The following is a 57,671-nucleotide window of genomic DNA, read 5'->3' as shown; positions in this document are numbered from 1 at the left end:
CACGCAACGTAATGAGTAACGCTTAGTGTGGGGGCGCGACGTCATACAGCACTGGAGAAAAGCCAGCCGCCGCCAGCGGCGCTGATGCAACCGAAGGATAAAGGAGGTGAGGGTACAGTACGGAAGAAGAAAGAGAGGTCATACCGATAGACGCAATGGCGCGTTTGGCGGAGCACCCTGGCATCGGTGCTCCGCTTTTTTATTCGGGCAAGATCTCTGCTGTCGAAATGGCCTGCGCTGAAGGCGTGTTCATGCTGCGTAAAGCCTGTCGAAAAAGCTGTACTTATGCCCGTAGTAATTTTGTGCGGGCTTAGCCGACGACGCGGTACCGCGAGGCACGGTGGCGTTGCGGGCGGCCGCTGGCACCGTAGAGCGGTTCGCTCTCTTCCGGACGAATAGCCTTCATCAGCTGACGCTCGATACGGGAGCGTTCTTCAATGATGGTCGCACTGACGGCATTCATCGACTTCACTTGGCGGGCTACTTCCAGAATATCCTGCCAGCGTTCGCCTTCACCGATGGCGTCGGCGGCTGCCAGGCTGGCATCGCGGTCGCGGCCGTTGAATCCCTGTTGTTCGATGACTTCACGACGCTGCTGTTCGAACGTTTCGAGCTGTCCGAGCAGCTGTGCTTTTTGCTGTGTGATCTCACTGAGTGCGGCGATGTCGATGTTTGCATGAGCAAACAGTTCGTGTTCGCGGCGCATAAGCACTCTGAGCTCGGCAAGGGCGTCGCTCATCTGCTCCAGGGCGTGTGAAAGGGTACGAGCTGTCGTCATGGAGTCTCCGTGTTGCAGCAGGAATGGACAATCAGGCCGCCTTCAGGCGGCCTGCCAGGCCGGGTATGGCCTAATCCTGATCGAGATAGCGACGGGTGTCGTCGATCAGACCGTCGGCGATCTTTTCAACGTCGATTTTGAACTCACCGTTCTGAATGGCTTCTCGAATTTTGCTCACGCGTGCGGTGTCGATGTCTTGGCTGTTGTCGGACACGGTTTCGGATACCGTGGACTGCCACGTGGCAGAACTTTCCGGTGCGCGGGAAGTGGACGCCGTGCGAGTGTCGTCGGTTCGCTCAGAAGCGGCCGCATTCGGGCTGCTCAGCGTGGCAACAGCGCCATTGATCTGGTTGATTTTCATAGTGGCGTATCCTTGAAAGATGCCAAGGGCATCCAGCATTTATTAGACATGTGTTCAAAAGGCAAAGCAGGTATTCTCCGGACCTGCACGGGTGATATCGGCACTCGGGCAGACGGCTTTAGCCTTTTTGCTAGAAAAGCGAGTAAACACTTTCTCTAGAGGCTATTCCATGTCGAGCTTTAATGGATAGCAACCGCTTCGCCGGGGGCTGTTGCCCTCGCCATGATGATCTTCTTCGAATCCATCCGCACCCGCAGCTGTCCCTCTGAAGGTGCTTCGTCCATCGCCGTGCCCTGCGCGGTGATCGTGAAACCAGCCTGCCGTGCAATGACGGTAACGCGGGAATTACGCGTGATCACGAGCGGAGCCTTAACCATGGTGGTCTGCAGCGGCGCTCCTGCCACGACGCGGCGTGTCAGGCGCTGGCCGACGACATCCGCGGCGCGTGCCAGCGGTGCATTGCTGGTGGTCAGGCGCGTGATATCGCCGTGCTGTGTGTCGATATCGGCAGCGGACAGCAAGGTGCCAGGCATCAGGTCGCGTGCGGCCACGATGTAATCATCTTCGATGCCGATACGGGCACGGTAGTAGCGCGGCATGTCATGGCCTTGTTCGTTGATGCATTTCACGCCCACCGTAATGTTGCCCCGCATGCGCTGTCCTGCCGGCATGAACGGACAAGGCATCTGGCAGAGCCCAGCATTCGTGAGGGCGGGGACCACGTCTACAACGATCTTTCCAGAGGTTTCCTGTTGTGCCACGACGCGCTCAACATAATGCTGGACGACTGAAACGAGTGGGTCGCTCTGTTCTTCGCTGGCTGCTGCATTCGCAGATATCAGCAGCGCTGCTGCAAGTCCCAATGCACGTCGCTTCATGACTTCCCCTCTGTTTGTAACTGACCCGTGTGCCACCTGTTAAACGCTGATGACCTGCTTGACCAGCAGTATCGACTCGCCGTGGTTGTCGCAAGGGCGTGCGATATCGGCATCTCGTGTGCCATCTCTATGCATCGAATGACGAGCCCGCCTGCCACCTCGGTGTGTAGCAAGTGTACGTATTCACTTGAGTGAAGAAGAGGGGAAATAGCCCGAAAACCCGAGGTTATTCGCCCGATGGAAAACGGTGATTTCTTTCTATCCTGCTGCCATCGGAAATTGCATCAGGGTAGGACTCATGCTTGACCAGCTGAACGCATCCTTCAATTTCATGCAGCAATCGCTGTCGTTGCATGCGCAGCGACAGGAAGTGCTGTCTGCCAATATCGCTAATGCGGACACCCCCAACTATAAGGCGCGCGATTTCGACTTCAGCAGTCAGCTCGATGCGGCGCTTCAGGATTCTCAGGCGGGCATGAGCAGCGCCCGTACGCTGGCGGTGACTTCACCGGGGCACATGGCAGGCGCAGCCTCCGGTGCACTGGATGATCCGCAGCTAGGGTATCGCATTCCCGCGCAGTCCAGTCTCGATGGCAACACTGTGGATATGGACATGGAGCGCGTCAACTTCGCTGAGAACAGTCTGCATTATCAGGCGGATCTTCAGATGATCACCAACCATATCCAGAGCATGACGACGGTGATGCGCGGTTCCGAGTGAATGCGCCTTCCTGCAGTGCGCCACGAAGCGGCTTGAACATCAGCCGCGTGGGCCACTGCACTGTCGTTTCTGACTCAGGGTGTGGCGTGTGAGACCAGGATAAAGAAGGAATACACGTTTTATGCCGTCCATCTTCGATATTTCAGGCTCCGCGCTGACCGCCCAGTCGCAGCGCATGAACGCCGTGTCGAGCAACCTGGCCAACGCCGACAGCGTTGCTGACCCGCACGGACAGCCTTACCGGGCACGCGAAGTCGTGTTTCAGGCCGACATCCAGCCCGGCGAGGCCGTTGGCGGCGTCACGGTTTCACAAGTTGTCGAAAACCAGCGGCCGCTGCGCCGCGAGTATTCGCCGGGCCATCCCATGGCGGATGCGCAGGGCTACATCACCATGCCGAACGTCGATCCGACTGAAGAAATGGTCAACATGATTTCAGCGTCACGCTCCTATCAGGCCAACCTTGAAGTGCTGAGTACGCACAAGACCCTGATGAGCAAGACGCTGTCGATGGGGCAGTAGGCCTGAATCGGCAGACCCGAACCGCAAGGAGAGCATGACATGAGCAGTGTAATTGGTGCCTCGTCGACGTCGATCTCGACCATTCCGGTAAACAAGAGTTCGTCATCGTCCAGCAGCGATTCTTCAACAACGTCCGCCAGCACCGATCTGCAGCAGCAGTTCATGACGCTGCTGATGGCGCAGTTGCAGAACCAGGATCCGACCGATCCGGCCAGCAACACGGAAACCACCGCACAGCTGGCTCAGATCAATACCGTTAGCGGTATCGAAAGCCTGAACACCACGCTGAAAGGCATCACCAGCCAGATTGACAGTACGCAGCAGCTGCAGGCCAGTTCGCTGATTGGGCACGGCGTATTGGTTAACGGTGATCGCATCATGGTGTCCAGTACGGATGATGGCGTGGCAACGACACCGTTCGGATTCAACCTGGCGGCGGCCGCCGACAAAGTCACGCTTAAGATCACCAACAACAGTGGTGAAGTGGTCAAGAGCTTTGATCTGGGCGCGCAGAATGCGGGCATGCAGTCGATGACGTGGGATGGTCTGGATGAGTCTGGCAATGCCGTAACCTCTGGCAATTACCATGCCGTTGTCTCTGCGTCCTCTCAGGGCAGCGCTGTCAATGTGAGTGCGCTCAACTATGCAATGGTCAATGGCGTGCTCAATACCGGTACTAGCGGCACCGTTCAGTTGGATCTAGGGACAAGCGGCAACGCTACGATGAACGACGTCTATCAGATCTACTGATCTGTGCAGAACCTATGGCCCTGCCTGCATGGGTGTATGCCAAGGGCCATTCTCAATCAATTGAAACAGACATTGAATAAGGGTGAACCATGAGCTTCACACAGGGCGTTAGTGGCCTCAAGGCCGCCTCCAGCAGCCTGGATACTATCGGTAACAACATTTCGAACTCTCAGACAGTGGGCTTCAAGGGCGCACGTACTGAGTTCGCTGACATCTACGCCGGTGCAACGGGTATCGGTACACGCGTCACCGGCACGAGCCAAGATTTCAGCTCTGGTTCTATTGAGCAATCTTCCCGTGAGCTTGATCTGGCGATCAACGGCAGTGGTTTCTTCCGCCTGACTCAGGGCAACCAGACCGTTTACTCCCGCAATGGTCAGTTCAACCTGGATAAAGATGGTTATCTGGTGAATTCCACTGGCGGTCAGCTGACAGGGTATACCGGCACCACCACTGGTGGCGAGCCTGCTGCTATTCAGGTCAACCGCAATGCGATGGCGGCCAAGGCCACCACCAGCGCGGCAGCCAGCTATAACCTCAACTCTAATACCGAAGTGGGCCAGGGCAGCAGCCGTAGCTTGACCGTGTATGACTCTCAGGGTAACTCCCACAGCGTACAGGTCACATTCACCAAAACGGCCAGCAATACGTGGGATGCCAAAGCCGCCATTGACGGTCGTACGGACAATGTCCAGTCGTCCTCTTTGGTCTTCGATAGCAACGGCCAGCTGACCTCTGGTCAGACGATGGCGCTGAACTTTGGCGATCTAAATAACGGTACCTCAGCGTTCAATGCGACGCTCGATTTCACCGGTTCCACGCAGTACTCGCGCGACTTCAGCAACATCTCTATTTCCCAGGACGGTTATAAGGCCGGCGACTACTCCAGCCTTTCGATCGATTCAACTGGGCAGATAATTGCCAAGTACTCCAACGACCAGAAACAGACGCTGGGCACTATCGTGATGGGAACGTTCAGCAACATGAACGGGCTGTCACCGATCGGCGATACCGCGTATGTCGAAACGACCGAATCTGGTCAGGCGCTGTTGGGTACTCCGGGTACCGGCGCTCTGGGCAGCCTGCAGTCCAGCGCTCGCGAGGCATCGAACGTCGATACCTCTTCCGAGCTGGTCAACATGATCGTTGCGCAGCGTAACTATCAGGCCAACTCTCAGACCATCAAGACGCAGGACCAGATCCTGCAGACGGTCATGAGCATGAAGTCCTGATGACGTCATGAAGGCCTGAGCACCGCCATCTGTTAAAGGTGGCGGTGAATAGAGGCACTACCTGAGCAGGAATCGTTATGGACAGGATGATTTATACCGCGATGTCTGGAGCCAAGCAGTCGCTGGATCGCCAGACAATCGTGGCCAACAACATGGCCAACGTCAGTACCCCAGGGTTCCGCGCGCAGCTGGCCGCCACCCGTGCCGTACCGGTGCAGGGTGACGGTGAAGGCACGCGCGTTTCCGCCGTGCAGACGACCCCTGGGATGGAAACGAAAGAGGGTACGGTCGAAACGACCGGTCGCCCGCTGGATGTCGCCATTAAAGGGGAAGGCTGGCTGGCCGTCACCCGAGCGGACGGTTCTGAAGGGTACACCCGTAACGGCGGCCTGCAGGTCGACGGTAACGGCATGCTGCTGTCTCACGGTCATCCTGTCCGCAGTACCGGTGGTGAGCCGCTGGTGCTACCTACCGAAGGCGATGTCAACATCAACGCTGAAGGTACCGTGATGGTGCGCTCGAATGATGGCAAGCGCATGGACGATATCGGGCAGCTCAAGCTGGTAAAACCGGCACTGTCATCGCTGGAACGTGGGGATGATGGCTTGTTCGTTCAGCGTGCAAATCCCGATGGCTCCGCTGCCGCGCCAGTACAGGCGGACACCACGGTTCGCGTGGTAAGCGGCGCAATCGAGACCAGCAACGTGTCGGCTGTCGATGCGATGGTGTCCATGATCGACGTAGCGCGTCGCTTCGAAATGAACATGAAAGCGCTCAGCACGGCTGATGAGAACGAGCAGAAAGCCAATTCTCTGCTAGCGATCAACTGATTCTTGTGAGGGTCTGCTTGCGCCGGATACGCGAGCAATCGGCCATACGGCATGCAGGCCTTTCCTTTATTCATGTAGTTAAGGATATTCGAGGAGCACTCGCATGTTGCGTGCACTTTCTACAGCCAAGACCGGGCTTGAAGCTCAGCAGGTTCAGCTGGACGTCACGTCCAACAACCTGGCGAACGTTTCTACCAACGGGTTTAAACGTTCCAACGCCGTTTTCCAAGATCTTCTCTATCAGAATGAACGTCAGCCAGGGGCACTGTCCTCTGCGCAGACCAACCTGCCGTCAGGGTTGCAGATGGGTACCGGTGTCCGCGTAATGGCGACCGAACGTTTGCATACTCAAGGTGGCTTGGAGCAGACCGGTAACTCTAAAGACCTCGCCATCAATGGCAACGGTTTCTTCGCCGTACAGATGCCAGATGGCAACACGGCCTATACCCGTGACGGTGCTTTCCAGGTGGATCAGAACGGCCAGCTAGTGACTTCGCTGGGCTATCCAGTCGATCCGACGATCACCATTCCGTCCGACGCCACCTCCTTTACGGTAGGCAAGGATGGTGTTGTGTCCGTGACGCAGGCGGGGAACTCTGCCGCTCAGCAGGTCGGGCAGATCCAGCTGTCGATGTTCATCAACCCGACAGGACTTCAGAGCTTGGGCGACAACCTGTACATGGAAACTGATTCTTCCGGTACGCGTAACGATTCCCAGCCGGGCACTAATGGCGCAGGCAGCCTCTATCAGGGGTACGTGGAGAAATCCAACGTCAACGTGGTGCAGGAGATGGTGAGTATGATCGAGACCCAACGCTCCTATGAAATCAACTCCAAGGCTGTGTCCACGGCAGACCAGATGCTTAGCAAACTGGCGCAGCTGTGATCATGAGTACGCACAATGACAAACAGGCAGCGCGTAAGCGCTGCCGCACGCGATCCTCGTCATGGTTGCCGGGCGTGCTAGGCATGGTGCTGTTGGCTGTGCTTGAAGGCTGTGCGTACGTCCCGCGCCAGAATATCGTCAACGGACCTACCAGTTCACCTCCCCAGCCCGCTCCAGTCGCTGTCGCCAACGGTTCGATCTATCAGGCCAACTATGTTCGCCCGCTGTTCGAAGATCGTCGCCCACGCGGGATCGGTGACATCCTGACTGTTGTGCTGAACGAGAAGGTCAATGCGGCCAAGAACTCCTCCGCCTCTGCTGGGCGTGAAGGGTCTGGCAGTTTGACCGTAACGGCTGTGCCGAAACTGACAGGTGGGCTTGTCGATGCATCCCAGAACATGGATATGTCCGGCAAGAACGACTTCAGCGGCAAAGGGGCTGCCGCAGCAAATAACAGCGTGACGGGTACCATTTCCGTGACCGTGCGCGATGTACTGCCCAATGGCAACCTGTCGGTCATCGGTGAGCGTCAGATTGGCATCAACCAAGGCACCGAGTACATCCGTTTGTCCGGGATCGTCAATCCTCGCTTCATCACCGCACAGAATACGATTCAGTCGACGCAGATTGCGGATGCCCGTCTCGAATACTACGGCGATGGCTTCATTGACGAAGCTCAGCGCATGGGTTGGCTGCAACGCGTCTTCCTTAACATTTCACCGTTCTGATACCTGATTATGCCACGTTCAATTACTGCGCGCCGCGCACTGTCACTTGCACTGGGTACCTTGCTGACGCTGAGTCCAGCAGTTGTTCCGCTGGCCAGCGCCGACAGGATTCGCGACATCGCCACGATCCAGGGGATACGTGACAACGCGGTCATCGGTTATGGACTGGTTGTCGGGCTGGATGGCAGTGGTGACCAGACCACACAGACCCCGTTTACGACACAGACCTTGAATAACATGCTGTCGGAACTGGGAATCACGGTGCCTTCTGGTACCAACATGCAGCTGCGTAATGTGGCCGCCGTCATGGTCACGGCCAACGTTCCGCCGTTTGCTAGCCCCGGTCAGCAGATTGACGTGACCGTTTCCTCGGTGGGGACGGCCAAGAACCTGCGCGGCGGTACGCTACTGATGACCCCATTGAAAGGGGCTGATGGGCAGGTGTATGCGCTGGCGCAGGGGAACGTCGTTATTGGTGGTGCCGGTGCTGAATCCGGTGGTTCCAGCGTCACCATCAACCAGCTGTCGTCAGGGCGCATTCCTGCCGGGGCAACGATCGAGCGCTCAGTAGCGCTGGATATGAGCCGCAACGGTATCGTCAGCCTTGACCTCAAGCGCGCTGACTTCAACACGGCAGCCGCTACGATGACGGCGATCAACCGCTACTTCAAGCGCCCGATTGCGACCGCCATGGATGCCCGCAATATTCAGCTGATCGCCCCGATGGACCCGGCAGAGCGAGTTGGCTTCTTGGCTCAGGTGCAGAATGTGCAGGTCAACGAAGCGGCACCTCCTGCGAAGGTCACCATCAACGCACGTACAGGGTCGGTTATCATGAACTCTGACGTGAAGCTGCGCCGTGCCGCCGTAGCGCATGGCAACCTGTCGATCACTATCGACCGTCAGGATGACGTCAGCCAGCCCGGCCCGCTGAGTAACGGAGAGACCCGTACCACGCCGCGTGCCAATATCTCGGTGCAGTCTGAAAGCGGTGCTTTGCAGGTTATTCCGGCCAGCACGGATCTGGTGGACGTGGTCAACAGCCTGAACTCGCTGGGCGCATCAACGCAGGATCTGATCTCGATTCTGGAAGCGCTTAAGGCGGCTGGTTCTCTACAGGCGGATCTGGAGATCATCTGATGACGATTGATGCCTCTCGCGGATTCGCGCTGGACGTTAACGGTCTGTCCAGCATCTCACGCGCCGAGCGCCAGCAGGCTGGCTCTGGACTCAAGCCGGTCACGCAGCAGTTCGAAGCGATCTTTCTCAACATGATGTTGAAGACGATGCGTGCCTCGGTACCGGAAAGCAGCCTTTATAACAGCGAGGCGATGAAGACCATGGGCCAGATGCGTGACATGCAGCTGGCGCAGGCCATGTCGTCGCGCGGCATTGGCATCGCTGACATGATGCAGCAGCAGCTTGGTGGCGGACGGGCGTCGGCTCAGGGGGGCGCTGCCGATAGTGCCACTCTGGCAACGCTTGCCGGCATCCCGATGGGCCAACCGCGGGCCATCAACGATATCGTCGCTGAGGCACAAGCTCAGCGCCAGTTTGGCGTGCACAGTGCACCAACTGAACATGTGGCAGCCGGCCAGATGGCGTCGGCAGGGCATCAGCATCAGGAGTCAGCGACTGACAGTTCTTCTTCTGTCTCATCGCTGTGGGAGATCGCGCGCGAGAAACTGCAGGCCGCACCTCATGTGGCCAATTTCTTGGCACGTATCGGGGATAGCGCCCGTCGCATCAGTGCGGAAAGCGGCATTCCCGTACGCCTTATCGTGGCACAGGCCGCACTGGAAACCGGCTGGGGTCGTCACGATGTGAAGCATCAGGATGGACGGGACGGGCATAACCTGTTCGGCATCAAGGCCGTTGGGCGTTATGCCGAGGCCAGCCGTGCCACCACTACGACCGAGTATGAAAACGGTGTGGCTTCGCAGCGACAGGAACGCTTCCGCGCCTACTCCTCCGATGAACATGCCATGCGAGACTATGCACGCATGCTGACCTCGCACCCGCGCTACAGCGGCATTGCCGGTAGTACGGCGCATGAAGGGGCCACACTGCTCCAGAAGCGCGGCTATGCTACCGACCCGCACTACGCTGAGAAGCTTCACTCCATCATTGATCTATTGCCTGAGTCACTGGAAGTGACGGCTCAGGAACGCCAGCAGCAGCGTGCCGTATCAGCGGCCTCGCGTACCGCCGTCCGGCAATACGCCAGTCTGGACGATGACCCTTCCCGCATCTTCTAGCGGTAATTACCTTGCTTATGAGAAAAGCGCACATTTACGTGCGCTTTTCTTTAGCTATGACGCGGCCTGTAGCGCGAGTAGCTACTCAAGTTTTCATACATTGCGCCGATAGTCAGGGCATAGCCAGACATCATAAGAAACATCTTTGTACGCCAATTATTTGCAAGACCTTTTTCACCACTCCAATGGCAATATCTCAAGGGCAAACCCAACATGAGTAACTTGTTTAGTATTGCGACCAGCGGCCTGCGCAATGCCAACGCTCAATTGGCAACGACAAGCAACAACCTCGGTAACTACACGAATAAAAACTACTCTCGCCAGTATGTCACTTCGACTGAAGCGCCGCAGAGTGGTGGCGTGATTCGCGTAGGGAGTGGTGTCTTCACGAGCAATGCTGAGCGCTACTACGATTCGACGCTCAACAATCAGCGCAACAGCTCTTATAGCTCGCAGGCTGATTACACAGCACAGCAGGACGGCCTGAATAAACTGGACAAGCTGTATACCTATTCGTCCACCGACAGCACGTCGCTCGACAAGCGCATTAACGAATTCTTCTCAGCGACCTCTACGCTGGCTCAGGATCCGACGTCGACGGCTGCACGACAGACCGTGCTGAGCAACGGCCAGTCGATGGCTAACCTGTTCAACTCTCTGTCCAGCCAGCTGCAGACATACGAATCGACTGCCGATGCCACGATCAAGACCAACGTCGAGCAGGTGAATAAGTACGGCGAACAAATCAGCCAGCTGAACGAAAAGATTTCTAAGGTTCGTGCAGAGACCAACGCCGAGCCCAACGAACTGCTGGATGCTCGTGATCAGGCCGTGGCCGAGCTGAGTAAGATCGTCGGTGTCGATGTAATCGCGCAGGATGGCACACAGCTCAACATCAGCCTGAGCGATGGTTCCACACTGGTAGCCGGTAGCGATTACTTCAAGTTGGATGAAACCCGCGCGCAAACGTTGACGGGCGGGACGCTGGGCGGTACCGCTGAATTCCGTAATGGTGATCTGGCCAATGCGCGTACTAACCTCAGCAACCTGGCACAGACGGTAGTGACGCAGGTCAACGCCATCCAGACTCAGGGTTACGATATGGATGGTCAGCAGGGCAGCGCTCTGTTCGAAATAGAGGCAAGCGCACCAGATGCGGCGGCGGGTATCAAGGTTGCCATCACGGATCCGCGCAAGCTGGCCGCTGCATCCGCTTCTGATTCTGGCGAAAAGGACAACCGCAATGCTCTGCTGCTGGCAGATCTGCAAAACCAGCGCTTTCAGATCGGCAACACCGAAATGAGTTTCAGCGAAGCGTATGCCAGTAACGTCAGCGCTGTAGGTACTGCGGTCACAGATATCAACAACCGCGTGACAGCGCAGGGCAAGGTCACATCCCAGCTCGAAGAGAAGCAACAATCCCTGTCAGGGGTCAACACTGACGAAGAATTTTCAAATCTGATGCAGTTCCAGACCTACTACAAGGCCAACTCCAAGATCCTGTCTACTGCCATGACACTGATGGATACCATCCTGCAGCTGAACTGATTCGGGCAGTTATCAACGATATAGGTTATCGAACGTTATTTAGGAGTACATCATGCGGATCAGTAGTTCCTTGCTGCAGAGTCGTAGCCTGGCAGGCATGCAGAAACAGCAGACAACGATGGAAGAGGCATACACCAAGGTCATCACTAACCAGCGCATTACCAACCCGTCGGATGACGCCTACGGTTCGGCACGCTTGGTAGGGCTGGACAATGAAATGTCCAAGAACGGTCAGTACAGCAGCACGCGTACAGAGATGAACAATCAGCTCAAGCTGCAGGAAACGGCACTTAGCAGCGCAACGGATGCATTACAGGACGTGCGAACCCGGGTCGTTCAGGCATTGAACGGTACATTGACCGATGAGGATCGCAGCGCTCTGGCTAAGAACCTCCGTGGTGACTATGAAACACTGTCCAGCGTAGCGAGTACACGCGACGGTAGTGGTAATTACTTGTTTTCTGGTTATAAAAGCGACCAGCCGCCATATAATATTGATGAATCGACCATGACCATCACCCAAACGGCCAGCGGTCAGGACTATCAGGGCGGTGATCGCATGAGCTACCGTGTGGACGCTAGCCGCACGGTGAGCGGTGTAGTGACCGCAGACAGCGCCTTTAAGACCAGCGATGGCGAAAACTTGTTCAACGTCATCAAAGACATGGTTAACGCGCTGGAAACGCCTACGGAAGACGGTACGACGAGCGTCAGTAGCATTCAAGATACGCTATCAGCGGGCCTCAAGAAGCTGGACAGCGGAATGGACAACATTTCCATCGTGCGCGCCGAAGGCGGAACGCGAATGAATGAAATCAGCGCGTTGGATACCCAGTGGGCAGACAATAAGGTCAACCTGCAGGACAGCATCGACAAATTGGGCGTAACGGATATGGCAGAGGCCATCTCCAACTACTCCCTGAGTCAGGTGGGTTACGAAGCGGCCATCCGCTCCTACGCCATGCTGAATGGCACCTCACTGATGGATCTGCTGTAAGTCACGACGACAGCGGTTTAATGCCGCTGTCGTCATTTTTCGGGGGAGGGCTGGGGAGATTCCGCGACCTACCTGGAACGGCTTGATCACGTGGTCAGCACTACGGAACGTAGGGCCATCTCAGCGATCTTATCACGTAGATCAACTTGCTGATTAAGTAAGAAATTGGTTGACCTTAAAGGGGTAAGAGAGTAGTATTTGTACCCGTCGGAGGGATGGCAGAGCGGTTGAATGCACCGGTCTTGAAAACCGGCAAGGGTTAATAGCCCTTCCAGGGTTCGAATCCCTGTCCCTCCGCCAGAACATTAAGGGAACCAGCTACTTAGCTGGTTCCCTTTTTTCGTTTCTGGAAGAAAAAACGCCCAAAAGTATAACGTGTATAACGATAGCCGTTATACAGCGGGGAGAAGGAGGTGAAGCCAGCCCCATTGCTATTAACTCCCTGCTTCATATCCCCACTGGATGATGAGTCCGCTAGGAAGTTTCTGATAGCCGCGAGAAGGACCAGAGCTGTCGCTTCGCTTTAGTTCGAAGGCTTTCAAAAACTCTACAAATTGTTTTGTCGTCAAGAGTTCATCATCTGCACCATAAAGCTGGCTCCATGCGTCCCCAGAGCGGCTCATCGTAGCGCCCGCTTTCAAACCAAGGTTATCGCGAGCCTTTGCTGCATCTGTGGCCCCGGTGCCGCCATGCTCAATGGCCAGTGTGCCGAGGGCGTCGGCCATATCACCTGTAGTAGCAGTCTTTGTGAGGCACTTTGCGAGCGTATCCGCCGCCGCCTTGGCACTTCCTACTACGTCGAAATCGCTTGCCGCATGAGCGGCTGCACTGTCCAGTGCGTTAGCAGCTGCTGTACGGTCGGGGCATCAAGGGCGCTGATGTTCTTGTTAGCCTCGGCGAATAATTGGGAGGCATTGACCGTGGATATGGTCAGGTTCTTGCCGTCACAGCCGACTTCGTACTTTGCCCCGTTCTTGATGCTGACCGATTCGCCGTTACCTGTCGTGCAGATGATGGCACCATCGCCAGCGCAGTCGTTGATGATTGAGTAGCGCTTGGCCCATGCCGGAAAGGTGACGGTAACGTTACCCGTGGGTGTACCTGTAAAGCGCAGATTGGCCGTGGTGGTCTGCATCAGTCTCGCCGCTGCTGTTCTCATCTCTTACGGCGACTACCTGTACCAGCGTTACAGTGCGGTGCTTGCCAATGATGCGGTCGATGATGAAATCGAAGTCGGCCTTCATAGAGGCACGTGCCGCTTCGGGGCGGCCGTAGGGAGCAGTGTTAGTCATGGCGTCCGTTCAGGTGTAGGCCTTCTTTGTTGGCATAAAAGTGCGTCGACCACTCCCCATCTGGAGCCTCGCACGAGATGCGGTGCTGCACGGTGTGAACGTTGAACTCACCGTTGGCTTGCGGTACGAACGTGGAGAGATTGACCTTGCCGCCTGCTTTGATGGCTGGGTTGAAAAGGGTATTCGCGGCAATACCACCTGAAGCAAAGGCAGGGTAGCCAATCAGTCCTGTCTCAGGGGATACCTCAACGGGTGTCGATGAGGTGATGCCGTTATAAGGGGAGATGGTGACCGTGTTCGAGCTCATGATGCAGGCGATGCCCGCCGCGCGAGCCAAGTCATGAATCTGTTCGATAGCAGAGCCTTCCACACAGATATCGCGCAATACCGTGGTGACGCCATCGTTGACGAACGCCCAGCCGATTTCGTTGGCAAGGGCCTCAATCAGCGGGGCCACCTTGGTATCGCCTCGATGAGCCGTTGGCGGCACCCGTTGCAGGCCTTCGAAGAAACCGGCCGTAGCCTCAAGTGAGAGTGAAACGTTGGGCTGAGCTGAATAGTCAGCGTAGGCAGTGTGTATCGAGCCTGAATAGATCTCATCCAGTCTGCCCGGTTCACCGCTGCCTGCCTCGTATCCTGCAAGAACGGAAATGGTGTTCTTGGCCACGATGTCGGTGCGTATGCCCAGCGTCGACAGCTTGTTCATGACCTCGGGTTGTACGCCATAGATACGCATGGAGAGGGTGCCGCCGGAATACCATGAGATATCGGTGATCTCGGCCATCGTACGATAGCCCTCCAAGATCACATCGCGCCCCTTGCCGCCGTCGAACTCACCACTATCAGTAGACAAGCTAATACGAGTGACGATCTTGCGTTTTTTGAGCATAGGGATTCCGGATAATAAAAAACCACACTTTGCAGGCTTATAAAAGATGACGATCAGCGTATATATGCTTTATCAAATCTGCCATCTTTATCTAAAATTATTTTAATTTCTGAGAATTTTTCAGAAACTGTAAATTGCCCTTCAGATCGGGATTTGTTTTCAATTACCACGTTTATTTTCCCGGGATCTTCATTGCTTTTTATTTCACATATTTTGAAATTGCTTGATTTTCCTGGTATTGAAACATATTTGATATCATCGAATTGTTCGCCATATATTCTTATGAGTGACCCCTGGCGACTGTTCGTTGGGGATACAATGTTTATTGTAACTGCATCGTTGGGGCACCCGCAATTAGAGAATAATATACATGCTAAAGCCGATGTAAGCATACATGCTTCCTTTTGGCTGGAGAATTTTCGCTTCCCCAAGGGATAGGAATTGATTCTATTTTATTTATCAAATCACTAACAGATAAATCATGAGGTGTCTTTTCCTTGGCTAATTCAATGCCAATTTTTATAGATATTTGATCTGATATGTCGTCAAACCTATTATAAAAGGCGCCATTTTCGGGGTGATATTGAGTGCCACTTTTGGACCCTCTATCATTTAAATATTGGGCTGCTGATGCGCCTGCTGTTAATGAGTCAGGTAAAAATCCCGCATGAACGCCTATAAAGCCATAATGAATATTTGACCAAATATCATAATAATAGTCAAAATTGTTTAGTTTACTCCATGCCCACGAAGAGCCTTCGACCGAAAACCCCCTTTCTCTTAATATTCTTTTCAGGTTTTCCTTTAAGGCTGGTTTATGATCCCATATGCAATTATAACCAACCAAGTCCTTCCAATAGCGTAGAGCCTTTTCTTCACTTTCTAAAGCATTTTTATAAGCAATTGAATTACTGTGAGAGTCAAATATTTTTCGCCACAATGGCAAGTTGTCATATGCAGTTATGGGATTTGCCGTAGTGGTAAATGATAATAACTTTTCCCCTTCAGGCGTATAAAGGTTCTTCTTCATTTCTCCCGTGATATATTCAGCACACCAATAGCCTAGCTCTGGGCAATTACAAACGTTAATGATTTTAGGTGTGTTATCTTCGATAGGCGTAGTTGTGCCTGTGGCGACTAAGCGCCAGGTATCTTGACCTTCACTATGTTCTATCGAGTTCATGCCATCGGTGCCTTGATCCAAACGCGAAACTCTTGGGCGCTGAGAGTCTGGGTCAGCATATGCGTCTTGCCTGCCATGTCAGAGATGCCTTCTTCGATGTGGCCATCTGCTAACTGAATGCGATAAGGCACATGAGGGATAGGCTCTCCATGTGGGTTGGTTATCACGAAGTGGTCGTCGTGTGTCGCGGGCAGCCAGCCACCTGCAGTTTTTTCTGAGGGTGGATTATCGGGGTCAGAATAGAATGTATTGACGATCGGTTCTCCCGGCAAAGTGCCTTGCCCATTGACGTTGTTGAGAGATGATACGATAGGGCAACCCATAGACGTACGGTGACCGTGAAGCACGGCATTTCTGCGGTTAGGTAAGGTTGTTGTGGCATCGCCTTCGATGATGCGACATCCGAAGGGGCAGGCCATGGCTGATCCCACATGTGCCAACGGTCGACCATGACTGATAACATTTTGGCACCCTTCAACCACCGCACCTCCGCAGGCAGCTTTATCTCCCAAACGCACCCATCCCTTTATGTTCATAGTCCACCCTCTTTTTAAAAGACAACTTATTGTCATGATTGGTATTTTTAGGCTTTTTTATCATGTGGGTAAGCGATAGAGGTAGCTGTCTTAAAAGACAGGTAAGGCGTGCGTTAGCTGTCATAGAGATATAACAAAGACCACCTTGCACTGAAATCCGTGTAGCGCGGATCATCGCGCTCCCGCGTATCAACAAACAGTAGCTCCCCGTTGAAGGTGAGATACGCATGCCGCGTTAGGCCTACGCGGTCCCGTGCCAGTGCGCCAAGCACGACAGCCTCACCATTCACGTACAGGTCGACGTAGACGTGGCCATCGCGCTGATGGACTTTGATTGTGCAGGATTGGTTGTTGAGGTTGATACTGAACTGCTGAGAGGGCGCTTGCTGTAGCGGTATGATCTGTACGTTCATCCTATCCCCAGTTTGCCGAAGAAGCGCTGCGCCGTGTCATTAAATTGACTCAGCTGGTCGTAGCCGCTGGTGAGCGTATCGAGCCAGTTGGCGTTCACTGTTGTGCTGGTGACGACACCATTCTGTGATGTGAAGCCGTCGAAGATCAGCGGGAGGCTGCTGGTGTCTACCGTTTGTGCTGAACTCTGTCCACCTTCACACATCGGCGCGCCGCTGTTCTTTTTGGCATTTGGAAAAGAGGTCGTTCCCGTTACGCGTACTTCTTTGAATGTGAGGTTTACCTTCAATAGCGTGACGCCATTACGGGCGGTTGTTTGGTGGCTCATCCCTGTGCAGGTGACGTAGGGGTACACGTACTTCGGCGTGACCAGTTTGATCACGTCGGTCCCATTGCCAGCAGCGATAGGCTAAGGTCTTCGGGATTGACCACTTTGTTATTTGCAGGGTCGTTCATGCTAACAGACGGTTTCTAGCGCAACTTTGTGGTTTGACGTCCCGTCAAAGGCATAGGTATTGGGTTATAAAACATGCTCTTAAACCGCATCGTGTAGAAGATTGCTTCATACACCACAACATACCTACCAAACCAATCATAGCGGGAGCCAGTGCGGTAAAGGCGCGGCTATCTCGCTTCGACGTCCCAGAAGACCAACTTGACACCTATAAGGCCAAGTTAACCAAGACTCCGCGCCTGAAACGTAAAGATGTGGTGATTGATACTATCGCACCGCAATTACAGCCACTCTACAAATAATTTTCTACGGCCCCAGTTTTGGGGCCTCATTTATATGAGACGCATTGAACGTCTTTTTCTATGCTCCTAACCCGATTGGACAGGCTTTTTTGTATCTGTAGGAGGGGAATATTTCAGCTTTTATTTGGATAGCAGAAGGAATTGAAGAAATCACCGACCGCAAGTATGTAAAAATAATAATAGGTGCGGTACTGTTATCTGAGGTGTTCTTCACTATTGGTCATGGTAATGGCTGTTATAGTTTATGTATGATTATAAAAACATTGGCATTGAATAAAAGAGTAAAAAACCCGCCATTTATTGACGGGTTATAGCTGCCATCAGTAGAGAAGGCCAAGATAGATTGCTTTTACAAGGGCATTCGTCTTATTTGGGGCATCCAGTTTGTACATTGCGCTGCGCATATGGAAGTTCACGGTGCTTTGGCTTAGGTTCAAGATCTGGCTAATTTCCCATGCCGTTTTGCCGTCTCCGGACCACCTCAATACTTCTTTTTCCCTTTCGCTCAGTCTTACATTGGGCTTCAAGCGGAATTTTGTCATCTTGCTCAAGACGGCAGTGGCTACCCATTGCATTTGCAAGTCTACGTGGTCGATATCCTTCTGATCCAGTATGTTGACGCTATCGACCAGTAGCATGCTGAAGACATTCTTGCTCTCGATCATCGACTGCGCCCAGCCTCCGTAGTGACCAGAGCTATAATATTCTGATATTAAATCTGGTGCTTGCAGGAAGGTGGGGTCTTCGGTCGTTCCGCGCCATGATATGGGTTCTGTCGATAAGGCGCAGTGCTTGGCGACAGGGGCTTCATCATAGAAGCCGTTTTCTTCCTGCTCGCTCACTCTATCTTCGTTGGCGCGAAGGGTAGAGAATCTGCGGTTGTTGGATAAAGGCAACGGTATTTTGGAGCGCCATCCGCAGAAATCGAACCCGAAAGGTTTGATCGTCTTCTGTGTGATGTCCAGAACATCCTGCATATCCACGGCATTATCCAGCCCAGTGAAAAAGTCGATTTGCCATTGATTGTTCATTTTGTCGCATCCTCCTGGCGGCTGATTAACATCTTGTTACTGTAAGGAACTGATGGCAGCGATAGCTACTGCACTAAAATACAGCAATACCTAAAGTGAACGTAAGTACCTTTTAAGTAAAAAATGGGAATTTTGTAGTGAATTCCTGGCTTAAAAAGCGCCTATGGGTGTTATATATTTAATTGTAGATAATATGCAGTAATATGAATATTTGGGTGAATACATAATTTTTGTGTGATCTATTGTTATTTCATATAATAAAAAATTGTTCTATATGAAAATGGGTGATGCAGCGATAATAAGTGGGTGAAAATAAACTATAGATTTTCTCCTTCAATCTCGGATTCGATGGGAAAAATAGTTGATCTGTTCCTTGAGTTATAGCGCCTATAGCTGCCTGTTTGTGAAAACATAATGACCAGCGCGGCTATGCTTTTCGGTGATGCGTCTGCCTATTTATTTTGTCTTGACGGGCGGTGGTGAATTATCAGTCTTCCTGCCGATGCTGACAGATGCTCTTTAACCATAAGGAAACGATAGTAGCATTGCCTATGGGGAACCTTTATTACACCTGTCTATATGGCAGATAGGTCACTTTTGATGTGTAGGGGAGTCGTGTATTATCGGTACGTTACGCTTTTGGCTAGCGAACAGGGCAGGAAAAGGGCTGTGCAGTGCATGGCGCTTATTACCTCATTATCTAAAACAAGCTTGATAAAGATGCAGGGACATTATCATGAATATGCTTGCGTCACTGCGGCAGCTGTTTGCTGTCACGCTGTCTGATGCTCAGCGTCTACTGAAGTTATCTACGCCGCTTGGGGACAATGCGCTGCTGGTTCAGCGTGTCGTGGCCCGAGAAAATCTGAGTGCTCCCTTTACGTTTACCGTGGACTGTCTGTCGCAGCAGCATGACCTCGACCTACGTCAGTTGCTGGCGCAGCCCGTCACGCTGTCGATCCTTCAGGCTGACGGTTCCTATCGTGATCTGCATGCCATCGTCAGTGATGCCGCTCTGCTGGGGGGCGATGGCGGTGTCAGTGATTATCAGTTGGTGCTTAAACCGTGGATTACGCTGTTGGAGCACATCACCGATAGTCGCATCTTCCAGGATCTGACGACTGTCGAGATCGTCACGCAGGTACTTGAGGGACATGCGTTCAGTGAAGGCGGTTTCCGGTTCGAGCTACGTCATCAGGAACGCTATCCAAAGCGCAGCTACTGTGTGCAGTACCGCGAAACCACCTATCACTTCATCAGTCGTCTTCTGGAAGAGGAAGGTATCTGGTGGTATGTGGTACAGGAAGGCGACAAGCACGTCATAGTGTTTACCGATGACAACGATACTTGCCCTAATGTGTCGCCCGACACCATCCGCTTCCATCGCCAGTCGGCTACCGAGCAGTTCGATAGTCTGACCGACTGGGGGCAGCGTCGCCAGTTGCAGTCGACGCGGGTGAGCCTCGGTTCGTTCGATTATAAGGCGCCAGCGGCTCCTCTTCGCGTGCAGCTCGATACGGTCGACAATCAGGGTAACCTGCCGGTGATGGAGCAGTACGATTATCCCGGAGAATACGCGTTCAACCGTTATGATCGTGGTCATCAGCTGGGTGAGACGCTGATGGAAGGCCATGAGTCGAGGGTCGAGCGCTTCACGGGGGCTGGGGGCGCGCGCCAGCTCAGCGTGGGTCACGGTTTCATTCTAAGTCAGCACCCCAATCACGATGGTGGCGGCCTAGAAAAGCGCACGTTTTTGCTGGTAGGGCTGGACTGGGCGGCGGAAAACAATCTGCCAATGGCGGCTACTCGGCGCCAGATGCCTGGCAGTCTTGAGCCGCAGCTTAAGGCGCTGCGCGATGCCACGGGGCATGAAGTGGAAGGGGCCTCTGAACAGCAGACGAGCAGTACGGCGTTCTTCCACGTTCAGCTGGAAGCACAGTATCGCAATCTGCCGTACCGTACACCGATCCTGCATACCAAACCGGAACTGGGCGGCCCGCAGACGGCAATCGTGGTTGGACCGGCCAACGAGCAGATTCATACCGACAGCCTCAATCGCGTCAAGGTGCAGTTCCACTGGGACCGCAGCGGTCAGTACAACGAGCGCTCCAGTTGTTGGTTGCGTGTGTCGCAGGCCAATGCTGACGGTGGCTGGGGAGCGGTGTTCGTGCCGCGAGTTGGGCAGGAAGTCATTATCAGCTTTCTCGAAGGTGACCCTGATCGACCGATCATCACTGGGCGAGTCTATAACGGCGAACGTACGCCGTTGTGGCACAGCAACGGTCTGCTGTCGGGCTTTCATACCCAGAATTATCGTGGGGGCGGTTACAACGAGTTGGTGTTCGACGATGCGACCGGCCAAAGCCGTGTCCGCTTGGGTACCGACCAACAGCATTCCCAGTTGAACCTCGGCTATCTGATCCATCAAGAAGGCAATGAGCGCGGAGCCTTCCGTGGTCTTGGCTTCGAGCTGCGCAGTGATGCTTACGGGGCGGTTCGTGCCAATGAAGGGCTATATCTGTCGAGCTGGGGGCAGCCTCATGCGGGCGGTGACCAGCTGGATGTCGATCCTGCGCGTCAGCAGCTGACCAGCGCCCAGCGTCTCAATGATCGCCTGAGCGATCTGGCCAATCAGCACAAGGCCGAGCCACTGAGCAGTGCGGCGCCGCTACAGCAGGCGGCAGAAGAAGCGACAGTGGCTTTTGGCAGTGCGGCGAGTTCGACAGCGACCGATGCTGCCTCGGCAGCGGCACAAGCCAGTGCTGCAGGCGGTACGGGACAGTCGCGCCGGATGAGTGCGCCGTGGTTGCATGCGGCTTCGCCGGCGGGAATCAGCGTGACCACGCCGCAGTCGACCCATATCGCTCAGGGTGAAAACCTGACGCTGACCAGTGGTCAGGACACGACCATTGCGACCGGTAAGAGTCTGCTAGCGTCGATTACCGAGAAACTGTCGCTGTTTGTCTATAACGCGGGCATCAAGCTGTTCGCTGGTAAGGGCAAGGTCGAGATACAGGCCCAGTCGGATGAAATGGCGCTGACGGCCAAACAGGACCTGCATATTAGCTCGACCAACGGCAAGGTTCAGATTGACGCGTCCAGCGGTATCCTGCTGTCCAGCGGCGGTGGTTATATTCAGATCGAGGGCGGCAACATCATGATCCATGCTCCGGGCTCTATCGACATCAAGGGCGCTCAGCATGTATTCGACGGTCCCGCATCTATGAATGTGACGCCGACCGAGCTGCCGGCGGGTGAGCCCAAAGCCTGTCCGACACAGGGACGAGGCAGCAACGCGTCAGGGGCTATCGAACTGTAAGTGACTACGATGGCATGATGAAAAAGCGCCAGAAGCGGCTTGAACAGCGTTTTCTGGTGCTTCTCTCGTTACATTGTTGACGGAAATGGCTCTTTACCTCATGACGGCCTTCGTGGTCGGCTGTTTTTTCTTCTTTTTTGTCTTCTTTCGCTTTGCAAGCCCTAGCGGGTTCCCTCTCAAAAAGCACCATGCGTGTGGTGTCTCACTTTCAACATCCTGTCATTTTTCTTTGGTGCCATAACCGCTTTTTATGCACGGGGTTAGGCTCATTGGCGCATGAAGGAGGATGTTCTCCCCCCTGTGTACAGCTGAACCTCTGGACAAGCTAAGAGTCCTAGTACTAGTGTCAAATACAGATGCAATGTAAGTGTGTGCATACCTCTTGCCCCTTTATCAAAGCGGTGTGCTCGGCTTAGCGAAGGACCGACAGGGTGTCTGGTTCTTCTTCTTGAACAAGGAGGTGCAGCATGGCCTATGTCACTATCAATCCGTTCACGGGTGAAACGGTGGCTGAATTTCCCGAAACGACGGATCAGGACGTCGCTCTGGCGTTGGACTCTGCTCAAGAGGCATTCGAGTCGTGGCGCGAGCGTTCTGTCGCCGAACGTGTGCAGGTGCTGGCTCGGGCCGCGCGTCTGCTACGTGAGCGCGAGGAGCCGTATGCGCATCTGATCACGTTGGAAATGGGCAAGCTGGCGCGAGAAGCGCGTGCTGAAATAGATCTGTCCGCGCGCATCATTGACTACTACGTGACCCACGCCGAGCGCTTGCTGGCACCTCAACCTTTGCCCGTCACCCAGGCCTCGCAGGGCAAGCCAGTGCTTTATCAAGAGCCGCTGGGTGTGCTGCTGGCCATTGAACCGTGGAACTTCCCGTTCTACCAGATTGCGCGCATTCTGGCGCCCCAGCTGGCGGTGGGAAATACCATTGTGCTGAAACATGCCTCCAATGTGCCGCAGTGCGCGTTGGCGTTTGAGAAGCTGATGGAGGATGCGGGTGCGCCTGAAGGGGTGTATCAGAACCTGTTTGCCACCCGTGAGCAGTTGCAAACGCTGATTGAAGATCCTCGCATTCAGGGTGTTGCTCTGACGGGGTCTGAACGTGCGGGCAGTGTGGTTGCCGAGATGGCCGGTAAGGCGCTGAAAAAATCAACGCTGGAGCTGGGCGGTTCAGATGCTTTCATCGTATTGGACGATGCGCCGCTCGACAAAACTGTGGCGTGGGCTGTGAAAGGGCGCCACACCAATGCAGGTCAGGTGTGCTCGGCCTCCAAACGCCTAGTGATCGCCGACAGCCTTTATGACCGTTTCGTTGAGGCCTATTCCAAGGCGGTCAGTGAGCTGAAAGCGGGCGATCCGGAGCAGTCCGGTACATCGCTGGCACCGTTGTCATCCCAGGAAGCGCTCGACCGGTTGGAAAAACAGGTCAGTGATGCTGTGGCGCACGGGGCTAAGGTCGCCGAGTTGGGGCTGAAAGTGCCGTCCCAAGGCTTCTTCGCTCAACCGCGCCTGCTGGAAAACGTCACGCCGGACAACCCTGCTTATCGCTGGGAGTTCTTTGGGCCGGTGACCCAGCTCTATCGCGCTAAGGATGATGAAGACGCGCTGCGCATTGCCAACGACTCGCCTTTTGGGTTGGGTGGTTCCGTGTTCAGTGCTGATTCTGAACGGGCGCAGCGTGTGGCTCGGCGGTTCTCAACCGGGATGGTGCATATCAACCATCCGACCGTGACGCATGCTGACCTTCCGTTCGGTGGCATTCGTCGCTCTGGATATGGTCGCGAGCTGACCGAGCTGGGGCTCAAGGAATTCGTCAACTTTAAGCTGGTCAACGAAGTCGACATCGACGCTGACCTCTAGTGATCAGTGCCGCCTGGGCGCCGTGGCAATGAGTGCTATGACGATCACTGTGCACTGAAGAGCGGGCCATATGACTGAGCGTCGTATGGCCCGTTTTACATGCAGATAGGGTGAGCTGCTGAAGGCGGTGACAGTGCGCGTTATCGCACAGGCATACTGATAATGGCACTCGCGCGCCTAGCGAAGAGGGGCCAGTGGTCATGTTTTGAGACAGTTTTGAGTGCTTTTCCCTTTTCTAAAATAGACGGTTTCTAGCGCAATTTTGTGGTGTGAAGCCCCTTTATGACATAGGTATTGAAGCGATAAAGCACGCTCTTAGAGCACGGCGCAAATACGATGGCGGCATGACAGGCGGTTTAGCATGAGCAAGTGGTGAAGACTAATGCCACTCTGCCGGCGGTATTGATCGTATTTTCTTTGTGCATAGCGATGAGCGATAGGTAGGCGTGGATCCTTGCTTTTTAGGCAAAAATCATTGCCGTTTCACTGTGTCAGGCGGGCATAGAAAGAACGTGTTATAGACTGAATATCGTCAAAAATACGCTATCTACGTCTTTTGTACAGGCGGGAAGGACTCAAGCAAGGTCGACAAGAGTAGGCACTGACAACCCTGCCGCTTCGGCATATGCTCTAACCAAAGCAGTTACTTTTTCGTCAGGGTGGTGAAGGAGTGATAGGTCATGGACAACGACACCGTACGTCTGGAGGGTGGTAACAGTTCGCTACTGTTGCAGGTGAGACCTTATCCGCGCCTGCTGTACTGGGGGCCGCGTCTGTCGGCAGCCTCAAGCGATGATGCGCTGACGCTGGCCATGCCGGCGATGGCGGATCAGCAGGTGCGGCCTTCTGCAACAGATGGTGCAGGCCAATGGCAGTCGGCTGCGGGACTGGCAATAGAGGGATATCGTGACCGCTATTCGCTGGCACCGCTATCTTTCGAAACGCTCAGCTATGACTGCGAAGACGAGCAGGTGCGGCTGTGCTGCGTGGATCGTGCCGCTGAACTGGAGTTGGAAATCCGGTTGTCGCTGGATGCTGAAACGGGTGTGCTCGGGCTCTGGCAGCGATTGACCAACCAAGGGGATGTGGCGTTCCGTGTGCGGCGTTTTGGGCTTGTGCTGCCGTTGGCTGAGCGTGCGGTCGAAGTAATGGGGTTCCATGGTCAGTGGCTGCAGGCATTTCATACTCATCGGATCCAGCCGCAGTACGGTGGCTACCTGCAGGAATACCGCCATGCGCGCCAGCACGACCAGTTCCCCGGCATTGTAGTGGGGACGGCACACTTCTCCGAACAGCATGGTGAAGTGTGGGGAGCGCATCTGGCATGGGGCGGGGATCATCGCTTGCGTGTCGATACGCGGGCGGACGGCCGACGCTTTCTGCAGGCTGAAGCACTTCATCAGCAGGCTGAGTTGCGCCTAGATCCGGGCAAGTCTTGCGATACGCCGTGGCTCTATGCGGCCTATGGACCGCACGGGCTTAATACCATGAGCCAATCTTTCCACCTCTATGTGCGTCAGCATCTTGGGGCTCGACGCGGTGCTGCCCAGCGCCCCGTACAGCTCAACCTGACGCGTTCGGTATGGGAAGCTCATTCCCGTGAAGAGCTACGGCGCATGGCCGCCCGTGCGGCGCGGCTGGGCATTGAGCGTTTCATCATGGAGATTGGCCGTACCTGTCATGCCCGCAACCCTTCGCAGGATGCCACCTTCGAACTGTCGGACGGTCAGGTCTCAGCGAAGGATGTGCGTCAGCTGATTGACTATGTACAGGATCACAGCATGCAGTTCGGTATCTGGCTGGCGCCTGAGCGTCTGATGGCCGATGAAACGTGCCGCAAGCGTCATCCTGAGTGGGTGCTACGGCTCAGCAAGGACGATGTGCCTGAACAGCAGGCGCAGTACGTGCTCAATCTTACCCATAGCGAGGCGTGGAACTGGCTGTTCGAGCAGATGGACCGCATGCTGTCCGACTACCCTATCAACTTCGTGAAATGGGAGTTCTGCCGCGAATTGGTGCAGTCCAGCCATGAAGCGTTAGCGCAGGCTCAGATGGAGCGAGCGACGGCGATGCTGGATCTGCTGCGTACGCGCCATCCCGAGACGGCCTTCGAGCCGTGCGTGATCGGGGGCGGGCGCATCGACTATGGGTTGCTGCGCTACATTCGCCGTTTCTGGGCGTCCAGTGCCAGCGATGCGCTTGATCAGCAGCGCATTCAGTATGGGCTGTCCTATTTCTTCCCGCCGGAGGTCATCGGTACGCACGTGGGAGTAACGCATACCCGTGCGCGTCGCCAGAGCCTGACGATATCAGGATTGACGGCACTGTTCGGCCATATGGGGCTAACCTTCGATATGCTGGCGCTGACCCGTGAACAGCAGGAAGCCGTGGCACGCTACGTCGCGCTGTACAAACAGCTGCGTGGGCTGCTGCACGTTGGACGCAGCCTGCGCATTGAAACGCTGGATCCTGTTAGTAGCCTTGCCGGGGGTATCTTTGGCGTTCGCCATGCGGTGATAGGCGTTGCTCAGCTGCAGCCGTCACGGTATGCCGTCAACGAGGTCATTCGTATCCCGGGGCTTGATCCCGAACAGAACTACCACATTCGGGTGTTGGATGCGCCGGAAGAGGTCGACTATCAGCAGGTGCCGTGGATGAAGGAACCGACGGCACGGATCAGCGGACAGTGGCTAATGAACGCAGGATTGCGGTTGCCGACATTACCAGCAGAAACGGCGTTGCTGATCGAAATCAGCGTGGCAGAGTAGGCACGTTGCAGCGCAGCGTGATGTAGGCCGCGGCCCTTAGGGTCGCATGTCATAGCATAAGCGGTTAATATACGGCCCCTTCAAGGGCGGGTGATTATCACTCGCCCTTGTCGTTTTAGGGTGCCTTGCATCCGTTTGCCACCGCCTACAGAGACGCTTTGACACGTATGCAGATTCCTATTGACGGTCAGCAGATCCATTCTTTCGATGATTTCTTTCAACAGTGTGCCACCGCCTTGGGGGATGAGGTGACGTGGTGCCATGACCTTGACGGTTTGCACGAACTGTTGGTGACCGGCCTACCGAAGGCCACCACGTTGGTGTGGGCCTCCGCCGCGACTTCCCGCGCCGCGCTCGGCGATGAGCAGTACCTTGAATTAGTGGACGTGCTGGAAAATGCCGTGCACGTACAGCGTCGCTTTGGCTGGGCCGGTGCCTTCGCCTATCAGTTGGCCTGACCGACAGCGTTTCACCCCAACCTTATGCGCGCCGTGAGCCTTGGCTGACGGCGCGTTTTGTTTCGGGCATGTCGCGCTGGCTGACTTGTCTTCTCGTCCACGTGAGTGATGCCTCGGTCAGACATATGAGCCGCTCAACGCGCGCGATCAAGTGGCGGTAGGGGGCTGGAAAGCGGAATGACTCGCCTGCTCATAGATAAACCGGATGTATCTTACCGCCGTCACTCGTCGTCTTCGTCGCTGACGTAGCCGTAGTCGCCTTCGATCAGTTGTGCGATATAGGCCGGAAATGATGAGGCCAGCACGATGTAACTGTCGGGATCATGAAGGTAGCGCACGACCTGGCCCACGGTACCTTTGTCGGTCGGCGTAACGTCGATGTATAGCATTGAGGTGCCGCCATTGTTGATGCAGTGCGCAAAGCAGAGCCATTGGTTCATGGGAGTATGGATGTCGATTTCTGGGGCGACGTCGATGATGTCGGGCTGGCCCATGAACTCGCTGTAGCGTTCGGCAATGGTATCGGCATAGCGGCGCTCGTCGAGCATGTCATCGCAGGACAGCAGGTAATAGCCGAAATCTTCCCCCACATCGCTGCCAAATATAGGCTGCGCGACATAGCCGTCGGGATAGCGACGATGGTAAGTGCCACCGATTTTGCGCAGCAGATCCACCAGCATGGCGGGACACTGTGGGTACGCTTCAAGCAAACGCGCCAGCTCTGTTTCCGAGGCCCCTCGAATGGCCGCCCACGCCGAGCGCTCTTCCTCGTTCAAAGCGCTTTCGACCTTATGGATATGGGTGTCGATGTCTATCATAACTTATACCTATAGTTGGTTAGAGCGCTTCAATTATTATAAACATATGGTTAACTATTATCTGATCTGTAGTTTTCTTCCATTTCTTTTATTCGCTGTATAGCGATCTGTTTAAGATTGTTTATGTCGTCTTTGTTATTTATAACATGCATTTTCCGATGGCAATTTGGGCAAAGAGCTACAGTATTATCTAGGCAGTCGCTCCCTCCATTTGAAAGCCATTCAATATGGTGGCATTCTAAAAATGGTAATCCTTCTATATCTAAGAAAGGTGCCTCATTATTGCATAAATCGCAGCGCCCATCTGCTTCTTTTTTGATTAGAGCCGAAATCTCCGGGCTTCTAATATATTGATTGGTTATGTGTCTGCGATAGCTTCTTTGGTTTATTTTTGATGCTTTTTTATATAAATCAATTTTACTTTTTTTATAAAGGTTATATTCCTTTTTTATCTCATAGAGGGCTGTTTTTTCTGCTACAGAAGGTGGAATTGTTTTTGACAATAGCTTTAGTGGAAATATCCAAACCTTTCTAAGAGATCCGTTTTTATCAGATTGTATACTAAAGTATGCAGGTTTTACCTTTTTCATTATTCCCACATAGCAATAATGATTTGGTTCGTGCTTTTCAAAATAATAAATAGTGATATTATTGTAAGGGGAATTATTGAGTGTTTTGTTTTGATATTTGTTTAATTCTTGGTCACCTAGTTGCCCCATCCCTGTATATAATAATATGTCATCTTGCCATTCATCCTTGTAGTTTGATCCCTCCAGATCTGTTATAAGTACTAAAGAATTGGTTTTGTTTGATCGTCTCATTCCTCCTTGAGGACCACAGCGAAATTTTTCGCATAGTTCTTGGTTGCTTATAACGCTCCCCGGTGAGATGGAGATTTTATTTCGCATATTTAGTTCATCCTTTTTTTAGCCAAAGTTATATTAATCAAAGCTGTTCTGATATGCATTTTCATGCTGAGCGTTATGGTGCTATTAGTATCGATAAGCCATGCATGATGTGCAATTACCCGTTGAAAAAAACGCTGCTAATGAGGAAAACCCAGTGTACAGAGTGATGAAAAAGTAATGAGCTATACCGTTGAGCACAGCGATATGCGCGTTTTGTCGTGCCAAATGCTGATGTAGGAGTCTGTGGGGAATTCAGCCCTCAATGGGTAACTCGGTAGCTCTACCTACGGCCAGACCTCTCGTGTTACCCACGGCATGAATGTAGCGTTACAGAGGTGAAGATAATGACATATGGTTTTCGCGGGCAAGAAAAAAGAAGAGCGGAAGCATCTTTTATATATTGTTGGTTATTATCACCATAACGGGAACTATCATGTTGCCTATTACCATTGTAATCACGGATGGCTATTCGGATTGGGAAATTGCGCCATTGAGTGGCCTTGGACGTGCGTTTTTTGGTGCGCCCATTCACTTTGCATCCCCGGAGGGTGGGGCATTGCACTCGGCGGCCGGTTTGCATATTGCCGATACCGCACGCTTTCAGGCACCTGACCGCGGGGTGGTAGTGGTCTGCGGAGGCCCGGCACTTGAACAGGGTGAGTCTGTGGCGCTGACCCGTCAGCTTCAGGCGGCTCATGCACAAGGGTGCATCATAGCGGGCATCTGTGGAGGCACGCTGGCGCTGGCGCATGCAGGGCTGCTGCAACATGTGCAGCATACGTCGAATGCTCCCGGGTATCTTGATCAGCATGCGCCAGCCTACTCTGGAACGATTCGCTATGTCGATCAGCCTCAGGCCATACGTGATGGCGCGATCATTACCGCTCCGGCTCCTGCACCTGCCAGCTTTGCTGTAGAAGTGTTAGTGGCGGCGGGGGGCGATCGTACGGCAGTCAGCGTGATTCAACAGTTGCTGGCAAAAGAGCATTTTGGTTGAGCAGCGGTGCTAATAGGCGAGGGTGGGTGTTGCTCGGGACAGGGCGTTGAATATCATCCTGCCGCCTGCCGCCTGCCGCCTGCCGCCTGCCGCCTGCCGCCTGCCGCCTGCCGCCTGCCGCCTGCCGCCTGCCGCCTGCCGCCTGCCGCCTGCCGCCTGCCGCCTGCCGCCTGCCGCCTGCCGCCTGCCGCCTGCCGCCTGCCGCCTGCCGCCTGCCGCCTGCCGCCTGCCGCCTGCCGCCTGCCGCCTGCCGCCTGCCGCCTGCCGCCTGCCGCCTGCCGCCTGCCGCCTGCCGCCTGCCGCCTGCCGCCTGCCGCCTGCCGCCTGCCGCCTGCCGCCGCGAGGCAATGAGTCCTTTGCTAGTGAGTTACAAAAAAAGATTTTGCCGCTTGTCGGGAAAAGCGCTTCGTTATCCGTGTTGGCCTTTTTGCGGTAGGGACTTATATCGAGGGGCAATAGTGATCGCCGCCTTATTAGAGACTATTTCATAACCTGAGTGGTTGATTGCTTTTGCCCTTTCTACACCTTTCTACAATAAACCGTTGCTACCGCAATCGTGGTTTGAAGTCCCTTTAATGATATGGGTATGGGGTGATGAAATATGTTGTTAGGCTTTGTACGAAAACTGCCTGTGCTCGGCCATACGGCGTTAAAAATCAGCTCAAAGTACTCATTGACCCCCGTAAACTCCGTCTTTTCGCTGATTTTTGCCTTGTCTGGTCGTCGCTCGCCGACTTTTCGTACAAACCCTAGTGCGGTAAGCCTGAAATGAACAAGGCCCGCTTCATGGTGTGAAGGCGGGCCTTGTTCATTGAAAAATCGTTTATGCGGTGGGGTGTGGGGTCATGACCGTACCGTATGTGGGTACTGGTAAGTCTATGGTGCCATCAGTATTGAAACGTCGCGCATGGTGTGCAGCCCCGTTTCAAAGAAGCGAGCGAACAAGGGGCCGAAGCCGGCGTGCATGGCGGTCATCAGCACCAATCCTGACAGTAAGGTGATGGCAAATCCCACGGAGTAGATGGAAAACTGTGGGGCAACGCGGTTAAGCACGGCCATAGCCAAGTTGATCATTAACAGCGCGGTCATGATCGGCAGGGCCAGCGTCAGGCCTGCTGAAAATAGGAAACCGCCGAAGGTCGCTAATTGCCACCAGCCGCCATTACTCATCAGCGGTGAGCCGATGGGAATCCACTGGAACGATTCGACTAGCATTTCCAGCACCATCAGATGCACGTTAAAGCTCAAGAACATCAGGATGGCGGTCACGTTCAGAAAGCGGGACAGCACGTTGCTGCTGCCCACGTCGGGACTGAAGAACGAGGCGAACGACAGCCCCATCTGTAGGCCAATCATTTCCCCTGCGGTCTGGATGGCCAGAAAGACCATCTTCATCACGAAGCCCAATGCAAGGCCGATCAGTACTTGCTGCACGATGATCAGTAGGCCGGCAAAGGAAGTGGGGCCGACCGTGGGCGCAGGAGGAAGCACGGGGGCAATCAGGATGGCGAGGATGGCTGCCAGCCCGACTTTGAACTTGACCGGTACGCTGCGCTCACCGAACAGCGGGGCCACGCTGAACATCGCTACCAGTCGAAAGAACGGCCAGACGTACATGATGATCCAGCCATACAGCTGTGCTTCAGTAACCTCGATCATGACTGGTTTACCCGATCATCTGCGGAATTTCGTGGAACAGATTGCGGGTGAAATCGCCCAGTGTGCCCAGTACCCACGGTCCGGTCAGGATGATGATGGCCACGATAGCCAGGATCTTGGGAATAAACGACAGCGTCATTTCGTTGATCTGAGTAGCGGCCTGGAACAGGCTCACCAGTAGACCCACGGCCAGAGCCGTCAGCAGAATAGGGGCCGAAACGATCAGGGTCAGTTTCATGGCTTGGTAGCCAAGGTGTATTACGGTTTCCGGCGTCATCGCTACGAATTCCTTATTGCAAAGGCAGAGCACGCGAAGGTGCTCTGCCGTGAGCTGGTGCGAAGGCGGTTCACATCAGCATCGTCTTTCGGTCTACCCGGCCGCGGTATCTACATATAAAAGCTTTGGGCCAGTGACCCTACCAGCAGGCTCCACCCGTCGACCAGCACGAACAACATCAGCTTGAACGGCAGCGATATGGTGGTAGGCGGCACCATCATCATCCCCAAGGCCATCAGTACACTGGCCACGACCAGGTCGATGACCAAAAACGGAATGAAGATCATGAAGCCGATCTGGAAGGCGCTTTTCAGTTCGCTAAGGGCGAAGGCTGGCATCAGAACACGCATTGGTACGTCATCCGGAGAATGAAACTCAGGCATGTCGGCGATGCGGGCCAGCATGGCAATGTCCGATTCGCGGGTCTGGTGCAGCATAAAGGTACGTACAGGGCCCGCGCCGCGTTCGATCGCTTCTTGGAAGGTGATCTTGTCGGCGGCCAGCGGTGCATAGGCTTGATCGTAGACCTGAGAAAACACGGGCGACATGATGAAAAAGGTCAAGAACAGCGACAGCCCGATCAGCACTTGGTTGGGCGGCGAGCTGTTGGTCCCCATGGCTGTACGCAGCAGGCTGAAGACGATCACGATGCGCGTGAACGAGGTCATCATCAGCAGGGCGATGGGGATAAAGGTCATCGAGGTGAGGATGACCAGCGTCTGAATCGGGACCGACCAAGACTGTCCACCGTTGCCGGTCGGGTGGCTAACGATGCTGGCAGGCGAGGTGCCGGCAGCATGGGCCGGCATGGCGATCATCACCAGCAGCAGGGCAGCGGCGATGGCCAGCGTCCATAGGCCGCTGCGCTGGGCCGCGGCAAAGGAAAGGAGACGGGGCATACGAAGGCTAGGCATGATCGTTCCTATCATCATGAGCATCACGATCGGTCGTGGTGCGGCCGCGGGTATCCTTGCGACCGAAGGTCTGGCGTGCTGCTTCGCGCAGTGCCTGCGAGAAGGGCATGCCGGTGCGCGGTGCCGCATCGGTAGCGGCAACATCCGCTTGTGGTTCATCGGGGCGCGGCATTGAGTGCAGCGCGGTGATGCCCTGCGGTGAAATGCCGACGACCAGCCAGGTGTCGTTGATTTCCATCACGGCGATGCGTTCCTTGTTGCCGACCGCCTGCGTGTCGATGGTCTTCAGCACCCGCTGTCCGCTGCGGCGCATTGAGCCGGAGGACACGCGTTTCACCAGTAGCCCCAGTCCGAAGATAAAGGCGATGACGATGGCCAGTCCCCCGGCGACGTGAAGGGTGTCGCTCAGCCCTGGCGTGCTGGCTGTCGAGGTCGACCAGTCGAGTGCGGGGGAAGGTTGGGTGGTGTGGGCATTCAAGGCGCCGTTCGCCTTGGGGGCTACTACGGCAGCGCCTGCCACAGAGGTGGCAGGCGTTGTGAGCGTCTCGGACGACGTCTGAGACGGTACGGCAGATGGCTGAGTCATGGGCTCGCAGTGTCCTGACGGTGCATCAGCGCTTGTTGAGGCGCTGCAGGCGTTCGGCCGGAGTAATAATGTCGGAAACGCGGATACCGTAGCTGTCTTCGATCACGACAACTTCACCTTGAGCGATGAGGTAGCCATTGATCATGATGTCCATCGGTTCACCGGCCAGACCCTCAAGTTCTACGATGGAGCCTTTAGCCAGATCCAGCAGCTCGCGGATGCTTAGACGCGTACGCCCCAGCTCGACGGAAAGCGTGACGGGAATTTCCATCACCATTTCCAGCTCACGCGGTGCCGCGTTCAAAGACGGCTCGTTGCCTTTGCTTTCGCTCAGCGGACGGAATACGTCGGCATCGGCGGGCGTCGCAGTCGGGGCCGCTTCTTCAGACGGCTCGGCAGATTCGGCCGCAGCTTCCGTGGTTTCTTCTTCGGCAGAAGCGTCGCCAGTGGCGCCCTGTTCTGCCATGGCAGCACCCCAGATATCGTCGAGTTCCGACTGTTCCTGGGCGTCTTGGTTCTGTTCGTCACTCATGAATGGAGTCCTTCTCGACAATCGATGACAATCGTTCGCCCTTCGCCTTGCGCTTGCGGCCGCCAAGGTGAGCCAGGTCTTCGCCAGCGGGGGCATGGTGGTCAATAAGATGGTTGACGCGCAATGCCTTACGGTCTTCGATGGTGCCGTATTCGCTGGTCATCACCGCTACACCGTCGACTTCCACCGAAATGTCCGTGGGCAGTTCGATGGGCAGAATGTCGCCTTCCCTGAGATTCATCAGACGACCGATAGTGGTCTCGATGTCCACGAAGTGGGCCACCAGCTCAACATCGGACTGGGTCACTTCCTGGCTCAGACGTTTCAGGCGGGCCTGCTCGTCTTCATTGTTGGTATTGCTACCGCTGATCGGTTCGATCATGGAGTAGGGCATGCAAATGTGGAAATCACATTCGAAGTTGCCGAACTCCAGTCGAAAGATCGAGTCGACGACCAGTTCACTGGGCGTATCGACGATGTTGGCGAAGCGCGCCTGTGTTTCCGATCGCTGATGCGTGGGGGTGATCGGGAAGAACCCTTCCCACGCTTCTTGGTACGTTTCCAGTACGCTCTCGACGATGCGGTTGATAATGCGCTGTTCGGTACGCGTGAAGTCGCGTCCTTCCGCACGCAGCGCCAGTCGTCCATCACCGCCGAACAGGCTGTCGACCGTCATCAGGATCAGCTCGGGGGGGAACACGATAACTGTATTCCCTACCAGCGGTGCCATGCTGATCAAGTTGATGCTGGAAGGCACCGGCAGCGAGCGAGTGAAATCGCTGTATTTCTTGAGTTGGATCAACTGCTGCGGCTTGACGGAAATATCACCACCACGGCGCAGCAGATCTTCCAATGTCAGGCGTAATCGACGGGCAAAGCTTTCGTTGATCGTATCCATGTCCTGCAGACGGGTACGGATCGTACGCTGCTGCGTGGAAGGATCGAACCGACGAATGAGCTTGCCGTTGAAGCGTTCAGGCTCGTTGGAGTTCGACTTTTCTTCGCCGCTCACGTCATTGAGCAGCGCGTCGATCTCCTCCTGCGAAAGCAAGTCGTCGTTCATGGGATCACTGGACTATGAAGTCGGTGAAAAGGACCTGGCGGACGTTGATGGCGATCGCCGAGGTGTCGAAGGGTGCCATGAGCGCTTCGCGGATCTCATTGGCCAGTCGTTCCTTGTCCTGAGGCGTGCTCAGGTTGTCGGCTTTCTGACTGGACAGCAACATCAGGATGCGATTGCGCACTTCAGGCAGATGCTGGGTCAGCGCCTTGACAGCTTCGTCATCACTGACCTGAAGCGACAACCCGACATACAGCATACGGCCTTCGGTATCGTTCAAATTGACAGTGAACGGTTTCAACTCGGTGTATACCGGCGGTTTCACCTGAACGACAGAAGGCTGTTCGACGACGACATGCTGTTGAGGTGCAGTGGTGGCATGCCGAAAGAAGAAGTACCAGCAGCCACCGACACTTGCGCCAGCAGCCAAAATAATGATTACAAGCGCCAGCAGAAGGGTCGAAATGAAGCCGCGACGTGCAGGCGTGGTGTTGACGGATTCGTTGGACATGGTGCTCTCTACCCTGAAGAGTTGGTTCAATACTAGGCAATCTTGTCTGTTCGGTATGAGCTGAACAGCACGGCGATATATAGCCAGATCAGCGTTTTATGCGCGCCGTCTTTGCGGCGTGTTGAGTGCCGCACGGCCAATGGTGAAAAAGGGCCGTGCGGCCAGGCTACCTAGGTGGCCCGTACAAGACTCAGGCCGTCGCGCGAAGGCCTTGAGCGGTGCTCGTTGACGTGCTGGATGCCGTGGCGGCATCGGCAGGTTCTTCATGTGTAGCGCGCGCGGCCGTGTCGGATGCAGCGGCCTGTTCGTGCGTCTGATAAGACGACTGCTGCGACGGCTGCTGGTCGGAGGCCATGCCACTGAAGGCGTGCTGCTGCTGGGACGTCTGCTGGCCCGCATCTGGGTGGTGCTCGACAACGCTGACGTTCTGCAGCTGGATGCCTTGGTCGGCCAATGCGTGGTGCAGTGCGTTGACCGATGACGTCAGCGCATCATGTGCCTGACGGGAGTGGGTCACGAACTGAATGTCGGCTTGGCCGCGATCCATCTGCAGGCTGACTTCGAGTGATCCCAGCGAAGCCGGTGCCAGTGTCAGCGTGGTCTGCCCTTGGTCCAGACGGCTCATGGTCGAAATATGAGAGGCCAGTGCCTGATTCCAGTGATCGCTATCAATGGATGGCATCGTGGTGGCGGCACTGGCTGCTTGGGCAGCGCTACCGTTGCCGCTGGTTGTCTGGCTGATGGCGTTCTGAAGGCCAAAGTCCGCCTGCGAGCGTGACGACGATGTATCGACATCGCGTTCGTCATTGGCCAGTTGCGCCGCTGCCTGTGCATTCTGGTTGAGCGCGGACGTTGCGTTCTGTGATGTCGTGACCGGTGTGCGGGTACGCGTACGGTCGGATGAACTGGCATTGTCCAGCGAGAAGGGCGTAGCCGTGCGGCGTTCTGCTGTACTGCCTTCCTGAACGGTAGTGCTCTGAGCCGCTGCCTTCAGGGCTTCGGCGCTGCCCGCTGCACTGGTCTGATCATTGCGCTTCTGATCGACCAGCTGCTGAAGGGCCAGTGCCTGCTGCAATGCTTCGTTGCGGGCATCGGTGGCCTGCGTGGTGGTCGACGTGACAGTCGTGGCTGCCGCATTCACTGGCTCTAGCCCTTTCTGCGGGGCCGTCGTTTGAGCGGTCAGCGTGCTTTGCACGGCTTGCTGCGTATCGCCCGTCATCATCTGCTCGACGACCATCGACGCCAGAATGTCATTGGCCGCTTCGTCGTCGGTGGTGTCCGCCTGCTGTGTCGAACGACGGCGTGCGGCCTGAGACGAGGCCGTTTCGGTTTCCGCTGTCGTCAAATGTTTATCGCGGCGCTGCGCCGAGGCGTGCTGTGCGTTGGTCTTGCTGTCGGCGCTGGCCAGCGTGATCGCTTTTGCACGGTCTTCTTCGTGCGTGGCCGAGGCAGCAGGTGCGTTCGATGTTGATGTCGACGCCTGTTCTTGTGTGGTCGATGCGTCGTTCAGGGTGTTCTGGTACAGCGTGCTGAAGCCGTTCGACTCCCCGGCAGATACCGGGGCGGACGCCGATGGGGGCGTAGATGCAGCAGGCAGTACCGACGTAATGGAAAACGAACCGGTAGACATGGAAGGCTCTCTGTTGCAAATGCAGTGGATATAAAGTAAAGGCACTACCGGCCTTGCGGCCGGTAGTCATGACGCAGAAGAGGTATCAGGTGCCGCTCATGACACTGCGCGCACGGCTGGCATACTCATCCATCATGCGCTGATCGAGGCGTTTCTCGCGGGCCAGCGCCGCCTGTTCGCGCCGCTTGCGTAGCACGTCATAGGCATTGGTTTCGCGCTTCACTTCCTGCCAGTGGGTCAGGGCGCGTTCGACACGCTGGCACGCCGCATCCAGCTGGATCAGCTGCTGCTTGCGTGTCGCGTCGAGCGATTCGATGAATGCCTGCTGCTGTGCAAAGCGTTTGGCCGGTGCTCCGGCCATGCCCAACTGATTGAGTCCCTGACGGTACTGTGTCAGGTAGCGCTCGATCTGCTGTAGCTGCGTTTCACAGCGCTGCTGTTCGGCGCGGCAGTGGCCGAGCGTGCGGCTGGCGATATCCAGCCGTTCCTCGGCCAGATCGATCAGCACATCAAGTGATGAAGTGGCCTTGGCCATGTCGATCTTCTCCCAGTGTCAAGTCGCGCCGCATCACGAAGCGCGCAGTGTCGCCAGTCCCTGAATGGACGACGCCACATCGGCTCGCTCGTTGATGCCTTGTTTGAGATACGCCTCTATTTGAGGGTATTTCTGGATCGCCTGATCGAGCATCGGGTCGCTACCAGCGGCATAGGCACCGACGTTGATCAGGTCGCGGTTACGCTGATAGCGCGACATCAGTTGTTTTATATACTGCACATTGCTGAAGTGCTGATCGTCGATCAGGGCCGTCATGGCACGGCTTATCGAGGCTTCGATGTCGATCGCCGGATAGTGGCCGGCTTCCGCCAGACTGCGGTTGAGGACAAAGTGGCCATCAAGGATCGCGCGGGCCGAGTCGGCGATCGGATCCTGCTGGTCATCGCCTTCGGTCAGTACCGTATAGAACGCCGTCATGGTGCCTTTGCCGGGCGCATCATTACCGGCGCGCTCGACCAGAGCAGGCAGACGTGCGAAGACGGACGGTGGGTACCCTTTGGTGGCCGGCGGCTCGCCGATGGCCAGCGCGATTTCACGCACGGCCATGGCGTAGCGGGTCAGGGAATCCATAATCAGCAGCACGTCCAACCCCTGATCGCGGTAGTCTTCGGCCAAACGGGTCGCATAGGCCGCCCCTTGCAGGCGCAGTAGCGGTGAGTTGTCGGCCGGTGCTGCAACTACGACTGAGCGTTCCAGGCCTTCCGTTCCCAGCACTTCTTCGATGAAATCCTTCACCTCTCGGCCACGCTCACCGATCAGCCCGACCACGATGACATCGGCCTGTGTGAAGCGGGCCATCATGCCGAGCAGTACGCTCTTACCAACACCGGAGCCCGCGAACAGACCAAGCCGCTGGCCTTTGCCGACGGTCAGCATGCCGTTGATGGCGCGAACGCCCACATCGAGCACCTGTTTGATAGGGGCACGCTGCAGAGGGTTAAGAATGGGGGAGTTGAGCGATACACGACGCACATCGACCAGCGGGCCTTTGCCGTCCAGTGGTTCTCCGCGGGCATCGACGACGCGGCCGAGCATATTGGTGCCGACGGGCAGTACCTTCTGTCGACCGTGATAGGAATCGTTGGTCCAGACGCGCGCACCGGGCACAAGCCCGGCGGTTTCTTCATATGGCATCAGATACAGCGTGTCGCGCGTAAAACCGACAACCTCTGTTTCCGCCATACCCGCGCCGTCCGCTAGTTCGACCATACAGGTCGACCCCAGCGGTAGCTTGAGCCCTGCGGCTTCCAGCACGAGACCGGTCGCGCGCAGCAGGCGACCTGTGGTGGTCGTGCGGGGCAGGGCGTGAACGGCGGAAGTGGTAGCCGCAAGCGAGGTCAGTCGTTCTTCGAACAGCGATTGCATGAAGCGCGCATCGTCTGGATAGGCCGTCTGCCAGAGCGCATCGTGTGCATCGGCGTCCTCGATAGCCGTCGAGGAGGGGTGATCCGCTACTGACATGGACTCAGTCCTCCTTGAGATGAACGGCGTGCATCAGGCGTTGCCAGCGTTCTGCATGGGTGCTCAGCGTCGTCTGCTGTTCGGTTTCCAGACGGCAGTCGCCGCGAGCCAGTTGATGGTCGCTGCGCAGCTGCCAGCCGGTCTGTTTCAACGTGTCCTGCAAGTGATCGTGCACTAGCGTGTAATCGTCCGGATGCAGGTAGATACGCAGTACATCGGCGGTGTGGCCTTCTTCCTCCAGCATCGCGTCGACATCCGCGACGATCTGCTCGGGGCGAAGAGTGAGCGCTTCACCGGCCAGTTGGCGTCCGGTTTCCAGTGCCAGCTCGGTGACGGCCTGCGTCTGGCGCTGGCTGTAGTCGTGCAGGGCATGGCGGAACTGACGGATCAGCACCTCGATATGCTCGATATGGCCGGCCAGGCGTGCGTCGAGCGCCGCTTCAGCGCGAGAGCGAGCGTCCTGTTCACCGCTGTCGAAGCCCGCCTGATAGCCCGCTTCGTAAGCGGCCTTCCAGGCGCGGTCTTCGGCTTCCTTCTTGGCGATCTCGAACAGCTGGCGGCGCATATCAATGGCCCGTTCCTCATTGGGATCGGGAATGCGGTCGGCCAGTGTCTCCGGGGCGGGTGTCTGATCAGGCGGCGTATCGGAAGCCGCGCCATTGTTGCTGGCGCGGTTTGTCCGTGAATGCCGTTCCTTTTCGTCTTCGGCTAGATCGAGGGGTTTCATGTCCCAGCGATGCCATGACGTTGTCAGGCTGTCTTTCTGAGCATGCTGGGCGAGTATGCGAGCAGATTCAGACATACGCTTCTTCGCCTTTGCTGATCACGATCTCGCCGTTGTCTGCAAGACGACGGGCCAGATCGACGATTTTCTTCTGCTCGGCTTCTACCTGAGACAGGCGGATCGGGCCGCGCATTTCCATCTCTTCACGCAGCAGTTCGCCAGCACGGGACGACATATTGCCAAGGAAGTGCTCCTTGAGGTCGTCGGCGGCGCCCTTGAGCGCGATGACCAGCGTATTGCTGTCGATGTCCTGCAACAGGCGCTGGATAGAGTGGCCGTCGATATCCAACAGGTTGGCGAAGACGAACATTTCGTCGACGATCTGCTGGGCCAAATCTTCGTTGTAGTTGCGCAGAGCGTCGAGGGCTTCCTCTTCGTCGGAGCCGTTCATCATGTTGAGGATCTCGGCCGTCGGATGGATACCGCCGATACGACCACGCTTGATCTGCTTGCCGCTCAGCATGCCGCCCAGTACCTCATTGAGTTCTGCCATGGCTGCCGGCTGAACGCTGTTGAAGGTCGCGATGCGCAGCAAGATGTCGTTACGCAGCGCGCTGTCGAACAGCGCCAGTACGTCGGCCGCCTGACCACGCGACAGATGGATGATGATGGTGGCGATGATCTGCGGATGTTCGTCGCGGATGATTTCGGCCACCATGGCCGGTTCCATGCTGTCGAGTGCCTGAACGCCACTTTCTTCCTCTTCCTCTGGATCGAAAATCTCTTCCATGAGGCTGTTGGCGCGGTCTTCGCCCAAGGTCTTGAGCAGGATCGTGCGCACATGGTCCGACGAATTGATGCTGAGTGCGCTGTACTGATCCACTTCGTCGTTGAACATGTGCAGCGCTTCGCCGACCTTCTCGTTCGAGATCTGGCCGATCTGCACCATGGCACGGCTCAGCAGCTGCATGTCCTTGATGCCGAGGTGCTTGAACACCTCGACGACGGTATCTTCTTCGAGCGTCAGCATCAGGATGGCGCTGCGCTCAAGTCCAGGCGTCATGTCAATGGACTTATTTTTTGTCTTCGCTTTCATGCATCCATCCTTTCAGAATCATGGCAATCAGGCTTGGATCCTGGCGTGCACGTTCACGAACGTCACGAATACGGTTCTCATGCTGCTGACGTTTGATCTGGGCGACTTCGCGTTCGAATTCGGTATCGTCGTCCTCTTCCTCTTCTTCTTCCTGAGCGGTCAGCTCCTGCAGACGGCGCTGCTGTTCGAGGCGATCGCGGTAGCGCAGCCAGTGCGGGCGAACCAGTTTGCGCCACAGCAGCCAAGTGATGATGGCGTACACGATGTAGCGGCCATAGTTGCTCAGGAAGCCTGCGAGCAGCGGATTTTCCCACCACGGTGTCGTGTCTTCGTCGACGGTCGGCGTCAGCGGTGCATTGACGATTTCGAGACTGTCGCCGCGGGCTTCGGAGTAGCCCATGGTTTCACGCGCCACGCGCTTGATGCGGTCCATCGTCTCGGCGTCGAGAGCGATCGGCTGACCTTCTTCAGGTGCCGCTTCTGTCGCGGGTGCCGTCTGCTGAGGCTGAGCTGCGTTGCCGTCCTTCTGTTCGGTCGGTGCGGCAGGCGCTTCTGCCGTAGCCGGTTTGGCCGGAGCAGGGCGATAGTTGACGACAACGGCGACGGACAGGCGTTTTACGGTACCGCGCTGTTCCTGTACGTGGCGGATCGTGCGGTTGACTTCGTAGTTGCTGGTCTGATCGCGACGCGTGCTGTTCGGCGGCTCAATGCGGGTGGTCTGCTGATCCTGTGCGTTGATCGGAGAAGCAGCCGTGCCAGGAGGCTGGTTGCTGATCGCGCCCGGAACGCCGCCAACGGCTGTGCTGCCGACCTGACGGGATTCGCTGGTCTGCTGGCTGCGCAGTGCTGTGCGTTTCGGATCGCTGTTGGGATCGTAGAGTTCCTGCGTGTGCTCTGCGCGCGAGAAGTCGACATCGGCGGTGACCACGGCACGAACGTTCTCCGGCCCCATCATGGCGCCCAGAATAGATTCGAGGCGCTTCTGATATTCGCGCTCGATCTGCTGGGTGTACTTGAACTGGGCATCATCAATGCTGTCGGGGTTGCCGTTCTTGGTCAGTAGCTCACCGCGCTGGTCCACGATGCTGATGGCATCGTTGGGCATTTCGCTGACGCTGCTGGAGACCAAGTGCGTGATAGCAGCCACTTGGCTCTGATCCAGCGTGCGGCCTGAACGCAGGTGCACGACGATGGACGCGCTGGGTTTGCGGCGGTCGCGTACGAACACGGACGGGGCGGGAATGGCCAGATGTACACGCGCCTTCTCTACGGCATCAACCGTTTCGATGGAGCGCGCCAGCTCACCTTCCAGCGCACGCTGGTAGTTAACGTGTTCGGCGAACTGACTGATACCGAAAGCCTGCTTGTCCATCAGCTCGAACCCGACGCCACTGGCCTTGGGCAAGCCTTGACCTGCCAGCGCAAGGCGAACTTCATCCACCTGGCCGGAAGGGATCATGACGGTCGAACCGTTAGCGGCTAACCGATAAGGCACCTTCATCTGATCGAGTTGAGTGACGATGGCACTGCCATCTGTGTCCGACAGATTGCTGAACAGGGTCTTGTAGTCGGGGCTTCGAGCCCACAGCAAGATGACCAACAAGACCGCGGCAGCAGCTGCAACGGCCATCACTAAGGATAGGTAAGGGATCTGGCGAATACGCTTGAGCAGTTCTTCTGCCCGTTGCGTCAAAGCAGTTCTGGCTGAGGCCGTCGTGCTGCTCATGCGTCTGCTCCTGGCGTCAATGAAACGGCGATGGTGAAAGACATGCCACTCCGAGGTCTGTATTTCTTTATTGATTGTCCCTGTGCGCCATCAGTACATATGCACAAGGCAAGATCGGATGGTGACTATTATTCGTGCTTACGCAGGCAGTGATGGGCTGAATAGGCCGTGATTTGAACTTTATTCCGTTCTTTAGCGATACCTTGAGAATGCTAGGCTTGCCCCGACCTCCGGAGACCGCGTGTGGCGGTCGATTCCGGCCGTTGTGTTTCATTCATTCCGTCATCAGTTGATCGAAGAAACAGGAGACGAGGCCATGGCCATTTCAGGCGTAGGCATGCAGAACGTACTGCAGATGTTGGAGTCGACATCGCTGCAGGCAGGCAACACGATCGGATCTGCACAAAACAGTGCGGCACAGATCAGCAACGCGCAGGAAGGGCTAAGCTTTTCCGATACCCTTAAGAATTCACTGGACCGTATCGACGGCATGCGCAAGAGCGCCGATGCCAAGGGACAGGCCTATGCCCGTGGCGACAAGAACGTCCAGCTCAACGATGTGATGGTCGATATGCAGAAAGGCAGTCTGGCGCTGCAGATGGGCGTTGAAGTGCGCAATAAGGTAGTGACGTCGTACAAGGAAATCATGAACATGCAGGTGTGATCCCCCTGAAGGGCCTGCATGATGAGCGCGATATCGGTGTCTTGCGTTTCTAGGGGCGAACACGCTTGATGGAAAGGCAGGTCTTGGCGTTCGGGAACATGCTCGACGCCATGAGCAAAGACAAGGATGATCCCTTGGCGGCAGCTAATCTCCCATAGCCCCCGCGGTCTCAAGACTGCTGGGGCTATGCGCGTTATAGGGGCTGTTTGAAGGGTACTACATAGGCTCGGCCCCGTTACTTAGAGAGCGTTTCATAGCCTGAGTGAGTGATTTTGCCCTTCCCTACAATGGAAGGTTTCTACCCCAATTTTGGGGTGTGAAGTTCCTTCAATGACATGGGTATTGGGGTGATGAAACATGCTCTTATATATAACGCCTTTACGACAGACACTGCTGCATAAGGTGTCAGCGCCGTACGGCGGCAACCCCATGATATATCTATGCCTCTACTGCCGAGTAATGACCGTCTTGAGGTGGATGATCTTGCCCGAGGGGTTGGTGGGGTAGCGAGCGGCCCGCAGTGCGTCAATGCCGCGGCCACACAGCTCAGCGTTGTCATCTTCACGCTGGGCCAGTGCTGTCGCAAACGAGCCGTCATGGTCGACGTACAGGTCGATCTGGCAGCGCTGTGTTGCCGGCATGCGCTGCGGTGTGATGTTCTGGAACGCGCGTTTGGCGACGACGGCGTAAGGCTTCGTGGCATGGTTGCTGCTTTCTATATCGTCACCATCATCAAGCGATAGTTCCGAGCCTTCCTCGGCCGATGGGCCACACGGCATGTCCATGCGGCGGCGACTGAAGGTCAGTGTATGGCTTATGCCATTGTTGACAATATCGCTGCTGATGGTCATCAGCACATCGGCATGATGATCGGACTGAAGCAGATAGGACAGTGTTCCGCCGTCATAGTCGGGGGCGGCGGCACAGATCAAATGATGGCGGATGCCTTTTCTGTCCAGCGACGGTAGCGGGTCGAAGGCGCAGTTAGTGTCAGCATCACCATAGCACCCGTCAGCCCGAAGCCGGATCCACCCAGGTACATCGGTGGTGGTGCTATCTGTCATCAAGGCTAGCTGCCAGCCCAGCTCTTGGTGGATATCGTCACGCAGAGTCGCGGTCTTGCCCGCTATGTCCATGCGGAAATAGCCCGTGCGTATCTCTCTGGGCTGTGCGTCAGAGGGTGTGGTGGGAGCTTGCCAGATCAGCGGCAGATGAGGTTGCCAATCGCGCGACCATGGCGAGCCGTTCTCTTCCATGATGGCGGTCACGACCTCCGCAAATTCTGTATGAGGTTGGCCGTTGAGCGATGCTGGGACAACGCTGGTGGTCAGGTTCATTGGCTGGCGCACAGTATGTTCCAAGGACGTCGCTTCGGCAGATAACGACATGCCGATAAAGGCACTCCACAGGCAGAATCGGATGACGCGCATATTATCCCTTCATAATGATTTTATTTAGAGGCTGTTTCATAACCTGAGTGATTGCTTTTGCCCTTTCCATAATAAAAGGTGTCTACCGCAATTTTGGGGTTTGAAGTCCCTTCAATGATATGGGGATTGAGTTTATGAAACATGCTCTTAGTTATAACAATGGTTTCATGAATTCTACCGTATAACGCTTTCCATGGCTCGGCCAGGTCGCTGCTGACGACGGTTCAATGAACGGCGGCTATCTGCATGCAGAAGGCCATCGGGCTGGGTGCTTGGGTAGAGCAGAGGATTGACGGCGTATGTCGTGAGTGCAATCGCAATACCGCCAGTAGGTAAGTGAACGATCATCAGGTTCGAGCGATAGGAAGGGGGTTGATGGGCCCTACGGGCTGTGATCGGCGGGATCTATAAGGAATCCGAGCAGCGCTAATGCAGGGAGAATGACAATGTTCACGGCTAGCGTAAAGTACCGCAGGCATTAGTCCGTAGGTGTGACGATGCAGAGCCTTATTCGTATAAGGGAAAAGCACGACGGGCAGTGCCGTGTATTAGGCGGTGCCGCCCGTCGTTTCGCCGTTATTTATATCGCAGGCGTACATTGAGTAGAGAAATACCGCGCGTGATCAGGTGTGATTGAATCGGTGTGCACGGTGTGTCGTCGTTTACTGTTTTCAGTCGAGGATGCGGCGAGCATACCGGCAGACGAATGCCACGATGACCAGCGTCAGGGCGGCGAAGCCGCTGAATAGCCCAACATAGCCTGTCTGCTTCAGCAGTAGGCTGCCGATCCAAGTGCCCAAGCCGCCTCCGCCGAAGACGCCGACGCCAACCAACCCCGATGACAGCCCTTTGTAGAGTGGTGCCCGTGTCAACGCAGTGCTGGCCAGTACGGACTGAATGAGTACATAGGCGGTGCCCAGCAGCAGAACCGCTAGATAGGCCAGCAGGCAGTTCTGCGCGATCAGGCAGCCGAAAGCACACAGCGAGCAGACGAATCCGGCGGTCAGGCGCTGCTGAGCAGAGAAGCGAGCGGCCAGCACTGTATTGGCCATCCCAGCCGAGAAGCATACCAGCCCAAACAGCATCAGCCCGATGCCGACCCAAGTGTGAGGCAGACCGAATACGCTTGAAAGGTAGGCCCCCATGAAGGAGTAGCCGCCCAGCACTGTGGCGCCATTGCAGGCCGCTAGCGCATAGAGTGCAAGCAGGCGTCTGTTATTCAGCAAGGCACAGAGTGCGCCACGCAGTGACGAACGCGTTGACGACTCGGCCGCAGAAGGAAGCAAGAACAGCAGGCCGCACGAGATCAGCGACAGTACCGAGAAAATAGCAAAGATACTGCGCCATCCCCCTAGCTCAAGAAGCCAGCCGCCCAAGCCGGCGCTCAGTCCCTGACCCAAAAAAACGCTGCCGAAGAACAGGCCAATAACGTTGGTCAGCATCTGAGGAGTATAAAGTTCGCCCAGTGCGCCTAGCGACACGGTGATGATACCCGCGGCGAAGAAACCGGCCATGAAGCGAAAGGCGGTCAGCCACGCAAGACTGCCCGCCAGTGCGCAGCACAGAGTGGCAATGCACAGCAGCAGCATTAAGAGCTGCAGCACGGTCTTCCTCTTATAGGTATCGCTGTAGTAGCCATAGAGCGGCTGCATGATGCCGTAAGGCAGAAGATAGGCGGTAAGTACGGCGCTCGAGCGGGCAACGGTCGTATCGAAGGTCGAAGCGATATCGGGCAGTAGCAGTGAGGCCACCCAGTTGTCAGCGGCCGAAATAAATCCTGCAAAGCCTATCCAGCACAGCGCATGATGCTTGTTCACCTTTTGCTCCTCGATACAATGTAATTGCGTATATAAACGGAAACTTCCGGCATTGTAGAAATCTCTCTTATCCTTAAAGAAATCACTTGATTCACAGCACGATATTCATAGCTATGATATTTAGTGCGTAACGTCAATTGTGAGCGTGATATGAATCAAGTGCTGTGCATATATGCCGCAGGTTATTCAATGAGGCTTTACTTTTTCTAGATGGATTAAATAAAAACAGCGTGTTCCGTAGCGAAAGGAAAATGCCCGCATAGGGTAACAGAGGGGGTAAGAGCCAAATGTTCAGATACCACCGGGCGCGATGGCTACAACAGCGGTTGCTCGCTGTCATCCAGTACGCTCATCGGTGATGTATAATAAGATAATTAAGGACGATGGTTATATTCATGTGTCGATGGTTATAGCACCATAAGCGATATAATTATAGTTGAACAGTGCAATACCATTATTGCTATGCTTATTATATTTTGAGTGTCATGATTTGTCTGCGGTTATATTGTGCGAAAAGGCTGTTAGATACATTATGGTCTTGAGGTGATATGGACCAATATGATATTGGAAAACTCTTTAAGAGACTGTTGCATAATCTGAGTGATTACCTTTCCCCTTTCTAAAATAGACGGCTTTTGTCGCAAATTTTTGGTTTGAATTCTCCTCAATGACATGGGTATTGGGGGTATGAAATACGCTCTAAGATAATACGGGCATGCGCTGAATATTTCAGGCGGCGAGACGAGTTTTGTCACTTGAAAGGAAGAGGCCTGATGCCACGACTTGCGGGATCGAACATACCGTTAGTACGCGAGTGAGTTGGTCATCGTCATGCTGGTGCTTTATCTGACAATGTCAGTGGGGAACGGCAAACCGTATGGTGGGTGGGAGTATCGCTGCGGTGTGGGATGGCAGCCAAGGTGCCGAGCTAGTTGAAAAGGGATCGTTCCCTTCCGCCGTGCAAGGTGCTCTTCATGGATAGAAGCGGCGGGGGAACCGGTTGGGCGAGGGGAATCGTCGCTATCCAGAAAAGGAACGGAGAAAAGGCAGACACTCTACGAGAGACATGTCCACCTTTTGGTGGTTGGCCGTAGCCATGGAGGCATCATCCTGCAACTGCACTCGGCCAACAGGCCTATGGCCCGCTGAACCGACGTCACGAAAGAGAAACGGTTACCAGCTCAGCTTTACGCGCAGGCGGGCAACGGCCTGGGAATGAAGCTGACTGACACGGGATTCACTGATTCCCATGACCGCTCCGATTTCCTTAAGGTTGAGCTCTTCCTGGTAGTAAAGCGCCAGCAGCATCTGTTCTCGCTCAGGCAGTTGACCGATCATTTCCATTAAACGCTGTTTTGTCGCGGACTCTGTAGCGGCCTGCTCCGGGGTATCGTATGGCGACAGGTCCGGATCAATCGCACTGGCCAGTGTCTCATCGTCACTTTCTTCCTGATAAGAACTGAATAGCCCGTCGTTGGCATCGCCCATCAACTTACGGTACTCGTTGATCGACATTTCCAGATGATCTGCCACCTCACGTTCAGAGGGGGAGCGACCCAGAATCTGTTCCAGCGAGCGCATGGCCTGTTCGACACGGCGATAGGAGCGGCGAACACTGCGGGGTAGCCAGTCGCGGCTGCGCAGTTCGTCGATCATCGCACCATGTACGCGTTGGCTTGCGTAGGTAGAAAAGGATGCCCCCTGTGTCGCATCGAAACGGTCATAGGCATCGATCAGTCCCACAATGCCGGCTTGGATCAGATCGTCGACCTCGACGCTGGCAGGCAGGCGTACCTGCAAAGCCAGAGCCTGTCGACGAACCATCGGCAGATACTGAGAGATCAGGCCGGCACGTTCGCGTCGGCCAGAGGCCGTATATATATCTGCTGTCCCTATTGATGATGACATGGAAGCCTTCTTCTATTCTGCAAAACGGATTCGCACAGGCACGCATTATCCGGTGGCACCTCCGATAATGAGGGTCGGAAAAGGGGGGCTTTTACATGCCATATTCTTCAATCTGACGGGATAAAGCTTCACAGGATGGTGCCGATACTTTTTGGGCAGCGGCGAAGATCGCTACCACGCCATAAAAGAAAGAATAGAAAGGCAACTCATAAACCGTGGCGTGTATACATCACAGTTTTAAAGGAAACGAATAAATGGCACAGGTAATTGCTACTAATACACTTTCTCAGCTGACTCAGAACAACCTGGATAAATCGCAGAAAGCACAGAACCAGGCGATCGAACGTCTGTCTTCTGGTCAGCGTATCAACAGCGCCAAAGATGACGCAGCGGGTCTGGCCATTTCCGACCGCATGACGTCGCAGGTCAACGGTCTGAAGCAGGCCAACCGCAACGCCAACGACGGTATGTCCATGGCGCAGACCGCTGAAAGCGCTTTGGGGGCAGTAACGGATAACCTTCAGCGTGTACGTGAGCTGGTCGTGCAGGCCGCTAACGGCACGTACACTGATGAAGACCGTCAGAGCATCAACAACGAAATTGATGCTCGTCTTCAAGAAGTGGATCGCATTGGTAAAGACACCACGTTCAACCAGAAGCAGCTGCTGGGTAGCACGGGGACTACCGCTACAGCGCTGACGGATACCGAACTGACCACCAAACTGCAGATTGGTGCATTTGACGGTCAAACTATCGACCTGAAACTGACCGACGTACGTACGGTTGCCAGCACGCTGAAAGGTGGATCTGACTACACTACGGCGGGCAACAAACTGATCGACGGCACAGGTAAAGTCCAAGATAGCGCACTGGCGACTATCGACGCTCAAATCAAAGCCGTTGACAGCACTCGTAGTACGCTGGGTGCTCAGCAGAACCGTCTGGAATCTACAGTAGAAAGTAATGCGGCTACGGCAACCAACCTGTCTGCTGCCAAATCTCAGATCTCTGACGCTGACTACGCTGCCGAGGTTTCTGCGATGAGCACCGCGCAGATTCTGCAGCAGGCGGGTCAGAACGTGCTGTCTCAGGCGAACTCTGTGCCGCAGAACGTCCTGTCTCTGCTCAAATAAGGCCAAGCCTTTTTGTGGTGGCTAGAGAGATACCGCGTGTTGCTGCATGAATCGCAGCGGCGTATTCATCGTAAAGCATAACGCGTATCCATGGTGTCCAACGGGCCTTCCTTCGGGAAGGCCCGTTTTGCATGGGCACTAGAGAAGATAAGTTGAAGAAAAAAGAAGCAGGGCAAGTACACCTTCAGGGTGCTCTGCCTTGGCGGTGGCTATTTATCGGTTATCGTCTTCGCGAGCAGAAAAGATACGTTATGTCGTTGTAGTTATAGTGGGTCAGCGCGTGTCCTCTTTTTTTTGTATCAAAGATGCTCAAACACAGAGGAGAGGATTCAACGCCTTCCTATCTGTAGGGCATTGTACGGTAGCGCTTGTGTAAACGGCTTGGATGCCATTTCTATCTGCCCAACTGCCCAACTGCCCAACTGCCCAACTGCCCAACTGCCCAACTGCCCAACTGCCCAACTGCCCAACTGCCCAACTGCCCAACTGCCCAACTGCCCAACTGCCCAACTGCCCAACTGCCCACCAACCCACCAACCCACCAACCCACCAACCCACCAACCCACCAACCCACCAACCCACCAACCCACCAACCTAGGGGATCAGTTCTGTCGCTGGGCTTTGTATCCGCGCCCTCAAGCGCGGTTTCGGTGGCGGCCGTGGAGGGGGTGTCTGGCAAAGGCGCTCTCCCAACGTTGCGCTTGTGATTAAAGGCAATGCGTCCGCACCCCATCATTTATAAAGGTGGTGACTCGGATGCACGTTTGAGCGCTTTTATGGGTGCGAGGGGGAGGGCATGTGATGCCTTGGCCTTGATGAACGTGTGCTTATTCAACCGCTTTCGGTAACCGATCGGGCGGTTTTCAGCGCGATACGACAGGTGGAAGAGATAATTTTCGGGGCAATATAAAAAAGATGTACCGCAGAGTAATCAATGGGATAGCTAAGGTAGTGGGTATTTCCTTACCTGTAATATGCTGAATGCTCTGGCTATTTAGTAGGACTATAAGCACTTGAGCAAAGCATAGTTTCGAGGTGGGACATTTCTTATTGCTATATCTCAACATTGCGAATGGAAATTGGCTTAAAGATACCCAAGGGCGGGCCGATAATTTTGGAGCAACGGTAGTCACCGTTACCACACCACAAGAGGCATAGATAGCCCCGGTGTGTAGATATCAGCGTTTTAAAGGACACGAAAATGGCACAGGTAATTGCTACTAACACGCTTTCCCAGCTGACCCAGAACAACCTGGACAAATCCCAGAAAGCACAGAACCAGGCGATTGAACGTCTGTCTTCTGGTCAGCGCATCAACAGCGCCAAAGACGACGCTGCTGGCCTGGCGATCTCTGACCGCATGACTTCTCAGGTTAACGGTCTGAAACAGGCTAACCGTAACGCCAACGATGGTATGTCTATGGCTCAGACTGCTGAAAGCGCTCTGAGTGCAGTTACCGACAACCTTCAGCGTGTACGTGAGCTGACGGTTCAGGCGAAAAACGGTACTTACACTGACGAAGACCGCCAGAGTATCAACAACGAAATCGACGCTCGCCTGCAGGAAGTGGACCGTATCGGTAAAGACACCACGTTCAACGGCAAGCAGCTGTTGGGTAGCAGCGACAAAACTTACTCCGGTACTGCTCAGACTGACGCCCAGCTGACTACCAAACTGCAGATCGGTGCATTCGACGGTCAGACGATCGACCTGAAACTGACTGACGTTCGTTCTGTAGCGTCTACACTGAAAGGTGGCCCTGACCAGACTATCAGCGGTAACGCTCTGATCGACAAAGACGGTAAGGTTTCTGACTCAGCTCTGGCTACACTCGATGCTCAGATCAAAGCGATCGACAGCACTCGTAGTACGCTGGGTGCACAGCAGAACCGCCTGGAATCTACAGTAGAAAGTAACTCCGCTACTGCTACCAACCTGTCTTCTGCTAAATCCCAGATCTCCGATGCTGACTATGCATCTGAAGTATCTGCAATGAGCACCGCTCAGATCCTGCAGCAGGCTGGTCAGAACGTACTGTCCCAGGCTAACTCTGTACCGCAGAACGTACTGTCTCTGCTCAAGTAATACAGAGCATTACTTGTGGTGGCTGTGGGGATACCAAGTGTCCCCACAGGGGAATGAAAATCTCCCTGTGTGGGCCACTTCGAGTACCCGTTGTGTCCAGCGAGCCTTCCTTCGGGAAGGCTCGTTTTGTTTGTGGCGTACCCTGTTTTCCATATGCTTTCTTTACATCGTGGCAGGTAGCTGTGAGATCGGTCTCTGTATTGGGAGTGAGCATTGAAGCGTGCGGTCTGGATACGGTGGGGTTGGTAACGACCACGGTGTCGTTTTTGAATGCGAGATGCTGTTTCTGAGGCCGCGCAACAGGCGAAAATGTTCTTCGCGCTAAAAATTGGCGATAGAGTAAGGCCGAATTTTGGGGAGTAGGCCACTCAAGGATAGGAAAGAGGAGGGTCGTTATTCTTGGTCACGAATGATGAATATACGGTATATGACACTTAGATAACGGCTGTCATTAGCACGATCAATGATGGGATGAGTTCAGAGGCGCTAAGATCCATCGTTACATTCTGAATAAGCGGTGAATTAAATAAAGGGACGGGGCGGGCTACGGGGCACAATAGTGTTTCCGAGACGAAGGGTATTAGCTGCACCTCAATTATTTTACAAGGGTGCAACATCGCACCGCTATGACCTATTGCTTATACATGCTTTCTATTGGGTAGGTGTAATATGGTTTTACACTTTGTAACGGCTTACGAAGTGATCTATTTCATCAATGATTTCGTCGTAGAAGACAGAAGGCACATCGTGTCCCATACCGTTGAGGGGCTTGAATATTGCGCCAGGAATCGTATCGGCGACGTCCCGAGCGCAGGCGATGGGCCACAGCGGATCGCATGTGCCATGCATAACTAAGGTGGGACAGTGTATGGAAGACTGCCATGATCTGAAATCGCCCATTGAGGCGAAGGCTGCAAACTGCCGGCGTGCACTGCCTCTCATATAGCCTCTCTCCAGCTCATCCTGCACGATACCCCAGTGAAACTCTTCATCGAAAGGGCATCCATGCCCTGCAAGCCCCCTATTCAGTGTCATCTTATAGTCAAGATATAACGCTCTTTCCGTCACCGGATCCGGGGTATGGCGCGCCATGATCTCCGCTAGTCCGGGGGCGGAAGGGGGCAATGCCGGGTTCATGCTGCTGGTCATGACCGAAGTGACCGTGCTGATATGCTCGGGGTAAAGATACGCTGTCAGCTGTGCAATGGTGCTTCCCATTGAATAGCCGACAAGATGAGCCTGACCGATGCCCAGTGCGTCTAGTAGGCCAACTGTATCTTCCGCCATATCATAAAGTGTATAAGGCGCTTGATAGTCTTTCGGTGCCGTGCCATGTGCATCGGCCAGTACGCCTTGCCTTGGCTGCACGATGTTGGGGAAGTGCGTGGATAGCCCGCTGTCACGGTTATCAAAGCAGGTGACGCGATAGCCTTTATCTGCCAGTTTCTGGCGCAGCGGTTTTGGCCAGCGGGTCAGTTGTATGCCAAGCCCCGTGACCATCACAATATCGCATGATGGCTGTGAATTCCCGAGCGTTTCATACCCCAGCGTTATGCCTTTTTCCGTAGTTACTGTCGGCATGATGTTTCTCCTCCAATTAAATCGGGCACTTACATTAATATGGCGATTCTTTTTAAATCGCTATATTAGTATAGTGGATTATCGCTGTTGTCTAACTCCCAAGAGATGAAAATAATAATATGTGGTTTCGCTTCATTGTTTTACGTAATAATTCTATAAAATATAGCGCAATAATATTGTCCGCTATATGCAGTGAACTTAAGAAAAGGCGCTTGAATGATTTACTGTAATTTATCAGATACCTTAAATCTAGCGCAGAAAGGGAAGTGCTATTTAGGAAGACAGGTAAGGAGAAAGTGGTATGGTCATAGATAAGTAAATATTGTCTGTGCATTATTAAGCGTGAGATGAACGGTATTTTTACACGCATCACGTCGTTGAGTGGAGGGCGTCTTTTTTTATGACAGGCACTCTACCCTTGCCCCCTCATTCTTAGTGCCATATCCTGAATGTTAGGACAGCTTGACTTCATGTGTTGAAGTGGCTTGGTTTTTTTGGTGACGGTGCGTGTCGAAAAAAAATCGATGATTCAAGTGACTACTTGCTGTTAATGCATCATGGAGCGGGGGCATTGTCACCGTCGAAGGGGCTAATTATTTCTGATGTGCAATATACTTATTGTTTGACATTTAATACGGCGAGATGAGGTAGGTGAGGTCTAAAAAGCCTACATTTGAAACAGAATAATAGGGTTGTTTTTTCTTATTGTAATGTATTGTTTCTTTTCTATAAAGATAAGTCGTATCGTAAATTAAAGAGTATGCGTATTTACGGGAAAACGCTCTTGAAATAACTCGACTAAACTAAAGGGAGGTTGCCAAATAACGCAATGTCAATATACTCTTGATAACACTTTCAACTGTCCTGTAACGTTTTCGATACTCTGCCACGACCCTATCACTTCATTCCTCTTTCTCATCGGGATAAAGAGGGCGTTTTCTATTGCCTTATGTTTATCATTGCCTGTGAGAGGGCCTGGCTTATCTATGCCTGTGCTCAATAAATACAATACGGTTCCATCCGTATTATATGGGGTGATATTGTCGTTGGAAGGCAGCGGTGTCGGCGTAGGGAAATATCTAGGATGATATATGGCGACCTCTGCTTCTTTGCCCTCTTCGCACCATGACCTTATTCCCCTAACGGTTGCCCAGCGAGGGTTGTGGTTCAGCCACTACCTTAACCCCAAAGCCCAGCCGTGCGTGTACAAGGTGGCGGAATGTGTCGAGCTGGACGGAATCATACAGCCTGATCTGTTGGCTGATGCCCTTGGCGCGGTAGTCGCCGAAACCGAGGTGCTGCGCTTGATCATGGTACCCACCGATAATGGCCCGGCGCAGTATTTTGCTGAGGAGGTACCCGACACTTTCCGATACGTTGATGTTAGCGACCAGCCTTCCCCCCGTGATGCTGCGCTAGCGTGGATGCAGGCGGACATCGATGGACCTTTCCCTCTTGCGGACGGGCCGCTTTTCTCGCATGCGCTTCTGAAGTTGGGTGACGCACAGTGGATTTTCTACCACTGCTACCACCATATGGTCATGGATGGGCTGGCAGGTTCGCTGTTTATGCGTCGGCTTGCCAACGTTTATTCTGATCGGGTGGCGGGACGATCTTCTTCTGCTGCTGATTTCAGCAGTGTGCAGGAGGTACTTGAGGCAGAGCAGGAGTATGCGTCGTCGGCGCGGGCGGGTAAGGATCGGGATTATTGGGTTGAGCTGCTGCAGGGGCACCCTGCACCGGCCAGTCTGGTAGGGCGGCAGTCGCCCTGTCTGGATGTCGTTCGTCAGCAGCAGTATGTGTCGGAGGCGACCAACCGCGCGCTTCGGGCACTGGCCGAAAAAGAAGGAAAGACGCTGCCGCAGGTGCTCAGTACGTTGGTGGTCGGCTATGTGCATGGTATGACGCAGCAGGAGGATCTGCTGTTGGGTATGCCGGTTATGGCACGTAACGGCAAGGTGATGCGCCAGTTTGCGGGGATGGCCAGTAACGGTGTACCTCTGCGTCTGGCGGTGGATGGCAACGGTTCGCTGGCCGACAACCTTGCCAGTGTCACTCAGGGGATGTACGGCGTAATGCGTCATCAGCGCTATCGTACGGAGGACATCCGTGCCGCGCTGGGTATCCGTGGTTCAAACGATCCTCTTTATCTTACGCTGGTCAATATCCACCCCTTTCAGTATGACGATATTCGCTTTGGAGATGTACCTGCCAAGGTGCTTAATCTGGCGCTGGGGCCGGTGGATGACTTGCTGATCACGTTGATGGATCGCGGTGAATCCGGTGGCATCGAGATATGTCTGAGTGCCAATGCGATGGTGCATGATCGTGCTTCATTGCATTGGCATCTACGGCGACTCAATCACCTGTTGGATAACGCTGTTCGGTGCTGGCATACGCCGTTGTCTTGCTGTGATATGCGGCTTCCAGAAGAACGTCAAACCGTACTGGCATGGGGCGCTATACGGGCAAACCATGACCGCGCGTTATGTCTGCATGAGCTATTCGAGCAGCAAGCAGCCGAGCGCCCGGAAGCGGTAGCGGTCTGCTGTGATGGCGATACGGTGAGTTATGGTCAGTTGAATGCGCAGGCTAACCGGTTGGCGCATGCGTTGGTGGCTCAGGGGGTGACACCCGACAGTCGGGTGGCGATTGCTCTAGAGCGGGGTACCACGTTGCCGCTGGCGATTCTGGCGACCCTCAAGGCGGGCGGTGGTTACGTGCCGCTTGATCCTCATTATCCGCAGCAACGCCTGCGCTATATCCTTGATGACAGTGCCCCTGAGGTGCTGATTACCACCCGTGATCTGCTGCCGCTGTTGGGCGATCTTGATGACGCGCTGACCGTCATGCTGCTGGATGACGAGGCGTGGCAGCGCCAGCCGTCCGACAATATTGCTCCGGCGGCGCTGGGTCTGACGCCGCATCACTTGGCTTACATCATCTATACCTCTGGATCGACCGGACAGCCGAAAGGCGTGATGGTCGAACACCGCAACGTCACCCGCTTACTGGCATCGACCGATGAGGCATTCGCTTTCGGCCCTGACGAAGTATGGACGCTATTTCACTCCTATGCGTTTGACTTCTCAGTATGGGAACTGTGGGGCGCGCTGGCCTACGGCGGCCGTTTGGTGGTCGTGCCGGCCCTGACCGCGCGTTCGCCCGATGCGTTCTATCAGCTGCTGTGCGATCAGCAGGTCACGGTACTCAACCAGACCCCGAGTGCCTTCCGGCAGCTGGTGGCGGCGTTGCCGGACGGTGAGTTGCAGCACACGCTGAAATGGATCGTCTTCGGGGGTGAAGCGCTTGATACTGCGGCGCTACAGCCGTGGTACGCCCGTAATGGCGAGCGTACGCAGCTGGTCAATATGTACGGCATCACTGAAACCACTGTCCATGTCACTTTTCAGCCGTTGACGGCTCGCGATGCCGAGCTGCACGGGCACAGCCCGATTGGTCAGCCGCTCAATGATCTGAGCCTCTATCTGTTGGATGACGCCGGTGAGCCGGTGCCGATCGGCGTGGTCGGTGAGTTGTACGTAGGCGGTGCGGGGGTAACGCGCGGCTATTTGAACCGCCCGCAACTGACCGCCGAACGGTTCCTGCCCGATCCGTTTGCGGATGGTGATAATGCGCGCATGTACCGTACTGGGGACGTGGGGCGCTGGAACGCTGATGGCACACTGGACTATCTGGGCCGCAACGATCATCAGGTCAAAATCCGTGGCTTCCGTATCGAGCTGGGCGAAATCGCGGCGCGACTGGCTGAACACGCCGCAGTGCGTGAGGCGGTTGTGGTGGCGCGTGACGATGCGCAGCAGAACAAAACACTGGTGGCGTATGTGGTGCCCGTGGCAGACGCGCCCGATGTGGCCGAACTGCGCTTGCATCTGGCTAAGACGTTGCCGGATTACATGCTGCCGTCCGCCGTCGTGACGATTGAAGCGCTGCCGCTGACCGCCAATGGCAAGCTGGATGAGCGCGCACTGCCAGCCCCCGATGCGTCAGCGCTGGTGACTCAGGCATACGAAGCCCCGCAAGGCGCGATCGAGGAAACGCTGGCCGAGATATGGCAGACGCTATTGGGCGTTGAACGGGTAGGTCGTCATGACGACTTCTTCGCCCTCGGTGGTCATTCGCTGTTGGCCGTGCAGTTGGTGGCCCGGATGCGTCAGGCAGGTTTGGAAGCCGATATCCGTGCGTTGTTCGATCAGCCGACGTTGTCAGCATTGGCTGCCGCAACGAGGGCCTACGATGAAGTCGATGTGCCATCGATCGGTATTCCCGAAGGCTGCTCGCACATCACCCCTGACATGCTGCCGATGGTGTCGCTTGATGATGACGCTATCGCGCGCATCGTGGCGAGCGTGCCGGGTGGTGCGGATAACGTGCAGGATATCTATCCGCTGGCCCCGTTGCAGGAGGGACTGCTGTACCTGAGCATGACAGCCGAGCAGCGTGATCCTTATGTCATGAATGTATTAATGGCATTCAATGAGCGCGAGCGTCTGGATGAATTCATGGGCGCACTTGATGCGGTCATCGCGCGCCACGATGTGCTGCGTACCGCCGTGCTGTGGGAAGGGCTGCCGGAACCGGTACAGG

At 55.1% G+C, this 57,671-nt stretch carries 53 protein-coding genes, 1 tRNA gene and 1 pseudogene (1 of these 55 only partly in view); 22 read left to right on the top strand and 33 right to left on the bottom strand.

Going from position 1 to position 57,671, the window contains the following annotated elements; translation table 11 throughout:
* Positions 1–310 precede the first annotated feature (310 nt).
* The 3 genes from ZBT109_RS07925 to flgA form a co-directional block, all read right to left on the bottom strand.
* Positions 311–778 carry a flagella synthesis protein FlgN gene (locus ZBT109_RS07925; protein WP_027705465.1) on the bottom strand — a complete coding sequence of 156 codons (468 nt, stop codon included), beginning with the start codon at positions 776–778 and terminating at the stop codon, positions 311–313.
* A 70-nt stretch (positions 779–848) separates the two neighbouring features.
* Positions 849–1,139, bottom strand: coding sequence for a flagellar biosynthesis anti-sigma factor FlgM (flgM, locus tag ZBT109_RS07920; protein ID WP_027705466.1), 291 nt, complete (start codon positions 1,137–1,139; stop codon positions 849–851).
* Between the two features lie 179 nt (positions 1,140–1,318).
* Positions 1,319–2,017 (bottom strand): flagellar basal body P-ring formation chaperone FlgA, encoded by a 699-nt coding sequence (gene flgA / locus ZBT109_RS07915; protein ID WP_027705467.1) that lies wholly within the window; start codon positions 2,015–2,017, stop codon positions 1,319–1,321.
* 298 nt (positions 2,018–2,315) lie between these two features.
* Here flgA and flgB point away from each other — a divergent pair, with 298 nt between their 5' ends.
* The 12 genes from flgB (at position 2,316) to ZBT109_RS07855 (ending at position 12,787) form a co-directional block, all read left to right on the top strand.
* Positions 2,316–2,738, top strand: coding sequence for a flagellar basal body rod protein FlgB (gene flgB / locus ZBT109_RS07910; protein WP_027705468.1), 423 nt, complete (start codon positions 2,316–2,318; stop codon positions 2,736–2,738).
* 121 nt (positions 2,739–2,859) lie between these two features.
* The gene (gene flgC / locus ZBT109_RS07905) at positions 2,860–3,258 is read left to right on the top strand and encodes a flagellar basal body rod protein FlgC (protein ID WP_027705469.1); all 399 of its coding nucleotides are present in this window, start codon (positions 2,860–2,862) and stop codon (positions 3,256–3,258) included.
* A 39-nt stretch (positions 3,259–3,297) separates the two neighbouring features.
* Entirely contained in the window at positions 3,298–4,008 is a 711-nt protein-coding gene (locus ZBT109_RS07900; protein WP_051523917.1) for a flagellar hook assembly protein FlgD, read from the top strand.
* Positions 4,009–4,097: 89 nt separating this feature from the next.
* The gene (flgE, locus tag ZBT109_RS07895; RefSeq protein ID WP_027705471.1) at positions 4,098–5,240 is read left to right on the top strand and encodes a flagellar hook protein FlgE; all 1,143 of its coding nucleotides are present in this window, start codon (positions 4,098–4,100) and stop codon (positions 5,238–5,240) included.
* A gap of 77 nt (positions 5,241–5,317) precedes the next feature.
* Positions 5,318–6,070, top strand: a complete 753-nt coding sequence (flgF, locus tag ZBT109_RS07890) for a flagellar basal-body rod protein FlgF (RefSeq protein WP_027705472.1) — start codon at positions 5,318–5,320, stop codon at positions 6,068–6,070.
* Between the two features lie 103 nt (positions 6,071–6,173).
* Entirely contained in the window at positions 6,174–6,956 is a 783-nt protein-coding gene (gene flgG, locus ZBT109_RS07885; protein WP_027705473.1) for a flagellar basal-body rod protein FlgG, read from the top strand.
* Between the two features lie 83 nt (positions 6,957–7,039).
* Entirely contained in the window at positions 7,040–7,684 is a 645-nt protein-coding gene (locus ZBT109_RS07880) for a flagellar basal body L-ring protein FlgH (RefSeq protein ID WP_051523925.1), read from the top strand.
* Between the two features lie 9 nt (positions 7,685–7,693).
* Positions 7,694–8,824: a flagellar basal body P-ring protein FlgI gene (locus ZBT109_RS07875; RefSeq protein ID WP_027705475.1), complete on the top strand. Its 1,131-nt coding sequence runs from the start codon at positions 7,694–7,696 to the stop codon at positions 8,822–8,824.
* On the top strand, positions 8,824–9,942 hold the full coding sequence (gene flgJ, locus ZBT109_RS07870) for a flagellar assembly peptidoglycan hydrolase FlgJ (protein ID WP_051523919.1): 1,119 nt from the start codon (positions 8,824–8,826) through the stop codon (positions 9,940–9,942). Before ZBT109_RS07875 ends, flgJ begins: the two co-directional genes overlap by 1 nt.
* A gap of 213 nt (positions 9,943–10,155) precedes the next feature.
* Positions 10,156–11,490, top strand: a complete 1,335-nt coding sequence (gene flgK / locus ZBT109_RS07865) for a flagellar hook-associated protein FlgK (protein ID WP_027705476.1) — start codon at positions 10,156–10,158, stop codon at positions 11,488–11,490.
* 52 nt (positions 11,491–11,542) lie between these two features.
* On the top strand, positions 11,543–12,487 hold the full coding sequence (gene flgL, locus ZBT109_RS07860; protein ID WP_027705477.1) for a flagellar hook-associated protein FlgL: 945 nt from the start codon (positions 11,543–11,545) through the stop codon (positions 12,485–12,487).
* Positions 12,488–12,696: 209 nt separating this feature from the next.
* Positions 12,697–12,787: transfer RNA gene (locus ZBT109_RS07855), tRNA-Ser, on the top strand.
* A 134-nt stretch (positions 12,788–12,921) separates the two neighbouring features.
* On the opposite strand, the gene ZBT109_RS07850 is transcribed toward ZBT109_RS07855, so the two are convergent.
* The 10 genes from ZBT109_RS07850 to ZBT109_RS07815 all read right to left on the bottom strand — a co-directional run bounded on the left by ZBT109_RS07850 (position 12,922) and on the right by ZBT109_RS07815 (position 18,585).
* The gene (locus ZBT109_RS07850) at positions 12,922–13,212 is read right to left on the bottom strand and encodes a hypothetical protein (RefSeq protein ID WP_027705478.1); all 291 of its coding nucleotides are present in this window, start codon (positions 13,210–13,212) and stop codon (positions 12,922–12,924) included.
* Between the two features lie 68 nt (positions 13,213–13,280).
* Positions 13,281–13,622 (bottom strand): hypothetical protein, encoded by a 342-nt coding sequence (locus ZBT109_RS07845; RefSeq protein WP_027705479.1) that lies wholly within the window; start codon positions 13,620–13,622, stop codon positions 13,281–13,283.
* Positions 13,573–13,779 (bottom strand): hypothetical protein, encoded by a 207-nt coding sequence (locus tag ZBT109_RS13605; RefSeq protein ID WP_145984503.1) that lies wholly within the window; start codon positions 13,777–13,779, stop codon positions 13,573–13,575. Before ZBT109_RS13605 ends, ZBT109_RS07845 begins: the two co-directional genes overlap by 50 nt.
* Positions 13,772–14,668 (bottom strand): baseplate hub protein, encoded by an 897-nt coding sequence (locus tag ZBT109_RS07840; RefSeq protein ID WP_027705480.1) that lies wholly within the window; start codon positions 14,666–14,668, stop codon positions 13,772–13,774. The genes ZBT109_RS13605 and ZBT109_RS07840 overlap by 8 nt, the downstream gene beginning before the upstream one ends.
* A gap of 53 nt (positions 14,669–14,721) precedes the next feature.
* Positions 14,722–15,060, bottom strand: coding sequence for a hypothetical protein (locus ZBT109_RS13600; protein WP_145984502.1), 339 nt, complete (start codon positions 15,058–15,060; stop codon positions 14,722–14,724).
* Entirely contained in the window at positions 15,042–15,851 is an 810-nt protein-coding gene (locus tag ZBT109_RS07835; RefSeq protein WP_084261839.1) for a polymorphic toxin type 44 domain-containing protein, read from the bottom strand. Before ZBT109_RS07835 ends, ZBT109_RS13600 begins: the two co-directional genes overlap by 19 nt.
* Positions 15,848–16,387, bottom strand: coding sequence for a PAAR domain-containing protein (locus ZBT109_RS07830; RefSeq protein WP_051523920.1), 540 nt, complete (start codon positions 16,385–16,387; stop codon positions 15,848–15,850). Before ZBT109_RS07830 ends, ZBT109_RS07835 begins: the two co-directional genes overlap by 4 nt.
* 113 nt (positions 16,388–16,500) lie before the next feature.
* Entirely contained in the window at positions 16,501–16,800 is a 300-nt protein-coding gene (locus ZBT109_RS07825) for a phage baseplate plug family protein (RefSeq protein WP_027705481.1), read from the bottom strand.
* Positions 16,797–17,180: a hypothetical protein gene (locus ZBT109_RS07820; protein ID WP_027705482.1), complete on the bottom strand. Its 384-nt coding sequence runs from the start codon at positions 17,178–17,180 to the stop codon at positions 16,797–16,799. Before ZBT109_RS07820 ends, ZBT109_RS07825 begins: the two co-directional genes overlap by 4 nt.
* A 694-nt stretch (positions 17,181–17,874) precedes the next feature.
* Entirely contained in the window at positions 17,875–18,585 is a 711-nt protein-coding gene (locus tag ZBT109_RS07815; protein ID WP_051523922.1) for a LuxR C-terminal-related transcriptional regulator, read from the bottom strand.
* A 736-nt stretch (positions 18,586–19,321) separates the two neighbouring features.
* Here ZBT109_RS07815 and ZBT109_RS07810 point away from each other — a divergent pair.
* The 4 genes from ZBT109_RS07810 (at position 19,322) to ZBT109_RS07795 (ending at position 26,989) form a co-directional block, all read left to right on the top strand.
* Positions 19,322–21,904 (top strand): type VI secretion system Vgr family protein, encoded by a 2,583-nt coding sequence (locus ZBT109_RS07810; protein WP_027705483.1) that lies wholly within the window; start codon positions 19,322–19,324, stop codon positions 21,902–21,904.
* 467 nt (positions 21,905–22,371) lie between these two features.
* A complete protein-coding gene (locus tag ZBT109_RS07805) occupies positions 22,372–23,763 on the top strand; it encodes an NAD-dependent succinate-semialdehyde dehydrogenase (RefSeq protein WP_027705484.1) in 1,392 nt (463 codons plus the stop codon).
* Between the two features lie 680 nt (positions 23,764–24,443).
* Positions 24,444–26,531 carry an alpha-galactosidase gene (locus ZBT109_RS07800; RefSeq protein ID WP_027705485.1) on the top strand — a complete coding sequence of 696 codons (2,088 nt, stop codon included), beginning with the start codon at positions 24,444–24,446 and terminating at the stop codon, positions 26,529–26,531.
* Between the two features lie 167 nt (positions 26,532–26,698).
* Positions 26,699–26,989, top strand: coding sequence for a barstar family protein (locus ZBT109_RS07795; RefSeq protein WP_027705486.1), 291 nt, complete (start codon positions 26,699–26,701; stop codon positions 26,987–26,989).
* A gap of 221 nt (positions 26,990–27,210) precedes the next feature.
* On the opposite strand, the gene ZBT109_RS07790 is transcribed toward ZBT109_RS07795, so the two are convergent.
* Both ZBT109_RS07790 and ZBT109_RS07785 read right to left on the bottom strand, forming a co-directional pair.
* Positions 27,211–27,807 carry an SMI1/KNR4 family protein gene (locus tag ZBT109_RS07790; protein ID WP_027705487.1) on the bottom strand — a complete coding sequence of 199 codons (597 nt, stop codon included), beginning with the start codon at positions 27,805–27,807 and terminating at the stop codon, positions 27,211–27,213.
* Positions 27,808–27,857: 50 nt separating this feature from the next.
* Entirely contained in the window at positions 27,858–28,715 is an 858-nt protein-coding gene (locus ZBT109_RS07785; protein WP_027705488.1) for an HNH endonuclease, read from the bottom strand.
* 433 nt (positions 28,716–29,148) lie between these two features.
* Here ZBT109_RS07785 and ZBT109_RS07780 point away from each other — a divergent pair, with 433 nt between their 5' ends.
* A complete protein-coding gene (locus ZBT109_RS07780) occupies positions 29,149–29,712 on the top strand; it encodes a DJ-1/PfpI family protein (RefSeq protein ID WP_027705489.1) in 564 nt (187 codons plus the stop codon).
* Positions 29,713–29,758: 46 nt separating this feature from the next.
* Positions 29,759–30,148 (top strand): ribosomal eL19 family protein, encoded by a 390-nt coding sequence (locus ZBT109_RS13845; protein WP_170144700.1) that lies wholly within the window; start codon positions 29,759–29,761, stop codon positions 30,146–30,148.
* A 440-nt stretch (positions 30,149–30,588) separates the two neighbouring features.
* On the opposite strand, the gene fliR is transcribed toward ZBT109_RS13845, so the two are convergent.
* The 13 genes from fliR to fliF all read right to left on the bottom strand — a co-directional run bounded on the left by fliR (position 30,589) and on the right by fliF (position 42,444).
* The gene (fliR, locus tag ZBT109_RS07770; RefSeq protein WP_027705516.1) at positions 30,589–31,371 is read right to left on the bottom strand and encodes a flagellar biosynthetic protein FliR; all 783 of its coding nucleotides are present in this window, start codon (positions 31,369–31,371) and stop codon (positions 30,589–30,591) included.
* A gap of 7 nt (positions 31,372–31,378) precedes the next feature.
* Entirely contained in the window at positions 31,379–31,648 is a 270-nt protein-coding gene (fliQ, locus tag ZBT109_RS07765; protein ID WP_027705517.1) for a flagellar biosynthesis protein FliQ, read from the bottom strand.
* 110 nt (positions 31,649–31,758) lie between these two features.
* A complete protein-coding gene (fliP, locus tag ZBT109_RS07760; protein WP_408646056.1) occupies positions 31,759–32,562 on the bottom strand; it encodes a flagellar type III secretion system pore protein FliP in 804 nt (267 codons plus the stop codon).
* Entirely contained in the window at positions 32,555–33,148 is a 594-nt protein-coding gene (gene fliO / locus ZBT109_RS07755; RefSeq protein ID WP_027705519.1) for a flagellar biosynthetic protein FliO, read from the bottom strand. The genes fliP and fliO overlap by 8 nt, the downstream gene beginning before the upstream one ends.
* A 25-nt stretch (positions 33,149–33,173) precedes the next feature.
* Entirely contained in the window at positions 33,174–33,680 is a 507-nt protein-coding gene (fliN, locus tag ZBT109_RS07750; RefSeq protein ID WP_027705520.1) for a flagellar motor switch protein FliN, read from the bottom strand.
* A complete protein-coding gene (gene fliM / locus ZBT109_RS07745) occupies positions 33,673–34,743 on the bottom strand; it encodes a flagellar motor switch protein FliM (protein ID WP_084261844.1) in 1,071 nt (356 codons plus the stop codon). The genes fliN and fliM overlap by 8 nt, the downstream gene beginning before the upstream one ends.
* 4 nt (positions 34,744–34,747) lie before the next feature.
* Positions 34,748–35,251 (bottom strand): flagellar basal body-associated protein FliL, encoded by a 504-nt coding sequence (gene fliL, locus ZBT109_RS07740; protein WP_051523940.1) that lies wholly within the window; start codon positions 35,249–35,251, stop codon positions 34,748–34,750.
* 190 nt (positions 35,252–35,441) lie between these two features.
* Positions 35,442–36,881: a flagellar hook-length control protein FliK gene (locus tag ZBT109_RS07735; protein WP_027705521.1), complete on the bottom strand. Its 1,440-nt coding sequence runs from the start codon at positions 36,879–36,881 to the stop codon at positions 35,442–35,444.
* A gap of 85 nt (positions 36,882–36,966) precedes the next feature.
* The gene (gene fliJ / locus ZBT109_RS07730) at positions 36,967–37,416 is read right to left on the bottom strand and encodes a flagellar export protein FliJ (RefSeq protein ID WP_027705522.1); all 450 of its coding nucleotides are present in this window, start codon (positions 37,414–37,416) and stop codon (positions 36,967–36,969) included.
* Positions 37,417–37,449: 33 nt separating this feature from the next.
* The gene (gene fliI, locus ZBT109_RS07725) at positions 37,450–38,898 is read right to left on the bottom strand and encodes a flagellar protein export ATPase FliI (protein WP_269460470.1); all 1,449 of its coding nucleotides are present in this window, start codon (positions 38,896–38,898) and stop codon (positions 37,450–37,452) included.
* Between the two features lie 4 nt (positions 38,899–38,902).
* Positions 38,903–39,700, bottom strand: a complete 798-nt coding sequence (locus ZBT109_RS07720) for a FliH/SctL family protein (RefSeq protein ID WP_051523941.1) — start codon at positions 39,698–39,700, stop codon at positions 38,903–38,905.
* Positions 39,693–40,718, bottom strand: coding sequence for a flagellar motor switch protein FliG (gene fliG, locus ZBT109_RS07715; RefSeq protein WP_120185353.1), 1,026 nt, complete (start codon positions 40,716–40,718; stop codon positions 39,693–39,695). The genes ZBT109_RS07720 and fliG overlap by 8 nt, the downstream gene beginning before the upstream one ends.
* The gene (gene fliF / locus ZBT109_RS07710; RefSeq protein WP_051523942.1) at positions 40,696–42,444 is read right to left on the bottom strand and encodes a flagellar basal-body MS-ring/collar protein FliF; all 1,749 of its coding nucleotides are present in this window, start codon (positions 42,442–42,444) and stop codon (positions 40,696–40,698) included. Before fliF ends, fliG begins: the two co-directional genes overlap by 23 nt.
* A 316-nt stretch (positions 42,445–42,760) precedes the next feature.
* On the opposite strand from fliF, the gene fliE reads away from it, so the two are divergent.
* Positions 42,761–43,108: a flagellar hook-basal body complex protein FliE gene (gene fliE, locus ZBT109_RS07705; RefSeq protein ID WP_027705526.1), complete on the top strand. Its 348-nt coding sequence runs from the start codon at positions 42,761–42,763 to the stop codon at positions 43,106–43,108.
* Positions 43,109–43,554: 446 nt separating this feature from the next.
* On the opposite strand, the gene ZBT109_RS07700 is transcribed toward fliE, so the two are convergent.
* The 3 genes from ZBT109_RS07700 to ZBT109_RS07690 form a co-directional block, all read right to left on the bottom strand.
* Positions 43,555–44,538, bottom strand: coding sequence for a hypothetical protein (locus tag ZBT109_RS07700; protein ID WP_027705527.1), 984 nt, complete (start codon positions 44,536–44,538; stop codon positions 43,555–43,557).
* 671 nt (positions 44,539–45,209) lie between these two features.
* Complete coding sequence (locus tag ZBT109_RS07695; protein ID WP_051523943.1) at positions 45,210–46,355, bottom strand: MFS transporter; 1,146 nt, start codon at positions 46,353–46,355, stop codon at positions 45,210–45,212.
* 1,173 nt (positions 46,356–47,528) lie between these two features.
* Entirely contained in the window at positions 47,529–48,236 is a 708-nt protein-coding gene (locus ZBT109_RS07690) for an RNA polymerase sigma factor FliA (protein WP_027705529.1), read from the bottom strand.
* 281 nt (positions 48,237–48,517) lie between these two features.
* Here ZBT109_RS07690 and ZBT109_RS07685 point away from each other — a divergent pair, with 281 nt between their 5' ends.
* Entirely contained in the window at positions 48,518–49,396 is an 879-nt protein-coding gene (locus ZBT109_RS07685) for a flagellin N-terminal helical domain-containing protein (RefSeq protein ID WP_027705530.1), read from the top strand.
* Positions 49,397–49,790: 394 nt separating this feature from the next.
* Here the strand turns inward: ZBT109_RS07685 and ZBT109_RS13840 are convergent, their stop codons facing one another.
* Positions 49,791–50,075, bottom strand: a complete 285-nt coding sequence (locus tag ZBT109_RS13840; protein ID WP_170144699.1) for a hypothetical protein — start codon at positions 50,073–50,075, stop codon at positions 49,791–49,793.
* Between the two features lie 522 nt (positions 50,076–50,597).
* Between ZBT109_RS13840 and ZBT109_RS07675 the strand changes: the two genes are divergently transcribed.
* Positions 50,598–51,482, top strand: a complete 885-nt coding sequence (locus tag ZBT109_RS07675) for a flagellin N-terminal helical domain-containing protein (RefSeq protein WP_027706282.1) — start codon at positions 50,598–50,600, stop codon at positions 51,480–51,482.
* A gap of 675 nt (positions 51,483–52,157) precedes the next feature.
* Here ZBT109_RS07675 and ZBT109_RS07670 read toward each other — a convergent pair.
* Positions 52,158–53,063: an alpha/beta fold hydrolase gene (locus ZBT109_RS07670; protein ID WP_027706283.1), complete on the bottom strand. Its 906-nt coding sequence runs from the start codon at positions 53,061–53,063 to the stop codon at positions 52,158–52,160.
* Between the two features lie 1,091 nt (positions 53,064–54,154).
* Here ZBT109_RS07670 and ZBT109_RS07665 point away from each other — a divergent pair.
* A pseudogene (locus tag ZBT109_RS07665) lies at positions 54,155–57,671 on the top strand (non-ribosomal peptide synthetase); its annotated part runs 8,684 nt beyond the window's last position; the annotation flags it as partial.

Source organism: Zymobacter palmae (assembly GCF_003610015.1).
GTDB lineage: Bacteria > Pseudomonadota > Gammaproteobacteria > Pseudomonadales > Halomonadaceae > Zymobacter > Zymobacter palmae.
Note: the sequence above shows the minus strand (reverse complement) of the source record. Positions and strands in the feature narration are given on the sequence as shown.

Bases quoted from the DNA above. Each gene is read 5' to 3' on its own strand.
- ZBT109_RS07800 (WP_027705485.1), top strand. From the start codon at position 24,444: ATGGACAACGACACCGTACGTCTGGAGGGTGGTAACAGTTCGCTACTG.
- ZBT109_RS07675 (WP_027706282.1), top strand. From the start codon at position 50,598: ATGGCACAGGTAATTGCTACTAACACGCTTTCCCAGCTGACCCAGAAC.
- fliE (WP_027705526.1), top strand. From the start codon at position 42,761: ATGGCCATTTCAGGCGTAGGCATGCAGAACGTACTGCAGATGTTGGAG.
- ZBT109_RS07825 (WP_027705481.1), bottom strand. From the start codon at position 16,800: ATGAACGTACAGATCATACCGCTACAGCAAGCGCCCTCTCAGCAGTTC.
- ZBT109_RS07790 (WP_027705487.1), bottom strand. From the start codon at position 27,807: ATGATAGACATCGACACCCATATCCATAAGGTCGAAAGCGCTTTGAAC.
- ZBT109_RS07830 (WP_051523920.1), bottom strand. From the start codon at position 16,387: ATGAACATAAAGGGATGGGTGCGTTTGGGAGATAAAGCTGCCTGCGGA.
- ZBT109_RS07875 (WP_027705475.1), top strand. From the start codon at position 7,694: ATGCCACGTTCAATTACTGCGCGCCGCGCACTGTCACTTGCACTGGGT.
- flgC (WP_027705469.1), top strand. From the start codon at position 2,860: ATGCCGTCCATCTTCGATATTTCAGGCTCCGCGCTGACCGCCCAGTCG.
- ZBT109_RS07780 (WP_027705489.1), top strand. From the start codon at position 29,149: ATGTTGCCTATTACCATTGTAATCACGGATGGCTATTCGGATTGGGAA.
- flgG (WP_027705473.1), top strand. From the start codon at position 6,174: ATGTTGCGTGCACTTTCTACAGCCAAGACCGGGCTTGAAGCTCAGCAG.
- ZBT109_RS07845 (WP_027705479.1), bottom strand. From the start codon at position 13,622: ATGCAGACCACCACGGCCAATCTGCGCTTTACAGGTACACCCACGGGT.
- fliR (WP_027705516.1), bottom strand. From the start codon at position 31,371: ATGATCGAGGTTACTGAAGCACAGCTGTATGGCTGGATCATCATGTAC.
- ZBT109_RS07925 (WP_027705465.1), bottom strand. From the start codon at position 778: ATGACGACAGCTCGTACCCTTTCACACGCCCTGGAGCAGATGAGCGAC.
- fliG (WP_120185353.1), bottom strand. From the start codon at position 40,718: ATGAAAGCGAAGACAAAAAATAAGTCCATTGACATGACGCCTGGACTT.
- flgL (WP_027705477.1), top strand. From the start codon at position 11,543: ATGCGGATCAGTAGTTCCTTGCTGCAGAGTCGTAGCCTGGCAGGCATG.
- fliN (WP_027705520.1), bottom strand. From the start codon at position 33,680: ATGAGTGACGAACAGAACCAAGACGCCCAGGAACAGTCGGAACTCGAC.
- fliQ (WP_027705517.1), bottom strand. From the start codon at position 31,648: ATGACGCCGGAAACCGTAATACACCTTGGCTACCAAGCCATGAAACTG.
- ZBT109_RS07735 (WP_027705521.1), bottom strand. From the start codon at position 36,881: ATGTCTACCGGTTCGTTTTCCATTACGTCGGTACTGCCTGCTGCATCT.
- fliP (WP_408646056.1), bottom strand. From the start codon at position 32,562: ATGCCTAGCCTTCGTATGCCCCGTCTCCTTTCCTTTGCCGCGGCCCAG.
- flgM (WP_027705466.1), bottom strand. From the start codon at position 1,139: ATGAAAATCAACCAGATCAATGGCGCTGTTGCCACGCTGAGCAGCCCG.
- fliM (WP_084261844.1), bottom strand. From the start codon at position 34,743: ATGAACGACGACTTGCTTTCGCAGGAGGAGATCGACGCGCTGCTCAAT.
- ZBT109_RS07805 (WP_027705484.1), top strand. From the start codon at position 22,372: ATGGCCTATGTCACTATCAATCCGTTCACGGGTGAAACGGTGGCTGAA.
- ZBT109_RS07810 (WP_027705483.1), top strand. From the start codon at position 19,322: ATGAATATGCTTGCGTCACTGCGGCAGCTGTTTGCTGTCACGCTGTCT.
- ZBT109_RS07670 (WP_027706283.1), bottom strand. From the start codon at position 53,063: ATGCCGACAGTAACTACGGAAAAAGGCATAACGCTGGGGTATGAAACG.
- fliI (WP_269460470.1), bottom strand. From the start codon at position 38,898: ATGTCAGTAGCGGATCACCCCTCCTCGACGGCTATCGAGGACGCCGAT.
- flgJ (WP_051523919.1), top strand. From the start codon at position 8,824: ATGACGATTGATGCCTCTCGCGGATTCGCGCTGGACGTTAACGGTCTG.
- ZBT109_RS07785 (WP_027705488.1), bottom strand. From the start codon at position 28,715: ATGCGAAATAAAATCTCCATCTCACCGGGGAGCGTTATAAGCAACCAA.
- flgA (WP_027705467.1), bottom strand. From the start codon at position 2,017: ATGAAGCGACGTGCATTGGGACTTGCAGCAGCGCTGCTGATATCTGCG.
- fliJ (WP_027705522.1), bottom strand. From the start codon at position 37,416: ATGGCCAAGGCCACTTCATCACTTGATGTGCTGATCGATCTGGCCGAG.
- ZBT109_RS07795 (WP_027705486.1), top strand. From the start codon at position 26,699: ATGCAGATTCCTATTGACGGTCAGCAGATCCATTCTTTCGATGATTTC.
- ZBT109_RS07835 (WP_084261839.1), bottom strand. From the start codon at position 15,851: ATGAACTCGATAGAACATAGTGAAGGTCAAGATACCTGGCGCTTAGTC.
- ZBT109_RS07815 (WP_051523922.1), bottom strand. From the start codon at position 18,585: ATGAACAATCAATGGCAAATCGACTTTTTCACTGGGCTGGATAATGCC.
- ZBT109_RS07880 (WP_051523925.1), top strand. From the start codon at position 7,040: ATGGTGCTGTTGGCTGTGCTTGAAGGCTGTGCGTACGTCCCGCGCCAG.
- ZBT109_RS07700 (WP_027705527.1), bottom strand. From the start codon at position 44,538: ATGCGCGTCATCCGATTCTGCCTGTGGAGTGCCTTTATCGGCATGTCG.
- ZBT109_RS13605 (WP_145984503.1), bottom strand. From the start codon at position 13,779: ATGACTAACACTGCTCCCTACGGCCGCCCCGAAGCGGCACGTGCCTCT.
- ZBT109_RS07720 (WP_051523941.1), bottom strand. From the start codon at position 39,700: ATGTCTGAATCTGCTCGCATACTCGCCCAGCATGCTCAGAAAGACAGC.
- fliL (WP_051523940.1), bottom strand. From the start codon at position 35,251: ATGTCCAACGAATCCGTCAACACCACGCCTGCACGTCGCGGCTTCATT.
- fliF (WP_051523942.1), bottom strand. From the start codon at position 42,444: ATGAGCAGCACGACGGCCTCAGCCAGAACTGCTTTGACGCAACGGGCA.
- flgK (WP_027705476.1), top strand. From the start codon at position 10,156: ATGAGTAACTTGTTTAGTATTGCGACCAGCGGCCTGCGCAATGCCAAC.
- flgF (WP_027705472.1), top strand. From the start codon at position 5,318: ATGGACAGGATGATTTATACCGCGATGTCTGGAGCCAAGCAGTCGCTG.
- ZBT109_RS07685 (WP_027705530.1), top strand. From the start codon at position 48,518: ATGGCACAGGTAATTGCTACTAATACACTTTCTCAGCTGACTCAGAAC.
- ZBT109_RS07900 (WP_051523917.1), top strand. From the start codon at position 3,298: ATGAGCAGTGTAATTGGTGCCTCGTCGACGTCGATCTCGACCATTCCG.
- flgB (WP_027705468.1), top strand. From the start codon at position 2,316: ATGCTTGACCAGCTGAACGCATCCTTCAATTTCATGCAGCAATCGCTG.
- flgE (WP_027705471.1), top strand. From the start codon at position 4,098: ATGAGCTTCACACAGGGCGTTAGTGGCCTCAAGGCCGCCTCCAGCAGC.
- ZBT109_RS13600 (WP_145984502.1), bottom strand. From the start codon at position 15,060: ATGCTTACATCGGCTTTAGCATGTATATTATTCTCTAATTGCGGGTGC.
- ZBT109_RS07850 (WP_027705478.1), bottom strand. From the start codon at position 13,212: ATGGCCGACGCCCTCGGCACACTGGCCATTGAGCATGGCGGCACCGGG.
- ZBT109_RS07840 (WP_027705480.1), bottom strand. From the start codon at position 14,668: ATGCTCAAAAAACGCAAGATCGTCACTCGTATTAGCTTGTCTACTGAT.
- fliO (WP_027705519.1), bottom strand. From the start codon at position 33,148: ATGACTCAGCCATCTGCCGTACCGTCTCAGACGTCGTCCGAGACGCTC.